Source organism: Streptomyces sp. NPDC001714, from assembly GCF_042892755.1.
Classification (GTDB): domain Bacteria; phylum Actinomycetota; class Actinomycetes; order Streptomycetales; family Streptomycetaceae; genus Streptomyces.
Genome location: NZ_JBIAUL010000004.1, coordinates 296421 through 354091, shown reverse-complemented (window position 1 = coordinate 354091; position 57671 = coordinate 296421). Strand labels below are relative to the sequence as shown.

Here is a 57671-nt window from a genome sequence, read left to right as displayed (position 1 = left end):
GCCGTTAAGCGGCGTCCGGCATAACCGGTGCCATGGCCGGTGGCACCCCGCCACCGAGCCTACCGCTCACGTCTCAGGGGGAGACCACCATGACCGGACAGCCCGCACTCGGCAGCAACCCCGCGTTCGGGATCGACGCCACAGTCATCCACGTGACGGACAACGACGGCATCCCGTCCCAGTACGTGCTCGACGCCGACAAGCAGATCAAGGTGAACCTGGTCTTCGAGATCGACGGCCTTGTGATCCCGTCGATGAACGGCGACAAGTACAAGGTGACCTACGCCTTCGCCCCGCTGGCCGACACCCCGCCGTTCACGACAACGCGCGAGGGCAGCCTGAAGACAGCCCTGCCGTCGCCCACGAAGGTCTACCAGGGCACCGACACCGAGGTGAAGATCCCGGCCGGCACCATCGAGCCCGGGCTCTACCAGCTGTCGGCGTTCGTCCAGTTCCCCGCCAACCCCGGCATCGCCGCGTTCACCACGCTCCCGGTGATCGAGATCATCAAAGAGTGGCCGTGACCGAAGAGCTGACCCGCATCGACGGCGTCGGCGCGTCCACCGCGCGCAGACTGGCCGCCGCCGGAATACGTACCTGCGCCGAACTGTCCGCCGCATCCACGGAAGAGGTGCTGGCCGCCGTGCACGGCCTGCACGGCATGTCCGTGAGCAGGGCCGAGCGATGGCGTAAGGACGCGGCGGAACTCGCCGCGGCGGAACCCGGGTTGGAGTCGGAGCCGGAGCCGGCCGACGAGGAGGAGTACGTGAGCTTCGTCCTGCGGGTCCGGCTCGACCGGGGCCGGATCCGCGCGACGGAGATCCGCAGACTACGCACCGGAGAGACCCGGCACTGGCCCGAGTGGGACGCCGAGTCGCTGCTGGCCTGCGTCCTGGGCCGGCCGGCTCCGCCGGAGGCCGACGCGCAGCCGGAGCCGGAGCCGGAGGCGGTGGTGGCGCCGGGGGCAGCCGACGAGTCCGAGGTTCGCCCCGTGCCGCCGACGCCGGCCGTCGTCATGGCCGAGCCCCGGCTGTCGGTCGGGGACGGCGGCACCGTACGGGCGTGGGCACCGTTCGCCATGGACGCCACGCTCGAACTGCCGCCGTCCGGTGGCCCGGAGCAGCGTTTCGCGTACTACGCGGCCGTCACCGAGACCCTGACCGACGCCGGACGGCGGATGCTGGCCGAAGGCCGGGGCGTGATGGTCGCCGGACACCCCGTCATCCGGGTGCCGTTGCCCGGTCTGCCGCCCGGCACCCACAGCCTGGGCATCGCGGTCAGCCTGCGCGAGCCCGGCGGGTTCCGCCCGGCCGCGCTGGCGGCCACCGTGGACGGGCTCGTGCTCAGCCTGTGACGGTGACCGGCACCGGACCGCGCCTCACGCGGCGGAACCCGAGTCCGGGCCCGCCTCCTCGTCCCAGGCGATGCCGATCTCCCGCAGCCAGCGGCTGTCCTCCGGCCTCGGCCCGGAAGGCATGGCCGACGGTTGCGGGACGGTCGGCACGGCGGACACGTCGGTTCCTGCGATCGACAGGCCGCCCTTCCCTCCGGCATGGGTGACGCTCTCGTCGCCGCGCTCCAGCACCACCAGCTCGTACCGGGGCGGCCATTGCATCAGTATCCGTCGCCGGCAACTCGGGCAGAACCATTCCTCGGCGCCCGATGCCAACGTGTTGACCAGCTGCATGTCATGGGTCGTGCTCATGGCGTCTCTCCGTACCGGTGCGGAACAGGGAAGTCGGATCGGGAACCGGATCGGCCGCGGGGTGGAGCGGCGCCGTACGCCCGTATCCGGTTCATGCCCATTGCGCACTGATCGCCAATCAGCTTTCCGCGGATCGCCGCGCCTCGGGCGGGCACGTCCGAGCCGCGGCGGCGTCCAGCGCCTGGTGACCGTGGCGCCCGCGGCGCGGTGCGGCTGGCCCGGCCGGAAGGAGCGGGGCCTCGGCCGGGCGGTCCTCCGCGGCGGGCTCGGAGCCGACCGGGCGGAGGTCCGCGGCGGGCCCGGGGGTTTCCGACTCCGCGACGGCCGGTTCCCCGGCGGCAGCCACAGCTTCCGCGGTCGCCCCCTGCCTCCGGGTCATCCCCACACCCACCACCACGGCCATCCCCAGCACCACCCGGACGCTCAGGTCCTCGCCCAGGACGACGGCCCCCAGCAGCACGGACACCACCGGCAGCAGGTAGCCGACCACGGCGGCGTCGGTCGCGCCCTCGTCGTTGATGATCCGGTAGGTGAGGTGGAAGGTGATCGCGGTGCAGAACACGCCGAGGACGACGGCCGCGACGACGACCGCCGGGCCGGGGCCGATCGCGTCCAGACCGCCGATCGGCACGGCGAGCGCGGTCAGCCCGCTCGCGGCGACGTGGCGGTCGCCCAGGCGGAGACGGCGCTCGCCGACCTCCGCGCCGGGCGCACCGTCCGGCTGTCGGTCCGCTACTTCGCCACCGCCGGCTCCACGCTGGTGGCGCCCGCCCTGGCCAGACTCCGCGCCGAGCACCCCGGTGTCCGCGTCGACCTCGAACTCACCGACTCCGAGGACCCGTTCCAGGAGGTGGCGGGAGGCCGGGCCGACCTGGCCGTGGTGGTCCAGGCGCAGGACCGCCCGGGAGGCGGCTTCCGGCTCGTCCACCTCCTCGACGACCCGTACGCGGCCGTACTGCCCCTCGGCCATCCGCTCGCCGGCGAGGAGAGGATCGACCTGCACGAGTTGTCCGGTGAACAGTGGGTGGGCAGCGAGCCCCCCGATCCCTGCCTCCAGCCCGTCATCGACTCCTGCGCGGCGGCCGGCTTCAGCCCCGACTTCGTCATCCAGAGCGAGGACAACGCCACCGCGCAGGGCTTCGTCGCGGCCGGTCTCGGCGTCGGCCTGATGCCACGGCTCGGACTGCGCAACCAGCACCCCGGGGTCGTCGTGCGCCCGGTCCGCAACCCCGAGCCGGTCCGGGTGATCTCGGCCGCCGCCCGGGAGACCGCCCTCGAACAGCCTGCCCTGCGCGGCCTGCTGGACGCGCTGCGGGACGCGGCCACCACGGCCGGCCCGAACTTTGAGCCGCGGTCGCCATGAGTGTCGGTTGCGGTTGGTACCTCCATGTGCCGTCGGCGGGCTCGGACAACCCCCGGCGATCGGACGCGTACACCGTCCGCGCTCTCCCCTGTCCGGTCAGCCCGTTCGCCGGCGTCGCCCTGTCGGCACCTCCCAGGCACCAGGCAACGACTGACGCCACGCGTGCGTCTGACAACCCGACAAGGCTCCGGCAGGCCAGGTCCTCTCCAGGGCCGGGCAGGCCGGTCCCGGAGCGGGGCCGGGTGGCGCGTTCCGCACCATCGGGACGTGACCGGGGGCGGGTGCGCCGATGGCGATCCGGGACGGGTTCGTCCGACGGCGCGGGTGTGACGAGAGACCGAGGAAAGGGTCATGTCGAGAGAGCGAGTGACGGTGTGCGTCCCCCCGTGCGACCCGGGGGACGTCGTCGAGGCCATCGGGGCGGCGATGGCGCCGTACGACTACAACCGCGACGCCGGCATCGGCGATCCGGCCGTCGAGACCTGGTGGGACTACTGGCGGGTCGACGGCGGGGGCTGCGAGTTCACGGTCGTCCCGGGGCACGAGCACGATCCGCGCCTCATCCGGGGTGCCGAATCCCGGTCCGGGGAGCCGCGCAACGTTCCGCTCTCGCTGTGTGACGGCGGACCGCGGGCGCTGCTGGACCTCGAGGAGCCGCGTGCGCGGGCGGCCGCCGGGGCCCGCCTGGCCTTCGAGACCTGGCAGGAGTTCTCCTCGGCCCATCCGCCTGCCCGCGCCTTCGGCGACTTCTGGGCCCGGCATGTCGCCGACCCCGAGAACTACCCGCATGTGCAGGCCGTGGAGGACTACCGCACGCAACCGGTCATCGCGGCGCTCCTGGACGACCCGGAACTGGAGGACGTCGTGGGCGGCGACCCGGTCGCCCGGCTGAGCGGCGATCTCGACACCCTGGTACGCCACGCCGTGGACGACGCCCTGCACACGGACTACCTGCTGACCCTGGACGGACGTTGGGTGGCCGTCGCGGGGGCCGAGCGACGCCGGTACTTCAACGACCACCTCGACACACTGCCGGCCGACGCGTACGTGGTTCGCGTGCTGTACCACGGCTGAGGCCCGTCTCCGCGAGGAAGCCCCGGCGTCCGCCCGTCGGGGTTCCCGGCCGGCACCAGGCTTTCTCCAGGCGTCGCTTGACAAAACGGGACACTGTTCCGGATAGTAATCGGGACGGCGTCCCGTTTCGTCGGCTTGGCCGGAGCCTGGCCGTCGACGCGCGGGACGCAGAAGGGAACCGCTCGCCATGAGTGCATCCACCGACACCACCGACACCTTCGGCCCGCCCGTACCCGTGCTGTCGTACAGCCCGGTGACCCTGACCGTGCCCGGACGGCCCGTGGACCTCCAGGTCCGTGTCTCCGCGCCGGCGACCGGGACCGGACTGCCCGTCGTCCTGCTCTCCCACGGGCACGGCGGCTCCAACAACCTCTCCTCGCTGAACGGGTACGCCCCCCTCGCCAACCTCTGGGCGGCCGCCGGATTCACCGTCGTCCAGCCGACCCACCTCAGCTCCCGGACCCTGGCAGGGCGGCTCGCCGGCGCCCCGGGAGCCCCCTTCTTCTGGCGCTCGCGCGCCGAGGACATGAGCCGCATCCTCGACCGGCTCGACGAGATCGAGACCACCGTGCCGCAGCTCGCCGGGCGCCTGGACCACGACCGGATCGCGGTCGCCGGCCACTCCCTAGGCGGCCACACCGCCAGTCTCCTGCTGGGCGCCCGGACCACCGACCCCGACACCGCGACGGAAGTCGACCTGCGCGAGCCCCGGATCAAGGCGGGCGTGCTGCTCGCCGCACCCGGCCGGGGCGGCGACGTCCTCAACGGCTGGATGGCCGAGAAGGTGCCGTTCTTCCACGCCACCGACTTCTCCACGATGACCGCGCCCACCCTGGTCGTCGCCGGCGACAAGGACGACTCCCCGCACTTCACCGACATCGGCCCCGGCTGGCACGCCGACCCCTACCACCTCGCCCCCGCTCCCAAGACCCTGCTCACCCTGTTCGGCGCCGAGCACCTGCTGGGCGGCATATCGGGATACGACGCCGACGAAACCACCGACGAGAGCCCCGAGCGCGTCGCCGCCCTCGGCCACCTCACCGCGGCCTACCTGCGCACCCAGCTCCAGTCCGACCCCTACGCCTGGCAGACGGCGTGCGAGGCACTGACGACCGGGACCGCCCCGGCCGGACGGGTCGAGTGCAAGTAGGCCGCACGGGGGGAGACAGATTTGTTTGATGCCTTGTCAAATACTGTCGCTGAAAAGGCCGTTGACGGCCGTAATACGGCACCGAAAGGCCATACGCGCTCCTTTCCCGCGGTGTAGCTTCTACCCGTCAGTAGAGGCTTGAGCAACGGGGGACGCGTGGTTGCCTCTCCGCATACCGAGAAGTTCGCCGCCCACCTTCGGATGCTGAAGGACCGCAGCGGCCGGGGATACGACCGCCTCGGCAAGGAGGCGGGCGTCAGCGGTTCCAGTCTGCATCGGTACTGCTCCGGCCTCAGTGTCCCGGTGGACTACCGCGTGGTGCACGCCTTCGCCAAGGTGTGCGGCGCCGACGCGGAAGAACTCCGCGAACTCCACCGGCTGTGGGCGCTGGCGGACACCGACCGGGACGCACCGGCCGCGGCCGCCGAGAAGGGCGTGCAGGAGAGCGTGCCGGTGACCGCCGTACCGGACGACCTCACCCCGCCGGAGACTGACGTCACTCCGCCGCAGTCCGACCTCACCCCGCCGGAGACCGGGCGGCCGCGGCGGTTCCGGGTGCCCGGGAAACCGTCCCCCCGGGGCGCGGTCCTGGCCGCCGCGGTGGCGGTCGCGGTGGTGCTGGCGGCCGGCTTCGTGTGGCTGCCCGGAAGCTCCCCCGACGGTGCCGCGTCGGCGTCCGGTGACAAGGTGCTGGACTCCGCGGCGTGCAGGACCGTGAGCATGGGGCAGCACGACGACTGCGTGCGGGAGGTCCAGACCCTGCTGGCGCGGGCGAAGGGCAAGCTCGCCGTCGACGGCGACTTCGGGCCGGAGACCCTGCGCAGAGTGACGGCGTTCCAGGTACTGGCGGGGCTGCCGGCCACCAACGTGGTCGACGACGCCACCAAGAAGGCTCTCTACGCGCAGCAGGTGAGCATGACGACCTGGCCGCCGGCCAGGGTGGCGAAGCGGATCCGTGAGGTGTTCGTCGAGGATCCCGGCACCGCCGTGGCCGTCGCCCGCTGCGCGTCGTTCCTCGACCCGCTGTACGTCCTGCCGAACACCAACGGCAGCCGCAACTGGGGCGTGTTCCAGATCTCCGACGCCCGCCTGCGGGACCTCGACGGCACACCGCTGCGGGCGTTCGACCCGGACTGGAACATCAGGGCGGCCCACCGGCTGTGGAGCGTCCGGCACGACTTCCACGACTGGCCCTCCTGCGAGGCGGCGCTGAAGAGCACCCCGAAGAGCACACCGACGGGCTGAAGCCCGGAGCTCCGGGTACCGAAGCGGCGGTACCCGGAGCTCCGCTCCCCCGAGAGCGGCGTCAGACCGTGCCGTCCTCCCACCACCAGGCACGGCCGAGGTCGGCCCTGCTGTCGACGTGCTGGTGGTCGACGGTGTACGTCTCCAGCCCGGAGAACCCGCAGGTCTCCGCCTTCTGGTAGACGGTCTTGGTGGCCACCCCGGGCACGTCGAGGTCGGCCGCGGTGCCGTACAGGTGCATGCTGTCGGAGGCCCCGCCGATCTCGGCGTTGTGCGCGATGCTGCGGAAGCCGGAATTGACCGTGATCGGCTTGTCGCCCAGCTTCTTGCGCAGCGCCTCCAGCTTGTACATGCAGCGCCGGACGTTCTCCTTCACCTGCGACGCGCTCAGCTTGCCGCCGTTGAAGGTGCCGTCCGACTGGTTCACGAACTCGCTCCAGTTGAAGTGGAGCGTGGAGCCGTCCGACTGCTCCAGAGCGTTGAGCTTCGCCTGGGTGTTGGGTCCGACGCTGGCGTCGGCGGTGAGGCCGTACGCGGTCTGGAACCGGCGGACGGCCGCCGCCGTACCGGGGCCGAAGTCCCCGTCTATGCTCACCCGGCTGTGGGCGGCGCTGTCCGCCGCCCAGCCCGCGATCCGGATCTGCAGCTCGGTCACGTCGGCGCCGGTGGCGCCCTGGTTCAGGGTGCGCGACCAGGAATAGGCCTGTGCGGTGGCCGGGAACATGAGCTGGCCGAAGGCGATGCCGGCGCCGGCGGCCAGCGTGCCGCGCAGCAGGCTGCGGCGGTCCAGGGGGCGGGAGGAGGAGGTCATGGTCGTCCTTTCGGTGACTTCCGGGAACGGTGGTGCGGGAAGAGGCCGTGCACGCGCAGGGCGGATCATCGGTTGGCCAGCCGGTCCAGGTCGGCCTGGGTGCCGTTGAACACGTCGGCGGTCGCCGGTGCCTCGATGCCCGGGAACAGCGCGGCGTCGGTGTACTGCCACATCGCCCAGGTCGTCGAGCCGTCCGGCAGCGGCGGCCGGGTGATCGACCGGTGGTGGTCCGCGAGTTGCATCGGATACCGGGCGAAGGCGGTGGTCGAGCCCAGGCAGGCGTCCAGGAAGGACTTCTGGGTGTAGATGACCGGCGTACGGCCGAAGGCCGCCTCCACCTGGTCGAGCCAGGCCTCGGCGTCGGCCACCGTGCCGTAGGGGGACAGCGTCCGGTGCCGTCGTCCATGCGCTCCAGGTCGAACACCGGCGGCAGGTCGCCCGCGCGCTGCCCGGTGTAGCCGGTCGCCCGCACCGCGGCGATGAACCGGTCGGCCTGCGCGCCGCCCGTGTCGGGCGAAGTGCCCGTGGGCCGCGTGCACCGCCGTGGGACCGTACAGGGGCAGGACCGCTGCCACGGCGAGGGGCAGGCCCCGCAGACGCGTCCTCCGTCCCATCGGTGTTCCCCCTCTGTGAGTGGCCGGGAGCTCCCGGTGGGGGACATGCTGGCAGCGGCCGCACCGCCGTCCGGATCCGCCCGCCCGGATCGGGACGCCGGGACGATCACACGCCGGTGACCTGCGGGGACGCAGTGGCGCTGGGACGGGCGTGGGACACCCGCGGCGGCGGGGGAGGCGCGCACCTCAACGCCCTGTGCGGTCACGGCCGTCCACAGGCGTGATCTCCGTGTCCCTCGGGTAGCAACGTCCTGCTTCGCAGCCGTGTGCGGGGACGTGTGTGAAGGGGGATCACAGGGTGTCGGACGACGGCCCGCCGGACGGCTGGGAGGCGCACGAGCGCCGGCTGTGGGAGGCGTACCGGCGGGGCGAGTGGTGCGAGGACGTGCCGGTGGTACGGGCCGAGGCCCTGCGGTGGCTGCTCGTCGCCGCGCCGCGCCCCGTGCCAGGGCGGCTGGCCCGGCTCCGGCTCCGCGGTGCCCGGATCACCGGCACCCTGGATCTGGCCGAGGCGGCCGTCCAGGGCGCGATCCGCCTCGACTCCTGCCGCTTCGACGAGGTGCCCTGCTTCGACGGCGGGCAGTTCGGCGTGCTGCAGTTGAAGGACTGCGCCTTGCCGGGGCTGAGCGCGGCCGGGGCGCGGGTGGGCCAGGAGTGCGAGTTCGTGGGCTGCACCCTCGACGGCACCCTGAACCTGCGTTCCCTGACCGTCGGTACGCATCTGCTGCTCGACCGGTCGACGGTGCACGCGCCCGACGGCACGGCGGCCGTCGACGCGCAGTCGCTCGCCGTCGAGGAACACTTCTCGGCGGCCGGACTGGTGTGCACCGGGCCGGTCCGGCTCATGAGCTCCCGGGTGCAGGACACCCTCGGCTTCCGCGGTGCCCGGCTCCAGGGCGACCGGGCCTGCCTCCAGGCTCCCGAACTGACCGTGGGCGGCGGCCTCTACCTCGACCGGGGGTTCTCCAGCGACGGGGGGATCAACCTCTACGGCGCCTCGATCGGCGGTTCGCTGCACCTGGAGGACGCCACCCTGACCGGCCCGGACGCACCGGGCGGAGACCCCGCGCTGCAGTTGCTCTGCGCGTCGGTCGGCGGCGACATACAGGCCGGCTCGGGGCTCACCGTGCGCGGGAGCGCCGACCTGCGGGACACCGCGGTGCGGGGCAGCGTCGTGCTGAGGCGGGCCCGGCTGCACCATCCGGCCGGCACCGCGCTCAGGGCCCACCGCCTGCATGTCGGCGGCGACCTCGACTGCCGGGACGGCTTCGTCTCGCAGGGCACCGTGGACCTCTGCGACGCCCGGGTCGGCGGGTCGGCCCTGTTCGAGGGCGCCGAGCTGACCGGCCGCGCCGGGGCCGCCGCCCTGCGGGCCAACGGCATAGAGGTGGGGGCCGAGTTCAACTGCTGCGACGGGCTGACCGCGCACGGCCGGATCTCCCTCAGCAGCATCACCGTACGGGCCAGGCTCTGTTTCGAGAACGCCCTGCTGGACGTCCCGGCGGGCGAGCGGGCCCTGATCTGCCGGCGGTCCGCGGCCGCCGAGCTGACGCTGAAGCCCCGCGAGGCACCGCACGGCGTCGTCGACCTCAGCCACACCCGGGTCGGCGTGCTCCGCGACGACCCGGCCGGCTGGCCCCGCTCGCTGGTCCTGGAGGGCCTCGCCTATGACAGCACCAAGCCGGCGCTGCCCGGGCACCGCCGGCTGACCTGGCTCGACCGCGACCCGGCCGGCTTCGTCCCGCAGCCCTACGAGCAACTGGCCGCCAACTACCGGCGCCACGGCCGGGACGCGGACGCCCGCCTCGTCCTGCTCGCCAAACAGCGCCGCAGGCGGGCCACCCTGGCCTGGCCCGCCCGGATCTGGAGCCTCCTCCAGGACCTCACCGTCGGCTACGGCTACCGGCCGCTGCGCGCGGTGCTGCTGCTCGCCGTCTGCTTCACCGTCGGCACCGTGCTGTTCGCGACCTGGCCGCCACTGCCCTACGGCGACGGCACGCCCCCGGACTTCCAGCCGGCCGTGTACACCCTCGACCTGCTGCTTCCGGTGGTCGACTTCGGGCAGGAGCGGTCGTACAGCTCCCACGGCGCCATGCAGTGGGCGGTGGTCGTCCTGGTCAGCGTGGGCTGGGTCCTCGTGACCACGGTCGTGGCGGGGGCCAACCGCGTCCTGCGCAGATCCTGATCCCCTCCGGGGCGGCGGGAGCCGTCCGATCTCTGTGAACACGGAGGGAACAACAGGGCAACCATGGCTCTTCTTCGCATGTCTAGCGGGTGTGACACAGCATCAGGACTCGCCGTACGGAGGCGGCGAGCCGTCGATCCCGAAGGGGGATCCCATGCGCATCCGCCCGGCCCTCGCCGCCGTATCCCTTGCCACCGGCCTTTCCGCCCTCTCCGTGTCGGTGCTCCCGGCAGCCGCCCAGGCGGCGGACCGGGCCGCGTCCAGTGACACGGTGTTCTCGCACGTCGTCGTCAACGGAGGCAAGGACATCGTCCTCGGCCTCACCACCAAGAAGACCGTCACCATCACCTGGACGGCGACGGACCCGGACGGCGTCGCCGCGTCCTGGGCCTACCTGTGGCACGGACCGAACACCGACGACGAGGACGGCCACCTGCCGCTGTACCCGCCGACGGGTACGTGCACGGTGTCGGCCACCGACCCCACCACCTCCACCTGCGAGGTGAGCATCGCCGTGGACGCCGCGCGGGACCTCGACCACAACGGCCTCGCCGGCACCTGGAAGGTGCTCGCCGGGGCCCAGGACCGCACCGACGACTGGACGGAGATCGACGCCGCGGGCACGGCCCGGGTCAAGCGGCTGGCCAAGGTGACGGTGAACGCCTCGCCCGAGCCGGTGAAGAAGGGCAGGACCATCACCGTCACCGGCAAGCTCAGCCGCGCGAACTGGGAGAGCGGCAGCTACACCGGCTACCAGGGGCAGGCGGTCGAGCTGCAGTTCCGTAAGAAGGGCAGCTCCACCTACACCACCCTGAAGACCGTCAGCAGCGGCACTGCCGGAGCGCTGAGGACCACCACCAAGGCCAAGGCCGACGGCTACTTCCGGTTCGTCTTCGCCGGCACGGCCACCACCGGCCCGGCCACGGCGGCCGGCGACTTCGTGGACGTCAGGTGAGAACGACGTGGGGTGAGGTGGGGTGAACACGACCGCCCCTGCGCGGGCCGGGGCGGTTCCCGGTGTGCGCAGGGGCGGGTGGTTCGGGGCGTGGCGTCAGCCGAGGAGCTTCGTCGCCAGGGTCGAGGCGTTGTACGAGCCCCAGCCCGTGGTGAAGTCCCAGCCGGTGGCCGCGGAGTAGGCGCCGTTGCTGCCGCTGGTGATGTCGTGGAAGCCGGTGCCGCTCGCCGCGTACAGCGCGGGGTTGGCGAAGCCGAGGTTGGCCTTGCCGGCCGCCGCGGCCTGCTGGTTGTAGAGGGCCGCGAACGCCGCCCACTCGGGGGCCGCGGCGCTGGTGCCGCCGACCGAGGACCAGGAGCCCTGCGAGTAGATGGAGACACCGGGGCTCGGGTTGGCGTGCGCCGAGACGTCCGGGACCTGGCGGTAGCCGCCGCCCGCGCTCTTCTGGACGGCCGTCTGCCAGCTCGGGATCTTGAAGACGGAGGACTTGCCGCCACCGCCGCCGGACCAGGCCACCTCCTTGCTGAAGGCGTTGGCTGAGGTGACGGTCAGCTTGGTGCCGCCGACGCCCGTGACGTACGGGTCGCTGGCCGGGTAGTCGACGGAGGTGCCGCCGTCGCCCGCGTCGTCGGAGCCGTCGTCACCGGAGGCCGCGTAGAAGCCGAGGCCCTCGGCGGCGCCCGCCTTGAAGACCGTGTCCACGGCGTTGATGTTGGAGGTGGTGCGGGCGGACTCGGCCGCGCCCCAGCTGATCGAGGTGGTCGGGATGCCGCTGTCGACGATGGCCTGGTACGTGTCGACCTCACCGGCGTCCGAGTTCGGGCCCTCGAAGACCGTCACGTTCGCCTTCGGGGCGATGGCGTGCAGGACCTCGATGTCCAGCTCGACCTCGACCTGGCCGTCGCCGAGCGCACCGGAACCGCCGTCCACCTTGGACACGGTCGGGGTGGGCGAGCCGAGGCTGTAGTTGGTGTCGTACTTGGTGATGTTGGACTGCTGGAAGCCGTCGAACTCCAGCAGCGCGATCTTCTGGCCGCTGCCGGTGTACGTCCCGGAGACGCTGTAGCCGCCCTTGAGCTGGGCCGGGGTGTATCCGCCGCCGGGGCCGTTGTGCGGGGAGACGGTGTGCGGGGTCGCCTGGTGGTGCAGCTGGACGCGGTTGTTGAGGCCGGCCACGTCGCTGACGATGGCGGCGAGGGAGGAAGGCAGCGTCGGCGCGCTGTCGTTGGCGTAGAAGGAGCGGCCCGTCGCCGAGTCCTTCCAGGTCGACAGCCGGGTGCCGAACGCCTTCTGCAGCTGGGCGGCGGTGCCGCTGGCGTCGACCAGCAGGTTCCCGGAGTGCACCTTGCCGACGGTGACGCCCTGGGCGCGCAGGTAGTCCTTCAGCTGCTCGACCTCGGCGCCGGTCCGGCCGAAGCGGGCGGCGAACTGGCCCTTCGTCAGGTAGTGGCCGTAGGAGGCCGAGTGCGGGTCGCTGACCTTGGCGATGAAGGTGTCGAGGGCGCTGCCGCCGCGGGGCGTCAGGCTGATCGCCACCGATATGCGCTTGCCCGGGCTGACCTCGCCGGTGCGGGACGCGTCGTGCTTCAGGCCGGTCAGCACGTCCCCGGCGACGGCGGCACGGGCGGTGTGCGGGGCGTCGGCCGCGTAGGCGGCGGGGACGACCGCCGTGATCAGCGCCGGCGCGGCGACGAGACCGAGCAGTTTCAGGCGTGACTTCACCGAAGTTCCTCCGGAGAGTGGGGGGTGGGGGGTGGGGAGTGTCCCGGAAGCGGAACGGGATCACCGTAGGAACTCCGGCCCCACCCCCGTAAGCGGGGGAACCCTTGCGTTACGTGTTAACTGCCGATGTCATGTCAACGGCGTGTGTCGAGCGGGCGGGGGAGCCGGGCCCGGGCAGCCTGACTTACCGTCACCGTCTGTGTGGTGGGCCCCGGTTGGTCGTCGTCGCCGGTGTCCACGGCCGCGCCGGAGGCGATGACGGCGACCGCCATCGCGTGCGCCAGCGCGGTGCGCGAGCGGACGCCGACCTTGCGGTAGACCCGGGACAGCGCCCCCTCGACCGTCTTGACGCTGATGAACAGCTCGGCGGCGACCTCCCTGTTGGTCGCCCCGCCGCCGACCAGTTCGGCGATCCTCGCCTCCGTAGGCGTGAGGTCGGGCCCGCCCGGGCCCGCCTCGCCGCCGCGCTCCCCGGCCGCCAGCCGGGCCAGTTCGTCCCTGGCGCGGGCCGCGAACGGGGCCGCGCCGATCCGGGTCGCCGTCTCCAGAGCCTCGGAGAGTGCCTCCCGGGCCGCGTTGCGGCGGCGGGCCCGGCGCTCGACCGCGCCGAGCGCGATCAGGGTGCGGGCCAGCTCGACGGGGAGCGGCAGCGGGCGCAGCCGCTCGACGGCGGTGCGCAGTCGTACCGCGCCCTCCCGGGCCCGGCCGAGCCCCGCCTCGCGCAGCCCCTCCGCCCGGTCCAGCGCCGCCAGGACGCTGCCGGGCGCGCCGTCCGGCACCCGTGCGCGGGCGTCGTCGAGCACCGCCCCGGCCGCCTCCGTCTCGCCGAGGACGACCAGGGCCTCGGCCAGATCGCCGTACCAGTGCAGCAGCGGCGGGTCGGCGGCGCACATGGCCTCGCCGAGTTCCCGGACGCGTTGCAGCGCCTCGACGGCGGCCGCCGCTCCGCGCGGATCGCCGCCGAGGAGTTCGGCCTGCCCGAGGACGGCGAGGGCGCGCAGCAGGAACAGCCGGTCGCCGTCGGCCTCCGAGGCACGGACCGCCTGTGCGGCCAGCTGCCGGGCCTCCTCGGGGGTGCCACCGGTGGTCGCGGCGAGGGCCGCCGCGTAGAGCGCCGGAGCCGCCTCGGGCAGGGCGCGCGAGCAGCGGGCCGCGGTGCGCAGCGCCTCCCGGCAGTGCCCGGCACGCACCTGGATCCGGGTCAGCGCCACCAGGGTCGCCACGGTCTCCTCGGCCCCGGCCGGTTCGCCGGTCGCGGCGAGCAGCGGGACGACCTGGTCGCGGGCCTCGGTCACCCGGTCGGAGTCCAGGGCGAGGATCGCCCGCATCCGGATCAGCCGCCGAGTCTCCGGGCCGCGGGAACGCTCCGCTGGGGGCGCCGCGATGTCGGGAAGTGCCGCGGTCTGCCGTGTGTCGACCGCGGCGCCGTCGTGGCTGGTCGCGCCCACGCGGCGGCAGCCGCACATCGGATACGGCCCCGCGCCCCTTTGGGGCGCTGCCGGGCCGGGGTTGGCTCCGGGTGCGGCGCCGTGGTGGCTGGTCGCGCGGTTCCTCCCCCAGCCTTCGGCCGGGGGTACCCCCGGCGCCCTTTGGGGCGCTGCCGCACCGCGGCCGAGCAGGGTCAGCGCTTCCGTCAGCGCGGCGTCGGCGGCGACCGGGTCCCCGGCCAGGGACCGGACCCGGGCGAGGGTGGCGAGCGCGTCGATCCTGGTTCCGGTGTCGCCGGCCGCGCCCGCCTGCCGCGCGGCCCGCCGGGCGTGCCCGGCCGCCTCCGCCAACTCCCCGCACAGCAGGCCCCGGACGGCGGCCCAGTGGTGCAGCCGGGCCTCGGCGCGCAGATCGCCGGCCGCGTCCCGCAGGCCGTCCGCGATCAGGTCCTCGGCGCCCTCCAGAGCCTGCCCGGCGCCGCGCAGCAGGATCAGCCGGGCCCGCACCCGCTGTGCCGCCGAGCCGGACCGGGCGAGCACGGTTCCGGCGGCCTCGCCGGCCTCCTCCGTGCGCCCGGCGTCGCAGGCGTACTCGGCTGCGGCCAGCAGCCGTTCGGCACGTTCGGCCGGGTGGTGGGCCGGGGTGCGGCGGGCGGCGAGCGCGGCCAGTTCGAAGGCGGTGGAGGGGGCGCCGTCGCGGCGCGCGGATCCGGCCGCCGACATCAGGGTGCGGGCCGTGTCCTCGTCCTCGTACGGGTGGGCGAGCGCGAGATGGCGGGCCCGCTCCACCGGCTCGGGCACCGCGCGGGCCAGCAACGCGTGCGCCTGCCGCCGCCCGTGCTCGGAGGCGTCGGCGTGCACGGCCGCCCGCAGCACGGGGTGGTGGAAGCGTACGATCCCGTCGGCGTCGGCCGTCGCGATGCCGAGCCGTTCCGCCTCCGCCAGGTTTGCGGCCGGGTCCGGCAGCCCGGTGGCGCGCAGCAGGGTGAGGCTGGGGCGGGCGGCGGCGCTCGCGACGAGGAGGGTGCGCCGGGCCGGCTCCGGCAGCGAACGGGCCTGCTCCAGCAGGCGGGTGCGCAGCGCCGGGGGCACCGGGGGCAGCTCGCCGAACCCGGCGGGCGCCGGGGCGTGCCGGGCGGCGCGTCCCAGCTCCCGTGCGTAGTACGGGTTTCCGGCGGCGGTCTGCTGGATCGCCCGCAGCACCGCCGGGGGCAGGTCGGCGCCGAGGTCGGTGCGGACCAGGTGGGCCGTCTCGCCGTCCGTCAGGGGTGGCACCGGGAGTTCGAGGGTGCCCGGCGGGCAGCAGTGCAGCCGCTCGGGCCGGCCGCCGTCCGTGACCCGCTCGGCGGCGAGCATCCGGATGCCGGGCTCGTCGAGCCGGCGTACGGCGAAGGCGAGGACCTCGGCGGTCGGTTCGTCGAGCCACTGCAGGCCGTCGACGACGAGCAGGACGGGACCGTCGGCGGCCAGGGCGCGCAGCGCGTCGAGGACGGCGACGCGCACGGCGAGCAGGCCGCGGTCGTCCGCCGGTCCGCCGCCGCGCAGCAGGGCCGCCCGGAGCGCCGCCCGGGGCTCCGGCGGCAGGGTCTCCAGGTGGCTCTCCGGGACCCGTGCGAAGAGGTCGACGAGCCCGGCGAAGGGCAGCCGGGCGTCCGCCGCAGCGGGCGAGCAGTGCAGTACGGTCCCCACGGCCGGGTCCGCCGCGAGGGCCGCCACGAGGGTGGACTTGCCGATGCCGGCGGGACCGTGGAGGAGCAGTCCGGGGCGCGCCGCCGCCTGGACCCGGGCGGCGTCGAGCAGCGCTCGGCGCCCGGTCAGTTGCATGTGTTCATGACAACCTCCGGTGATCCGGTGTGTCAATGACATCCGTCACCTCGCCGTGGCGGCACCCCCGCCCGACATGGCGTAACAGGTCATGTCTTCTTCCTGAATCCCTCGTTACGGAACGCGGAAGGCTCTTCCGCCCTCCTCCTGTGCGGAAGCAACGAGGCACGGGCAGGAACAACAGGGACTGAGTGACATGGGTTTGACCAGTCGAACGACCGTATACGCGCTGGCGGCACTGGCCGCCCTGTGTGTGGCGCTGCTGGTCTGGCTGTGGCCGCGGTTCGCCAGGCCGGGGCTGTGGCAGGTGCTGGGGCGGCTCGGGGCCGTCGCGGTGACACAGGTGACGATCGTCGCGGCGTTCGCGTGCGCGGTGAACTCGTCGTACCAGTTCTTCGGCTCCTGGAACGAGCTGCTGGGCAACGTCGACACCGCTCCGGTCGGCGTGACCCAGGCGGCCGGCGGGAACGGCGGCGGTTCGGTGAACGGCATAAGCAGCGTCCACGGGGCGTCGCTCGTGCAGCCCGCGGGCGACCAGCAGTTGAGCAGGGTCAGCGGGCTGCCCGACGGGCCCGCCGCCACCGTCGGCCGGGTGGAGTCCGTGAAGATCATCGGCCGGCGCACCGGCGTGGTCGACCCGGCCTTCGTCTATCTGCCGCCGCAGTACTTCCAGAAGGCGTACCACCGCATGCGCTTCCCGGTGATCGTCGCGCTCAGCGGCTACCCGGGCAGCATCTACAACCTGGCCCAGCACCTGCGGGTCTCGCAGACCGCGGGCGACCTGCAGCGCAAGGGCCAGATGCAGCCGACGATCATGGTGATGATCCGGCCCACCATCGCCCCGCCGCGCGACACCGAGTGCGTGGACGTCCCCGGCGGACCGCAGACCGAGACGTTCCTGGCCAAGGACCTCCCGGACGCGATCAAGTCGGTCTACCGGGCCGGCCACGACGCGAGCTCCTGGGGCGTCATGGGGTACTCCTCGGGCGGCAGCTGCGCCCTCCAGCTCACCATGCGCGACCCCGGCGTCTACACCACGGCCGCCGCCCTGTCGCCCGACTACCGGGTCAAGGACGACCCCACCACCGGCAACCTCTTCGGCAGCGGTCCCGGCCGCCAGGCCCGGATCGACGGCCACGACCTGATGTGGCGGCTGAAGCACCTGCCCGTGCCCCAGGTCTCGGTCCTGGTCGCCAACAGCAAGCACGGCGAGAAGGGCTACGCGCAGACCGAGGCCTTCATCAAGGCCGTCAAGGCGCCCATGCGGGTCGTCTCCATCCTCCCCGAGAACGGCAGCCACAACTTCCCCACCTGGGTACGGGAGATGCCCGCCGCCCTGAAGTGGATGAACGAGCAGCTGACCTTCCCCCAGGACGTCGTGCCCCGGCACCACGCCAAGAAGCCGGTGACCGACGCGGCGGGCAAGCCCACTCCTCGCCCGACTCCCGCTCCCGGCCACCGCTCGCTGCGCGCGGAGGGCCCGGAGCCCAGCCCCACGGCCACGGCACGCCGCTGACCGCGGACGTGACCGTGGAGTGGGCCGCCGGTGCCGGACCAGGGACGTGGGGAGGCAGGTAGCCGTGGTCACCTTCGACGGGTTCGACGAACTGGACTCCTGCATCGCCGCCGCGCTGGTCAACCGGTGCCGCAGGAAGGGGCTGGAGGCGTTCAGCACGACGCCGGCCCCGGTCGCCACGTCCATGAACGGCGTCGAGGCGACCGGGCAGCGGCCGCCGGAGTTCGTGGCGGCCGCCGCCGCACTGCGCCGAGCGCCGGAGCCGGCCCGGGCCTCGGAGTCCGGGTGGGTCTCGGATCCGGGCCGTCCTCAGATCCAGGTGTCGAGCCACATCCTGGACTGCCAGCCGCTGTAGGGAATCGTCTGCCCGGTGTAGATCGGGTAGAAGTAGACGAAGTTCCAGGCGATCAGGAGCACCAGCACCCCGGCCGCCACCGCGCCCCGCAGCCGCCGCCGCTCCGCGGCGCCCGGCGGACCGAGCAGGGCCCCGATCATCATCGCCACGGCCAGGCACAGGTACGGCACGAAGACCACGGCGTAGAAGGCGAACACCGTACGGTCCTGGTAGAGGAACCAGGGGAGGTAACCGGCCGCCACCGCGCAGAGGATCGCGCCCGCCCGCCAGTCGCGGCGCAGGGCCCAGCGGTAGAGCAGGTAGGCGAGGGCGAAGCAGGCCGACCACCACAGCAGCGGGGTGCCCAGGGCGAGGACCGTGCGGGAGCAGGCGGTCGCGGTGGAGCAGCCGTCCTGGCCGGGCCGCGGGGAGTCGTAGGCGAACAGCACGGGACGGCCGAGGACCAGCCAGCTCCACGGGTTCGACTGGTACTTGTGCGGCGTGTGCAGGCCCACGTTGAACTGGTACACCAGGTACTCGTAATGCCAGAAGCTCCGCAGCGGTGCCGGTATCCAGGACCAGGTGCCGCCGCGGTCGTCCGCCCAGTGCCGGCCCCAGCCGTCGTCGGACAGGAACCAGCCGGTCCAGGACAGCAGGTACGTCAGGAGCGCGGTCGGGACGAGGGAGAGGACCGACCGGCCGAGGTCCCGGCGCAGGACCGCCCGGTACGGGTGCCGGGCCCCGGCGACGCGGCGGGCGCCGACGTCCCACAGCAGCGTCAGGACCACGAAGAAGACCAGGACGTACAGGCCGTTCCACTTCGTCGAGGCCGCGAGGCCGAGCAGCACGCCGGCCGCGAGGCGCCAGGGCCGCCGGCCCGTCCCGGCCCGGTCGCCGGTGTCCGCGTCGGGGCGCACCCTGCCCTCCGCGTCGGCCGGCAGGGCCGCCGCGAGCCGCTCCCGGAACCGGTCCCGGTCGATCAGCAGGCAGCCGAACGCCGCCAGCACGAAGAACATGACGACGAGGTCGAGCAGGGCGGTGCGGCTCATCACCAGGTGCAGGCCGTCGATCGCCATCAGCGCCCCGGCCAGGCAGCCGAGGAACGTCGACCGGAACAGGCGGCGGCCGATGCGGCACAGCATGAACACCGACAGGGTGCCCAGGGCCGCCGTCATGAAGCGCCAGCCGACGGGGTCGAGGCCGAACAGCCACTCGCCGACGGCGATCACCCACTTGCCGGTCGGCGGGTGCGCGACGAAGGAACCGGTGTCGGAGAGCGAGATCACCTGGGGGTGCGCCAGGATCTGCGGGTCGGCGATCTTGCGGTCCGGCCAGGTGCCCTCGTAACCGAGGTGCAGCAGTGCCCAGGCGTCCTTGGCGTAGTACGTCTCGTCGAAGATGAGGTCCCGCGGCCGGCCGAGGTGCCAGAAGCGCAGCACGCCGGCCAGGGCGGCGACGAGCAGCGGGCCCAGCCACTGCGTCGCCTTCGCGAGCCGCAGCGCCCGGGCCGGGCCGAGGCCCAGGAGCTGCCAGGGGCGGGTGGCGGGCTCGGGGAAGGGCGGGACCAGGCGTTCCCGGACACCGGCGGGCATGCCCGTGCGGGTGCCGGTGCGCGGGGGCCCGGCGTAACCGAACCGGCGCAGCCGGGCCGGCCACACCGGGGACTCCGGCGCCGGACGTATGCCGTCGAGGTCGTGGGAACGCGTCGCGCTGCTGTTCGTCACCGGACGACCTTAGGCGGTGCCCGCACCCGGCCGCGAAGCGGTGGCCCTACGGTGGGAGCGGACATGAGAGAGATCACCGGCGAGCACACGGGAGAGAAGCCGTGACGGCGGACATGAAGCGCCCGGAACGCGAACGGCGGCTGCCCGTCGCGCTCCTGCTGGTGGCCTGCGGTGTGTTCCTGGCGGTCGCCGGGGCGATCCTCGCGGTACCACTGGGTGTCTTCGGATCCGTGGACGAGGCACTGCCGAAGGCCCCGCGGGAGAGGCACGGCGTCCCCGGCGCCGTGCTCCGGAAGACCTTCCGGCTCGCGGTGCCGGCCGGGGCGCGGCAGGCCTCCTACCTCGTCGTGCCCGGCGACGGCAGCGCGGACAGCGGCCAGGACATCTACCTGCGCTTCCGCACCACCCCCGCAGGCCTCGAAACGTTCCTGGCCGCCCTGCACAAGGCCACCGAGGACCTGGCGGCAGGCGACGCCGTCCTGGACCAGGACGACATCGACTCGGTCGGGCTGCCCTGGAGGATCGGAGCCGAGGGGCACCTCGCCGGTCTCTACGCGGACCTCCCCGAGCGAGGCGACCAGGCCGGCTCGGCCCTGCTGACCGTCGACGAGAGCGAGGTGGCCGCGCCCTTGGTCTACGCCCATGTGACCGTCTAGCGGATGCCTGTGATTGCCGTTCCGGGGTGGCCACGTGTAAGGCCTGGGCCATACCCTGGACACAGGGCTGCGGCACCCGGACTGCCCTGTAACGGGAGGGAGTTGGGGGACACCGGAGCCGTGACGGGGGGAAGCTTGTTGAGTGGGAGAAACGGCGGCCATGCAGCGGGGTTCGAGCATGAGCTGATAGAGCAGATGTGCGCGGTGTCGGGACTCGATGCACCGGGAGGGCGCGATCTCTTGATCGACATGCTGGCGGGCCGGTTACCCGAGTTGGCCAACGTCCGGCGACACAGCCGGAAGCGGCACGACATACTGGAGATCTTCCAAGCCTGCTGGCGGAAGCCCTCCGGACTTTCCGTACTCGTGGACACCCTCCAGGAGTACGACCCCGGCTCGATTCCCGTACTGCGGATCGTCGAGCTCGTCTCCGCATCGCCGGTTCTGGCGGTACTGCCGGAAGCCGAATTCCGCAGAGCCCGCTCCCTGTTGAGCCGCCTCCCGCATCCCGATCCGCAGGGCCTGCTCTACGCCGCGGCCGGTGATCTGCCGCTCCCGGCCCATCCGGTCTCCAGCCTCCAGGAGGCCTTCGACTTCCTGGCCGACGCCAACGCCCGTCCGGACGGCCTGCTGCCCGTGCTGGTCCTGGTGGAGCACGCGATCGCGGCGGGCGCGGCGTCCGGCGTCGACCGGCAGGTCCTCGAGGGCCTGCGCAGCTGGAGCGACGATCAGGGCACGCGACTTGACCTGCTGAAACCTCTTCAGGCTCTCCGTTCGCAGATCACTCGGGGGGTGGCGGAACCGGCTCCCGCCTGTCTCGTTGTCCAGTTGAGCAAGCACGGGATGAGCCAGGACGAGTATCTGCTGTCCCACTGGCGGCAGCGGCGTCCGGGCACGTGGCGGCCGGAGCGAGGAGAGGACCGGATCGTGGCCTTGGGCGAGGTCGAGGCCGCGGTCGAGGAGTTGGTCGAGGGCGTCGAGGAGGACTGGGGCGAGCGCCCCGGCAGACCGGTACTCGAGTTCGTACTGCCGCTCCAACTGCTCAACCACCCCGTGGAATGGCTGCCGATGGCCTCCCACTCGTCCTCCGCCACCGCGCTGTGCCTGGACTTCCCGGTGGCACTGCGCAGCCTGGAGCGGATGCGGGCCCGGCGGTACCACCGGCGCTGGCGCAACCGCTGGCAGCAGATGACGGCCGGCCCCCGGATCCTCTGCCACTGGGACACGACGGGGGAGCGCGGTCACGACCTCGTGCGCTGGAACAGCACCCTCGCCGCCGACGAGCGGCTGGTGTCGGTCGCGCTCAACGCGCCTCCGCTGGCCGGACCCGAGGGCCGCCAGGAGATGCTCGAGGCCGCGCTGCGGGCCGGCGTGCCGCTGGCCGTCTGGGACCGCCGGCCCACACCCCCGGGCGACTTCAGGAGACGGGTCGACAAGCTGCTGAAGGGAACCTCCGCCGAACTGCCGGAGCGAGTCCGGAAGTTGCGGACCGAAGCGGCCACCGCAGCCGCGTCGCAACGCGATGCGCACTCAGGACGTCACCTCGCGGTGCTCCTGGACAACCCGAACCGGATGGTGGACTGGTCCGATTACCCGGCGTCGGATCCCGGGAGCGTGCGGGGCGGACACGACGACGAGGGGACCTCATGAACCGCGTCCAGCATCCGGTGGACAACAGCCGCAACGGCGGGCCCGTCAGTCGCAGTTGGTGGATCTACCGCGGCACCGGGCAGCCGCTGCCCGACATCCGCCTCGCCGACGTCCTGCCCCCGCCGCCCGGCTGGCGGGCCTTCGACGGCGGCCCGGTGCTGCCGCCCGTACCGGCCGAGAGCGCCGAGACCGACCGACGGCTCGGCAGCGTGGGCCGCACCACCTCCCGGCAGGACCCGCACGACATCGACATGATCAACACGGCTCTGCTGCTGCGCAGGCCGCTGCTGGTGACCGGCCGGCCCGGCATCGGGAAGTCCACGCTGGCCTACCTGGTCGCCCGCGAACTGGGCCTGGGCCGCGTCCTCCACTGGGGGATCACCTCGCGCAGCACCCTGCGCGCCGGACTGTACGAGTACGACGCCATCGGCCGCGCCCAGGCGTCCCTCGGGCGGGGCCCGGCCGCCGCGTCCGGCGACGGCACCCCGGAGCAGGCACCGGAGGGCGGCACCGGGGCGCGGATCGGGGACTTCGTCAGGCTCGGCCCGCTGGGCACCGCCCTGCTCCCGTACGAGCTGCCCCGCGTCCTGCTCATCGACGAGCTGGACAAGAGCGACATCGACCTGCCCAGCGACCTGCTCCACGTGCTGGAGAACGGCTCGTACGACATCCCGGAACTGGTCCGCGCCCGCCATCACGAGAGCGAGGCACGGGTGTTCACCGACGACCCGGACACCACGGTCACGGTGACGGACGGCCGGGTGCGGTGCCGGGCCTTCCCGTTCGTCGTCATCACCAGCAACGGCGAGCGGCAGTTCCCGCCGGCCTTCCTGCGCCGCTGCGTCCGGCTGGACGTCTCCCCGCCCCGCGAGGACCAGCTGGCCGCCATGATCGCCGCGCACTTCCGGGACCAGGAGGGGCGGCACGACGACATGATCCGGGCGTTCGTGGAACGCAGCAGGCAGAACGGCGGACTGGCGACCGACCAGTTGCTCAACGCCATCTTCCTGCGGACCGCCGGGGTCCGGGAGGACGACGAGTCCTGGGGCGAGCTGCTGGAGGCCCTCTGGCGTGAACTGTCGGGGGCGCCCTGATGGGTGAGGACTCGCGTGCCCATCCGGAGGCCTTCGAAGTGGCGGAGGGCCTCTGGCTGCACGCGTACCAGACGCTGGCGGCCCGGCTGCCGGCGTCGGACCGGCCGCCGCGGCCCCGGCCGGCGGGGCTGTCGAAGGACTCCGGCCTGCCCGAATCCCCCGGCGGGCCCTCGGCGTCCGGCGGGGCGGGTGGAACGGGCGGATCGGACGGCGGCACGACGGGCGGAGCGGGCGGTCCCGCCGGCGGCACGGCGAACGGTGCCGCCGGTGGTGGGGCGGCGGGGACTGGTGACGGAACGACGGGTGGGGCCGCCGACGACGCGGCGGGGGAGCCGCCCGGTGTCCTGGCCGAGGGGGTGGTCCTGCCGTTGTTCCCCGTCCGGCCGGAGGGCCCCGGGCCCGGATCCGCGCCGGAGCCGGCGACCCGGCGGGTCCGGACCGGGGCGGCCGAGGCGGCCGAGCCGGTCGAGGCGGTGCCGGATCTGCGGGACACGGCGGGGATCACCCGGGCGCTGCGGCCGCTGAAGCAGTTGGTGCCCTCGGCGTTCGAGGTCGAGCTGGACGAGGAGACCACCGCCGAACGCGCCGCCGAGGACGGCCTGTGGATGCCCTACACCCGGTCGGCGGACGAGCGCCGCTTCGACCTGGTGCTGGTGGTGGACGACCACGCGACCATGGTCATCTGGGAGCAGACGGTCGCCGAGTTCACCGCCGTGGCGGAGCGGCTGGGCGCCTTCCGGGACGTACGGGTGCGCCGGCTCGGCCTGCGGGAGACCCCGCGGGGGCCGGAGGCGGTGCTGCGCGGACCTTACCCGGAGCACGACGTCCTCGGTGTCCCCGGCGAGCTGGCGGACCGTACCGGCCGCCGGATCGTCCTGGTCCTGACCGACGGCCTGGGGCCGCTGTGGCAGAGCACGGCCGGCCGGCGGGCACTGGAGCCGTGGTCGGCGGCCGGGCCGGTGGCGGTGGTGCATCTGCTGTCCCAGCGGGACTGGCACCGCACCGCGCTGGTGCCCCGGCAGGCGCGGCTGCACAGCCCCCGCGCGGGGGCCCGCACCACCGAACTGGCGGTGGACTTCCCGGCCGAGTGGCGCGACCCCTTCGACCCGCCGCCCGCCGACTGGAGCGCGGCGGTCCCGGTCCTTGAGCTGGACGCCCGGTGGCTGGGCCGCTGGGCCGCCCTGGTGGCCGGTGCGGAGGCCGGCTGGGTCGAGGCCCCGGTGCTGTTACTGGGCACGCCCGACGCGCCCGAGGAGGACGTCGACGAGCCGCCGGTCGTCATCCCGGCGCCCTCGGTGCAGGAGCGCATCCGGCGCTTCCGCAGCCATGCCACTCCCACCGCCTTCCGGCTGGCCACCCATCTGGCCGCCGCGATCCTGGAGCCCCGCCTGGTGCGGGACGTACAGCGCAGGCTGGTGCCCGAGGCGCAGCCGGCCCATCTGGCCGAGCTCTTTCTGAGCGGCCTGCTGGAACAGCCGTCGCCCGCCGGGGCGCGGAGCGCCGCCGCGCCCGCGCCCCTTGAGTTCGTCGACGGCGCGCGCGAGGCGCTGCTCGCGGGCGCGATGCGCGCGGACACGGCCCGGGTGGTGAGCTCGGTGTCCGAGTTCTACGGCGACCGGTTCGAGGCGGCCCGCGGTCTGCACGGTGCCCTGCTCGCCCCGGAGGAGGAGCCGGTCCCGCAGGTGACGGCGGAGAACCTGCCGTTCGTGCGGGTCGAGCTGGCCGTGCTGCGCGCGCTGTCAGGGCCCTATCTGCTGCGCGCCCGCCGGGTCAGCGCGGCTCTGGAAGGCGCTCCTTCGGGTGCGTCGATCAATGAGAATTCGCGGCAAATGAGCCACGATGTCCGAAATAAAAATGTTGTAAATTCAGACTTGGGCGGCCCGGACATGACCGACACCACTGCCAGTGAGTACCAGCATGCAGCGGAGGGATCCGCGAGCGGGACTCCAGTGCGGGAGACTCCCGTTCCGAGCGCCGACGGGCAGCCGGGCGCCGACCTCTCGTCACCCGGCAGGACGGTCCCGGGGCCGGCCGCACCGCGGTCACAGTCCGTCCCGCAGCGCGCCTCCGTACCGGTGGTCTGGGGCAACGTGCCACCGAACAACCCCAATTTCACCGGGCGGGAGGAACTCCTCGAGCAGGTGCACGAGCAGTTGCTGACGGGCGACACCTCGGCGGTGCTGCCGCACACCCTGCACGGCATGGGCGGTGTCGGGAAATCCCAGATCGCCATCGAGTACGTGTACCGGCACACCGCCGAGTACGACGTGATCTGGTGGATCCCTTCCGAACAGCCGACGATGATCCTGACCGCGCTCACCGAACTGGCCCACCGGCTCGGCCTGAACGTGGGCGCGGAGGCCAACCGTGCCGTCCCGGCGGTGCGCGAGGCCCTGCGCCGGGGCGAGCCGTACGACCGCTGGCTCCTGGTGTTCGACAACGCCGAGAACGTCGAGGCCGTACGCCCCTACTTCCCGACCGGCGGCACCGGCAAGATCCTCATCACCTCCCGGAACCAGGAGTGGGACCGGGTGGCCAGGACCCTCTCCGTGGACGTCTTCACCCGTGAGGAGAGCAAGGCGCTGCTGCGCCGCCGGGCCCGCGACCTGAGCGACGCCGACGCCGACCTGCTCGCCCAGGAGCTGGGCGACCTGCCCCTGGCCATCGAGCAGGCCGCGGCCTGGCAGGCCGTCACCGGCATGGCCGTGGACGAGTACCTGGGGCTGATCCGGGAGAAGATCGCCGAGCTGATGCTCGAACTCGTCCCGTCGCCGGACTACCCCATGTCGGTGGCCGCCGCCTGGGACGTCTCGCTGCGCCAGCTCGAACAGCGCAACCCCGCGGCGCTCCAGCTGCTCCAGGTCTGCTCGTTCTTCGCCCCCGAGCCGATCTCGCGGACCCTCTTCAACAACTCGCGGAGCACCATCGCCCCCGAGATCGACGAGGCCCTGCGCCACCCGATCCGGCTCGGCCGGGCCATCCGGGAGATCAACGTCTACGCGCTGGCCCGCATCGAGCACCGGCACGACACCATCCAGCTGCACCGTCTGGTCCAGGCGGTCCTGGTCAACCGCATGTCCCCGCAGCAGCAGGCGGACATGCGGCACGGCGCGCACCTGCTGCTCGCCGACGCCAACCCCAACAGCCCCGGCTCGCGCGAACTGTGGCCGCGCTATCAGCAACTGCTGCCGCACATCGTGGTCTCGCGGGCCGTGGAGTGCGACTCGCCGTGGGTGCGCGGCCTGATCCGGGACGTGGTGGAGTTCCTCTTCATCTGGGGCGACCACGACGGTGCGGTCTCCATGGCCCGTGAGGCGGTGGACGTGTGGACCCGGAAGTTCGGCGCCGAGGACCAGCAGACGCTGGAGATGGCGAAGTGGCTGGCCTTCCTGCTGCGCAGGATCGGCGAGTACGAACAGGCCGCCGAGATGATGCAGCGCACCGCGGACACGTACATCCGGATCGCGGGCGAGGACGACGAGGGCACCCTGGACGCCCTCATCCAGCTGACCAGCGGGCTGTGGCTGAGGGCCGAGCTGGCCCAGGCGCTGGAGATCAGCCGGTCGGTCTTCACCCGCTCGCTGCGGGCCTTCGGCGACGACGACCCGGCCACCCTGCGCGCGGCCCACAACCTGGGCGTCGCCCTGCGCCTGATGGGCCTGTACCAGGAGGCGCGCGAACGCGACACGGAGACGGCCCAGCAGCGTGCCCTCGCCCTCGGCGAGAACCACCTCCACACCCTGAACACCCTCAGCGCTCTCTCCCTCGACATCCGAGAGACCGGCGACTACCTCGAAGCAGCCGTCCACCAGGAGGACGTCTACGCCCGCTACGTCGCCAACTACGGCGAGGACAACCCCGCCAGCATCGGCTGCGCCCGGGTGCTCTCGGTGTGCCGTCGGCGTGCCGGAGACCACGACGGCGCGCTGCAACTCGGTGAGCTGGCGCTGTCGAAGTTCGAGAGCCGCTACGGCGCCGACCACCCGGATGCCATCGCCTGTGCGGCCAACCTGGTCGTCGACCTGAGGCAGGACGGCCAGCTGACGCGTTCCGCGGAACTGGGCGAGGCGACCGTCGAGCGCTACACGGCCACCCTCGGCGCCACTCACCCCTACACCCTGTCGGCCCGCACGAACGTGGCGATCACCCTGCGCCATCTGGGCCGTCTGGACGCCGCCGGGGAACACCTGGACGAGGCGTTGCGCGGCATGCGCGCGTCACTGGGGGACGAGCACATCCTCACCGTGACCACGGTGCTCGGCATGGCCAACCACCACAGCGCGCTGGAACGCCACACGGAAGCCCTGGAGGCGGACCGGCAGAGCCTGGAGATCCTCGAGAGGAACCTCGGCCCCGACCACCCGACCACCCTGGCCTGCGCCAACAACGTGGCTCTGGACCTGCGCGCGCTGGACCGCGTGGACGAGGCCACGGTGCTGCACACCGACACCCTGACCCGGTTCCGCCGGACGCTGGGCGAGAGCCACCCGGCGACCACCGCCGCCGCGAGCAGCCAGCGGGCCGAGGTGGACATCGCCCCGGTGCCGTTCTAGCCGGTGCCGCTCCAGCCAGGGGCAGCCGGCCGGGCTCAGGGTCCGGCCGGCTTGACCGGGGCGGCAGCGCCACCGCCGGCGGCGCTGTGGCCTGCGCTACGGCTGCGGCGTCGGTTCGGCGTCCACGGCGGGGGCCTGTCCGGAGCCCGGCGTCTGCTCGCCGTCGGGGCCGGCGCCGGCGGGTCCGGCCGGCGACGCGCCGGCCGGACGGTACAGCGGGCCGATCAGCGGGCCGGTGGCCGCCGTGGTGAAGAGCGCCATCACGACCAGCAGCGCGTACAGCCGGGGGCCGATCACGCCGGCCTGCAACCCCACGTTGAGCACGATGAGTTCGGTGAGCCCCCGGGTGTTGAGCAGCACACCGATCAGCAGTGAGTCACGCCAGGGCAGCCGGGCACCGCCCCGGGCCGACAGGGCGCCGGCGGCCACCTTGCCGACCACCGCGGCGGCGCATATCACCAGCAGGAGCACCAGGTCGGAGGCGTGCAGACCGTTGAGCTGGACCGACATCCCGGAGATCGTGAAGAACACCGGCAGCAGCAGGCCGCCGGTCTCCTGGAGCGGGCGCAGTACCTGGCTGTCGGGAGCGCCGTCGGGCTGGCGCGGCATGACGATCCCGGCCAGCAGCGCACCGAAGATCACATGCAGTCCGAGCGCGCTGGTGGCCCAGGCCGAGGCCAGCGCCAGCGCGGCGGCGACGGGGACATGATTGGTCATCAGGGCGCCGGGCCGGTGCATCCACCACTTCAGCGCCGGGCGCACGACGACGAACATCACCAGCACGTACGCCGCCAGCAGCGCCACCTTGAGGGCCCAGGACCGCAGCGAGCCGTCCTCGCCGCCGATCAGGGCGACGGCCAGCACCGGCCAGCTCAGCGCGTCGATGACACCCGCGGCGGCCATCGCGATCGTGGCGGGGCGGGTGCCGGCCAGTCCCTGGTCCCGGATGATGCTCGCCAGCACGGGAACCGCCGTGATGGACAGGGCGACCGCCATGTAGAGGGTGAATGTCGCGTCGATCGGATGTCCGCCGTTCGCGGAGCGGAAACCTCCGGAATACAGCAGAACGATGCCGGCTCCGACAAGCATGGGAATCGCGAACCCGCTCAGCGAGACGGCGGTCACCGCGCCCCGATTACGCAGCTGGCCGAGGTCGAGTTCATAGCCGACCGCGAAGAGGAAGAGCACCAGCGCGACTTGTGCCAGGGAAGTGAGAATTGGCTTGATCTGGTCCGGGAAGAAGGTTTCGTACACCCCTCCCGGGGCCAGGCCCAGCAGGCTGGGGCCGAGGGCGATACCGGCGAATAACTGCCCGATGACGGAGGGCTGGTGTAGCCTGCGGGCGGCCGCTCCCAGGGTCGAGGAGGCTGCGATCACCAGCGCGAGAGCTGCGACGACATGAGTGACAGTGGAGTCGATGCTCACCGGCATCCCCCTTCGGCAAGTGCCGCACCCTGTGGCGTTGTCCACACGCAGTGTAGCCGGTGCGGGGGCAACTGACCTATTGTTGCGTGCGCTTGGAATATGCCGTTCTGGGGCGGGGGGTCGGCGGTGACGACGGTTTTATTCGTACACGGCACCGGCGTGCGCGAGCCGGGATTCAGCGGAACCGTGGAGGCCGTACGGCAAGGATTACTGCCGTTACGGCCCGAAGTCCGCATGTCCTCCTGTTATTGGGGAGGAACTGCCGGATCGGTACTGCATTCGAACGGTATTTCCGTGCCGGGGTACGGGACCGGGCGTGAAGTACCACAAGGGGGCGCACCCGGCGCGTCGCAGGGAGACCTCGACGAGGACGTCGAATTCTGGGGACTTCTTTATCTGGACCCGCTGCTCGAACTGCGTCTGCTCACCGCGGAGACCACGGGGAGAACCGAGCTGGCACCCGGCGCCCGGCCGCCGGGCGAGGCACTCGCCGCGGCGGCCCCGGCGCTCACCGCGGACGACCGGCTGCGCCGGCTGCTGGACGCGGCGGGCATCGCGGAGGACTTCGCCGCCGCCGTGGCCGCCGTACTGACCGCCGACGACTGCCGCCGCTTCCTCCGTGCCCCCGCCGAGGGGGCCGGAACGGCCGAACTGGCCCGGGCCTTCGTGGCCGAGGCGGTGCGCCGCCGGGCCGGGCGGCAGGGACCGGCGGCGGCCTTCGACGGCACCGCCCGCGACGAGGCGGTCGCCCGGATCGCCGCCCTGCTCCCCGGGCCCTCCGGCACCGGGGACGCGCCCGGCACCCACCGCGGCCCGGTGACCCGGCGGATCAAGCGGCTGACCGGGCGGCTGGCCCTCGGCCTGGCCTCCGCGCAGGCGGTCAAACGGCGTTCGGCGCTCACCGACGCGGCCCATCCGGCCGCCGGTGACGTGCTGCTCTACCTGGCCCGCGGCGGCCCGATCCGCGACGCCGTCGCGCAGGCGGTGCTCGCGGCGGAGCCGCCGGTCGTGCTGCTCGCCCACAGCCTCGGCGGCATAGCCGCGCTCGACCTGCTGGTGCTGCGGCCGCTGCCGCAGGTCGCGCTGCTGGTGACGGTCGGCTCGCAGGCTCCGTTCCTGTACGAGCTGGGGGCCCTGCCCAGCCTGGCGCCCGGCAGCCCGCTGCCCGACCACGTGCCGCGCTGGCTGAACGTCTACGACCGGCGGGACCTGCTCAGCTACCTCGGCGCCGGTGTCTTCCCCGGCCGGGTCGCGGACATCGCCCTCGACAGCCGCCAGCCCTTCCCGCTCTCCCACAGCGCCTACTGGAGCAACCCGGAGCTGTACCGCGTGCTGGCCGAGGAGCTGCCGTGACCGCCGCACGCCCGGACCGGACCCACGCCGTCGTCGTCGGCGTGGAACGCTATGCCGTCGGCCCGTCCTGGGACCTGCCGGGCCCGGCCGCCGACGCCCGCCGCTTCACCGCCTGGCTGCGCGGCCGTGGCGTGCCCGCGGCCCACGTCTCCCTGCTGCTGGACGCCCTGCCCGGCACGGGCGGACCCGAGGTGGACGTGCCCGCAGGCCCCGCCGGACGCGAGGCCGTGCAGGAGGTGCTGACGCGCCGGCTGCCCGCGCTGGAGGGCGATCTGCTGTTCGTCCTCTGGGGCGGCCACGGGGTCACCGACCCGCAGGGCCACCGCCGGCTCTTCTACGCCGACGCCACGGCCGACGACAAACGCAACCTCGACCTGGACGCCTGGCTGACCACCCTCACCACCGACGCCCTGCCCGGCTTCCGGCGCCAGATCTGGCTGGTGGACTCCTGTCAGACCTTCGTCGAGGATCTCGGCCTGGTCCGCTCGCTGCCCAGTGAACTCCCGTCCCGCGGCGACCGGTTGCCCGGCCGGGAACAGTTCGTGCTGCTGGCGTCGGGACCGGGACAGCGGGCGGCCAACGACCCCGTGCGGCGCACCGGGGCGTTCTCCCGGGCCGTGCTGGCCGCCCTGGAGGACTCGGACGACGAGAACTGGCCACCGGACATGGGCGCACTGGCGAACACGGTGATCGGACGGTTCACCGAGGGGGGCCAGCGGCCCACCTCGCTCTGGTACCGGTCCGGGGCAGGCGACGTACGCCACTACGACTTCCCCGCCACCCGCCGCCGGGAGGAGCCGGTGCCCGACGCGGCGCTGTCCGAACTCGTCGCACTGCTGGCCGGATGGCCCGCCCTGGCCGACCGTGACCAGCGGCAACTTGTCATCGGCATGCTGCCGGCCGACCTGGCCGGTGCCATTCCCCGGCTGGGCGCGGCCCGGGCCGACATCATCAGCATCGTGCGCACCTGCCGTCTCCACCCCGGAGGCCTGGCCGCCCTCGTCGATGCCCTGGGCGTACTCGAACCGGGTTCGCTGGCACAGCGCGAGCTCACGGACTGGGCGGCCCGCCGGCTGACTCCCGGATCAGGAGGCCGACCGGCCTGATCACGGCCTTCCCGACCTCTGGGCCATGCGTCATCATGAAGTCAACGGGAGGACGCTCCGAGGGGGATGGCGTATGAACACGCCCATGGAATTCGTGAAGTCCGAACTGCCCGATCTCAGTGAGATCGCCCTCTCCGGCCTTCGGTCGCAGAGTCCGGACCTCCATGCGCGCGCACTGGACCGGTTGCTGCGACAGGTCGAACAGCCACGGGTCAACTTCGCGGGTGGTGAGAACCCAACCAGGCGGGTCGACTGACGAACCCCGTGGAAGGAGCCATGTGCAGCCGGACGGACGCTCCGCTCGCGCCCACGCCGCTCACCATGTCATTCCCTCGGCGTATTTCGACGACCTGGCCGCGGGCCGAGGAGGTCCGGAGACGGTTCGTTTCCTGCGGATCACCGAGTACAGCAGGCGGCTCCTGCTGCTGAGGGCCCTGCTCGACGCCATCGCCGCGACGCCCGGTGCGCTGGGCCCGCTGCCGCCCGTGGACACCGCGTGGGACGTTCTGACGGTGGCTCAACAGCGCGTCCCCGAGGACTTCGAAGAGCTGTTGCTGCACCCCCAGATCGGCGTCTGGCTGGGGCACAGCCTGCGCCGGCTGAGGCTCACCGCCTGGGGTGACGGGCCCCTGTGGACCGACCTCGGCCACCTGTACGCGGTGTGTGCCGTCGCCGCGCTGCGCGCCGGGCTGCCGTTGCGCACCACGGTGCCGTTGCGGGACGGAGCCGTGATGTTCCCCACCCTCGGGCTGGCCCGGCTGCCGGACCGCCCGCGGTGGGGGACGGCGGACGTGGTGGTGGCGGAGGGGCTGCTGAGGGTCGACCCGCACGGCGCCCGCGTGGGCCCGCCCGAGCCGCTCGGGCCGTTCGGGCCGTTCGGGGCTCCCGACGGCGACACCCCCGGATGGCAGGGGCTGCGCGTCCTGCGGGCCGACGCGGCGGGTCGGCCGGTGACCGTCTGGCTTGACGACATCGACCCGTACCGGGAACTGAGCGAACCACTGCCCCCGCAGCGCCTCGGCAAGGACGCACTCGGCCGCTGGCAGGAACGGTTCGGTCTGGCCCTGGACCTGCTCGCGGCCAGTGATCCCGGCATGGCTGCCGCCATGGCGGAGGGGCTGCGAACGGTCGCGGAGGTCCAGCCGAAAGGGCCCTGGACGGTGTCGAGCGCCTCCTCCGGCGACGCCTTCGGCGGTCTGCTCTCCTCACTGCCGCCGGACCCGGCCGCTTTCGCGGTCACGTTGGTCCACGAGTTCCAGCACACCAAACTGGGCGCCCTGATCCATCTGCTGACGCTGGAGCAGGACAGTGGGACCGAGCGGCACTACGCCCCCTGGCGGAACGACCCGCGTCCGCTACGGGGCCTGCTCCAGGGTGCCTACGCCTTCCTGGGCATCACCGACTTCTGGAGCAGGTACCTGGACCATGCGCCGCCGGGCGAACGGCCCCGGGTGGAATTCGAGTTCGCCCTGCGCAGGCGGCAGACCCAGGAGGCCGTCCGCACCCTCGGGGCCGATCCCGCCCTGACCGCGCACGGCCGCCGTTTCCTGCGGGGCATGGCCGCGCGGCTGCCCGCCTGGTGGTCGGACCCCCGGATCCGGCCGGACATCGTCGCCCGGGCCGAATTCGTGGCCACGGACCACCGCACCGGCTGGCGGGTCCGGCATCTGGCCCCCGCCCCGGACGACGTCCGCGCCCTGGCCCGGGCCTTCGCCGCCGGTGCCGCGGTGGACGCGCACGTCGCCGCGTCCAGCGTCGTCCCCGACCTCGCCGCGCCCTGGTCCCAGGCCCGCACCGGACTGATCCGGCAGCGTCTCGCCGTGCCGGACGCCGGCGACTGGCCCGTACCGTCCGCCGCCGACCGTGCCCTGGTCGCCGGGGATCCCGACGCCCCCGACGCCTACGCCCGCCTGCTGGCGGGCGACCCCGAGGACGCCGACGCGTGGACCGGCCTCGTCCTCGCCCTCGGCGACCGCCCGCTGCTGCACCGCCCCGAACTGCCCCGCGCGGTGCACCGCGAACTCCGCATCACCGGCACGGCCGCCGACCCGCGCGACGTCGCGCGCTGGCTGGCCGCCGGCCTGGCCGTCTGAGAGCGGGGCGGCCGGCTCGACTTCCGTGCCACCCACACAAAAGTGTCCCGTGCCCGACGGCTACCGCCTCACCCTGACCGTGGACGGCGACAGCGGCGGGACCGGTGAGTTCCAGGTCGGCGTGGACGGTGCGGAGACCGGCTCCATGCCGACCGACACGCTCGCCACGAGCACGACGATCGCCCCGGGGTCGTACACCGGCGACGTCGTGCTCACGGTCGCCGAGCAGAACCCCGCCGCCCTCGCCGGGGTCACCTTCCCCCTCCGCCAGGCGCTGTACGTGGGCGGTGCGGGGTCGTCGCCGCGAAGGCCGCCACCCCGGCGCTGGTGGGCGGGACGGTGACGGACGCGGCGCAGGGGGTGATCGCCACGTCCACCCGAGGCCTTCGACGGCTTCTACGTCGCGGAGGGCGCCTCGTACGCGATCACGGACACCACGACCTGCCGTTGCCGACGGCGGCCAGGTCGGTGGTGCCGTCCCCGTCGGCATCCCCGGCGACCAGCGCGCGGGCGCCCGAGCCGACCGTGCACTGCGTGGCCGTCCCGAAGGCGCCGCTCCCGGTGCCGAGCAGGACGCTCACCGTCAGGGCACCGGCCGCTCCGAAGGCCACGATGCGCGGGGCCCGGCGGTTCCGAAGGCCACGATGCGCGGGGTCCGGCGGTTCCTGTGCTTGCTCATGACCGGAGGGATGTCCTTCCGTGAGACGCGGAGGGGGTGTCTGTCATGGGCACCGGAACCTACGGGCCGCCTGTGATTCACGTGTCACCGGACCGTGGTTTCGCAGGGCGCCGTGTCCCCGGCCCGGCCCCGGTCCGCGTGGCCCCGCCAACTTTCCTGCCCCGCACCAGGCTTGGACCTGCCATGTGCGGGGCAGAGCCCTCCTACCGGACAGCAGGTGCCGGTCGGGGCTCGGCAAGAGGAGGGCGTCATGGACGGTCGGATCCGCGTACGCGTTGTTCGTCGGCCCGCTCCCCGCGGGCAGGAGATCGACCGCAGGACGCCTTCCGGGCGCATCCTGCCGTACTAGCACGGGTACGCGGGCGCCACACGGGTACGCGGGCGGTACGCACCCGCCACGGCCGCGGCCGGCACCCGTGGCCGAGCGGGCCGGTTTGGACCGGCGGCCACGGGGCACGTGTGTGGGCCGGCGGCAGGAAGGCGGGCACCGTGACCATCCCGGAGCCGGTACGACGTGGGGTGACGTCCTCATGACCGGCGCACCGGGCCCCTTCGCCCACCCCGCCCTGTTCTACGGCGACGAGGGCGAGTACCTGGCCGGGACGGTGTCCTTCGTCCGGGCGGGGCTGGCCGCCGGCGATCCGGTGGCCGTCGCCGTGCCCGGAGAGAACCTCCGCCTCGTCCGGGACGCGCTGGGCGCCGAGACCGGGCCGGTGCGCTTCCTCGACATGCGGGAGGCCGGCCGCAACCCCGGCCGGATCCTCCCCGGCGTCCTGCACGCCTTCGCCGACGCGCAGCCGCCCGGCCGCCGCGTCCGGATCATCGGCGAACCCGTCTGGCCCGGCCGCACGACCGCCGAGTACCCGGCCTGCGTCCAGCACGAGGCCCTGATCAACACGGCATTCCGGGGCCGTACGGCGACCATCCTGTGCCCCTACGACACCCGGCGCCTCGACCCGCAGGCCATCGCCGACGCCCGCGCCACCCACCCCACCCTGCGGCAGGCCGGCGGCGGACCGGACCGGGACAGCCCCGCCTACGCCCCCGCCGACGTCCTCGCCCGCTACAACGAACCCCTGCCGCCCCCGCCCGACGCCGCCCCGCCGCTCCGCTTCGAGGCGGGCTCCCTCTCCGCGGCCCGGCACCTCGCCACCGCCGAGGCCGCCCGGCTCGGCCTGCCCGCGGTCCGGCTGGCGGACCTGACGCTGGCCGTCGCCGAGCTGACCACCAACAGCGCTGTGCACGGCGGGGGCGCGGGCACACTCACGGTGTGGGCCGAGGACGCCGGCGTGGTGTGCGAGGTCCGCGACAAGGGCCACCTCACCGACCCCCTGGCCGGCCGCCGCCCGGCCTCCCGCGACCGCTCCGGCGGCCGCGGCCTGCTCCTGGTCAACCTCGTCGCCGACCTGGTCCGCGTGCACACCGGGGCGGAGGGGACGACGGTGCGGTGCTGGTTCGCGCGCTGAACGACGGGACCCGACCCGGCCAGAACGCACCCGGCGCTCCCAAGTCTCCGCCGATTCAAGCCGGTTGACCTGCACATTCGTTTCGCGGCCCGGCTCCGCGGGCAATTGTCGGGCAACGTGGCCCCGGCCATGGCCGCGGGAGGGGGACACGGGCGTGCCTGACCTGGTGCGGACGACGGACGGGCGGCGGCTGCGTGTGGAGGTGTCGGGGGATCCCCGGGGGCGACCGGTGTTCCTGCTGCACGGCATGCCGGGCAGCCGGGTGGGGCCGCGGCCCCGGCCGATGTTCCTGTACCAGCACGGTGCCCGGCTCATCAGCTTCGACCGGCCGGGGTACGGCGGCTCGGACCGCCGTCCGGGACGGCGGGTCGTGGACGTCGTCGAGGACGTGGCGGCCGTGGCGGACGCCCTCGGACTGGGCCGGTTCGCGGTGGCCGGCCGCTCCGGCGGCGGACCGCACGCCCTCGCCTGCGCGGCGCTGCTGCCGGGCCGGGTGACCCGGGCGGCCGCCCTGGTGGGGCTCGCGCCGCGGGACGCCGAGGGGCTCGACTGGTTCGCCGGGATGGCGCCGTTCAACGTCCTGGAGTTCCACACCGCCTTCACCGACCCGGAGCGGTACGCGGCCCGGATCATCCCGCGCTCGGCGGTCATCCGCAGCAACCCGGCGCAGATGCTGGAGGACCTGCGGGCGGACCTGACCGAGGAGGACCGGCTGATCGTCTCCGACACCAGCATCCGTTCCATGCTGCTGCGCACCTACCACGAGGCGCTGCGCACCTCTCCGTACGGCTGGATCGACGACGCGTTCGCGCTGACCAGCCCGTGGGGCTTCGACCCGGCGCACATCGGGGTGCCGGTGCTGCTGTGGGCCGGCGCGAAGGACGTGTTCTCGCCCGCCTCCCACTTCTCCTGGCTGGCGGCGCGCATTCCGCGCGCCAAGGCCGTCCTGGAGCCGAAGGCGGCCCACTTCGCCTCGCTGCGCGCGCTGCCCGACGTACTGGACTGGCTGCTGGCGGGCACGCCGAGGGGCTGACGGCGCGCGGCCCACGGCGTGCCGTCGGCCGCGTGCGGTCACACGGCGAGCGGCTCCAGGTCCCGGTACACCCTGCGTTCCTCCATCGCGAAGCGGGTGATGCCGTTGTTCTCGCCGAGTTGCTGGCGCAGCCCCTTCAGCCTCCTGACCGCCTCGTCGTGCAGCGCGCGGGCCTCGTCCAGGCGGCCGAGGGCGGTCAGGGTGAGCGCGCCGTTGCTGACGACGGCGAGGGCTTCGGGATGCTGGGCGCCGAGGTCGGCGCGCAGCGCGTCGGCGCTGCGCTGCTCCCGCTCCCAGGCCTCCTCCGGCCGCCCGGTCTCGGCGAGCACGATCGCGTAGTTGGCGGAGCAGAACTGGGTGTGCGGGTGGTGGGCGCCGAGTACGTCGGTCATGCGGTCCAGCACCTTCAGGAACACCTCCTCGGCCTGCTCCCGGTCACCGCAGCCCCAGTGGAACACGCCGAGGTTGTTCATCGCGGCCTGGGTGTAGGGGTGGGCCTCGCCCGGCTTCTTCACGTACTCGGCGAGCACCTTCTGGGCGACGTCGCGCGCGCCTTCCCGGTCCTCGGCCGCGAACAGGTCCGCGGCGTGGTTCAGCTCGCAGGCGAGGAAGTCCGGGGTGGAGGCCGTGTACTGCGCCCGGTACTGGTCCAGGGTCGCGGAGGTCAGCCGCCGGGCGTCCTCCAGCTGGCCCGCCCTGCGCAGCGACACCGCGAGCGACTTCGCACACCGCAGGGTGCCCGGGAATTCCTTGCCCAGCACGCGCTTGTGCTGGTCGTAGGCCCGGGACAGCACGGTCACGGACTCGGTGTACCGGCCGACCTCGCGCAGGTCGCGGCCGAGGTTCTCCGCGGACGACAGGGTGTAGATGTGATCGGCGCCGTGGACCTGGGTGCGGCGGGCGAGGGTGAGTTCGTCGATCTGCCGGGCATCGCTGTATCTGCCGACCATGCGCAGCGCCAGGGCGAGGTTGTTGGCCGCGTTCAGGGTGCGCGGGTGGGCCTCGTTGAAGATGTCGCTGAAGCCGTTGTGCGCCTCCCGCGCCAGCTCCACCGCCTTGGTGTACTCGCCGAGCGCCGCGAGGTCGCTGGAGAGGCTGGAGGTGGTGATGAACGTGTGCGGGTGCCGGCCGCCGAGCAGCCGGCGCTGCCGCCCGAGCACGTCGTCGTCCATCTCCCGCGCCTCGACGTACAGCCCCTGGGAGCGCAGCACGTTGGCGAGCTGGCAGCGTACGTACAGGTACTGCTCGTCGTCCTCGCCGAGGGGTTCCTTCCAGTGGGCGAGGAGTTCCTCGGCGAGCCGCTGCGCCCGTGGGAACTCGCCGCGTTTCCACAGGTAGCGGACGCGGTCGATGAGCAGCCGGCGTGGTTCCGCCTCGGTGCAGTTACGGATGTCGGAGGCGGGCAGGTGCGGCCACACGATGTCGAACTGCGGCCAGTTCTCCCGGTTGTCGGTGGGCTCGTCGCCCTTGGGGCGGGCCTCCCTGAGGATCTCGTGCACGATGTGCCGGGCCTGCCGCTGCTCCTCCTCCGGCATCCGGGAGCGGATCACCGCCTGGACGAGGCGGTGCACCTGGATCGAGCCGGAGATCTGGTCGACCTTGGCGAGTGCGAGCTGGCCGATCTCCCGCACCAGCTTGCCGATCAGCAGGCTCTCCTTCAGCGTCGTGTCGAAGCGGTGGAGGGCCTTGAGCATCTCGTCGTTCTCGTAGAGCAGCTTGGCGGAGATCGGCTCGGGGGCGAGGAACGCGCACAGCTGCAGCAGCCGTACCGAGGCGGGCGAACGCTCCTTCAGGCGCTCGATGGAGATGTTCCAGGTGGCGGCCACCGTCTCGGGGTAGTCGGCCGGCTGGTTGAGGCCCATCACCGCGGTGGTCTCCTCGGTGAGGCGGCGCAGGTACTCGGCCGTCGGCATGGCGGTCGCGGCCAGCCAGGCGCCGGCCTGCTCCACCGCGAGCGGCAGGTCGCCCACGGCCTCCGCGACCTGGTCGGCCTCCGCCGGGGTCAGGCCCGGGGCGCGCCGGGACAGGTGCTCGACGCTCTCCTGCCGCTGGAAGACGTCGACCGGCAGTGTCTCCCCCTTGTCCGACCACGCCTGGTTCCGCGAGGTGACGAGGATGTGCCCGCCGCCGGTGGCGGGCATGTAGTCCGCGAGGTCCTCCGGATCGTCGGCGTTGTCGAAGACCAGGATCCACCGCTTGGTGGGGTTGCCCCTGGAGAGCATGCGCACGGTTTCCTTGCTGGCCAGCGCCATGTCCTCGCCGCCGGGCGCGCCGATGCGGGAACCGAGTTCGGCGAGCGAGGCCACCACGTTGTCGACGTGCTCGGCCGACACCCACCACACCAGGTCGTAGTCGGCGCTGAAACGGTGCACGTACTCCAGGGCGATCTGCGTCTTGCCGACCCCGCCCATCCCGAACAGCGCCTGGTGCTGCGGCAGTACGGCGGTCATACCGCTGCGCAGCTGCTCCCGCACCCTTTCGAGGATGTAACCCCGGCCGGTGAAGGTGCTGTTGCGCTGCGGCACGTTCCAGTGGTCCGGTACATGGCCGGGGAACCGGGGTGCCGCCGGTCCGCCCTTCGGCGGCTGCCCGGGCAGTTCGAGTGCGCCGAGCAGCGCCCCTTCGCAGCCCGCCTCGTCGAGTCCGTGCAGATCGACGAGGCCGGCCGGATCCAGGTACGACTCCGGCAGCCCGACCTCCTCGACCTGTACCGTCACCAGGCTCCCCGGCTGCCCGTCACCGACGGCCGCCGGGCCGAGGACGCTCTCGACGGTCCGGGAGCCGCGCAGCGCCCTGGACAGCACCACCAGGGTGCAGGCGCCCGGGGCGGTCCGGTCGGGCGGGCCGACGGCGAGGTCGTGCAGCGTGACGGCGCAGCCCGCCCGCTTCAGCAGCGACTCGATCCAGTCGGCCCACATCCGGTTCTCCGCCGCGTACACGATCGCCACCCGCGCCCCGTTGGCCTGCGGCCGGCGCCGGATGAACGCGTCCCGGCTGCGCAGCCGCGCCGGTTCCGGGATCTGCGGCAGCGCGGTGACCTCGTCGTCGGTCACGGCCGCGGTGAGCCGTTCGAAGGCGGCCAGCAGCGACTTGGGATCGCCCTTCTTGTCCCCGACGACGGCGAGGGTCTCCTCGTACGCGTAGTACGGCTTGTACGGTATCTCGACGCTGCCCCAGTAGGCGGTGACCTCGTCGGCGCTCAGCCGCTCCCCGCCCGGCCCCTTCGGCAGTCCGGCGAACTTCAGCCGGGCCACCGCGCGGCCCGCCTCGACCTTGTCCTTCTCGCCGTCGTCGACGCGCATCGGCACGGGCAGCACCCGGATCCGCCGCTTGCGGTGTTCGTCGGCGACGCTGTGCGCGACCTCGGCGGCACCGTCGATGGACTGGTCGCTGAGGGTGAAGCAGTCCACGAGGACGTCGGGCATCTGGAGGGTGCAGATGTCCGCGGTGTCCGACAGGCCGGTGCGCGAGTCGATCAGGACGTAGTCGTACGACCGTTTCATGCTGTCGCGCAGGGCCTCCAGGAACATGCCGCCGTTGAGGCGGTCGTAGAAGTTGTCCCACTCCAGGGAGGAGGCCGTGCCCGAGTAGGCGCGGAACTGGCGGCCCGCGGAGAGGAAGTCGAGCGAGCCGCCGTGCTCGAAGCCGAGTCCCTGGCGTTCCGGGGAGAGCGAGACGGCGTGCTGTTCCACGTCCGCGAACTCCAGGTGCCAGAGTCCCGTGCGGCTGATGCCGTCGGTCGCCGCCCAGGCGTAGTCCTGGAGGATGTTGAGGACGCCTCCGGTGGCGGTGAGCACGTTGGGGTCGAGGAACGGATGGAAGAAACGATCCAGCCCCGGGGCCTCCAGGTCCCAGTCCACGGCGAGGACCCGTTTGCCGTTGGCGGCGAGGATCCATGCGGTGTTGGCCAGCGCCATCGTCCGTCCGGTGCCGCCCTTGTACGAGTAGAAGGTGATGATGCGTCCGTCCCTTGCGGCCGTCATGCCTCTCCTCCGGGGTCGTCTCCCGCGTCCGGGCCGGACGGCGGGTAGGGGTCCGCCAGACGGGGTCTGGGGATGTGCGGGCCCGGCGGCAGTCGGACCTCCGCGTTCTTCAGGAACTGGCGGGTCGTGTAGGCCACGACCTCGGGCAGCACCTTGGTGAAGGACTTGAGCGTGGGGACGCCGTTGACGGCGATCCGGGTGTCGCCGCGCCGGGCCCGCTCCAGGATGGTCGGCATCACCCGCTCCAGCTCCTCGGCGAGCCGCCGCCCCTCCGGCCCGTGGTTCTGCAGGTCCGTCCGGCAGCGCGGCACGATCGCGCTCACCCACGGGCGGGCGTACGCGTCGAACGTCTTCAGTCGGCTCCGGCGCTCCTCGTCGCTCAGCGCCCACTGGTCCACGAGCAGGATGCCGGGCTGCCGCTCACCGGATCCGTGCGGCTCCTCGGCGGGGTTCTCGTCGTCGAAGGCGGCGACCGTCACCCGGTAGTCCAGCGAGCGGATCAGCTCCTCGGCGTGCGTGGACAGCGCGCGTGTCGACTCGGTGTGGTACGGGTTCCAGTCCAGGGCGTCGTCGCCGTACGGCCGGGCGTCGCGGTGCTCCGGGACGGAGTCCTCGGTGGGGGCGGCCACGGTCAGCCGGATGTTCCGGGGGCCGGTGCCGCGCGGTTTGAAGGCGCTCGGGGTGGTCTCGTAGTCCCGGGGGCGTCCGGGCGGCAGCCGGGCCTCGCGGGCCGCCTGCACGATGCGCTCGGCGAGACCGAACACGGTCTCGTCGTACTCGTCGCGCAGCCTGCTGAGCTTGATCAGCCCGTAGATCCCGTTGTTGAGGTACCGCCCGCCCGACGACGCGTTCTCGATGTGCATGTGCCGTACGGAGTCCGGGAGTTCGCGCATGTCGACGCGGGTCCACAGGGCGGGCACGATGGCCGAGGCGGTGGCCGTCCCGGTGGTCCTGGCGTTCAGCATCCGTTCGTGGAACGCGTACCACTCGCGGCCGCACATCTCGCTGGAGAAGTAGCGCGGCGAGAAGAGCGGTACGAACACCCGGCAGGCGGCGAGGTTCTCGCTCAGCTTCTCGGGCCAGCCCTCCCCGGAGCGCATCTCCCGGTCCATGAAGCCGGCCGGGGACCCCGCGGGCAGGTCGGTGAGGGCCATGATGTGGCTGCACAGGTCGTTGAACAGGACGCGCACCCAGTGGTCCGGGTCGCCGCTGTCCGGGCTCCACTGCGGGGTGTGGGCGTACGACAGGAAGAAATAGGGCCGGTTGTCCGGAACCCGATCCTGCACCCGTTCCCCCATGTCCGCACGTCCCCCTGCCCGTCGGCAAGCCGCTGGACCGCCCCCGTCGCCGGTGCGTGCCTCCGCCGGACTCAACAATGTGCCCGACGGACACCGTTTCCGGTTCACTGTTTTCAGGCCAAAGCCCGTCGATATCGAGACATCTGACCCTTGGCGTGGTCCACCACGTCCCGGATACCGCAGAGCACGACCGCCCGCGACGCCCACGCGGACTCGGCGAGCATGCGGCGCGGCAGCCGGGCGCCGATCTCCCCGAAGTCGCTGTCGTCCAGGGCGAGATCCCGGTACTCGACCCAGTTCCCCTTGTCGCCCACCACGCAGCGGTAGGTACGCCGGGGCGGCCTGGGACGCGTGAGGTACTCGGCGTAGTGGAACGCGCTGCACACCTCGAACCCGACCCGCAGCAGCAGGATCTGGGCGTCGGCGGCGTACAGCCTCGCCATCGGGGAGAGCCGGCCCAGGTGGCTGCGCAACGGGTGCCGGCGCAGCAACTTGGCTGCCCCCGGCCCGAGTCCGGCGAAGGAGGTCTGCGGATGCGCGCTGCGCACCGCGCCGTGCGTCGACCGCACGCACTCGGCGAGCGCCCCCATCGTCGGGCACCCGGTGGCCTCCGGTTCGAAGGGCGGCATCGCCCCGCGGTACGCGGCCGCCTCCGCCTCGCTCAGGCCCGCGACGGCTTCCCTGTACGCCCGGGAGGTGTCGGAGTTCTCGGGCGTGAACGCGGGCACGACCAGGGTGCCCGCGGGGCCGAGCGCGGCCAGCAGCGCGTCCCGGACCAGCTCCGGGGCGACCCCGGTGCCGCTCAGCGAGGCGTGCACCATCAGCACCCCGCCCCGCCGGACGCCCAACGACCGTAGTAAGCCGCCCAGTTGTGCCGACTGCGCCACCTCGGTCATGATCCCTCGCGCATACTCGTCCACTGCGACCACATACGGGCCACCAACACGGCCCCGGTCGGTGTCAGTTCGGACTCCGGCAGCAGGGTGAGGGCGGTGAGCGCGCGCGCCGCCGCCCCGTCCGCCCTCCGACCCAGCTCGTCGTCCGCCCGGTCCAGCAGGGCGCCCGCCGGACCGCCCGGCCGGTGCAGGTCGGCCGTCTCGCGCAACGCGGTGAGGCGGGCCCGGCGGCCGATCCGGGGGAGTTCCCGGGCGAACTCCTCGGGGGTCACGTCGACCGCCACGCCCAGCGCCCCGAACCCGTGGCTGCCGAGCACCAGACCGCTGCCCGCCGCCAGCGGGGTGAGGACGGTGGGCCGGAACGCGTCCGGGTCGGAGTGCCGGTCCCACGTCTCCTTGGCCAGCAACTCGTAGGCCCGCGCCATCCTTTCGGCGAACTCGCCGCACCCCAGCGTCGGGGCGACGGGGAAGGGATAGCAGTCGCGGTAGGGGTCGGCGTCGTCGACCAGCGGGCCGTCCTGGACCGGCAGCCGGTCGACCGGGCGCCAGCGCGCGGAGACGGGGACCTCGTCGAGGCGCACCCAGCCTGCGCCGGACTTGCGCTCCTCGCGCACCCGGAAGGCGTCCGGTGCCACGGTGACCTCGACGCGGCCGGGGGCGTCCAGGCGGTAGCTGCCCCAGGTCGGCAGGTGCAGCCGGGTGCCGGGCTGGTCCCAGGACAGCCTGGCCGGCGACCCTGCCCGCAGGGCCGCCGCGGCGGCCAGCGACATGAACCGGGCCGTGTCGGCGGGGCCGTGCAGAGAGCGCCGGAGACTCGTGCGCACGTAGGGGTGCGCGAGCACCTCGTCCAGCCGCGGGGCGGCCTCGGGGTCGGCGTCCAGGGCCAGCAGCAGTCGCCAGGCGTCGGCCCAGTCCGGCTCGGACGCCAGGTGCTCCTGGGCCCGGCGCAGCAGCACTCGGTCCAGCTCCAGCTGAGCCCAGGAGAGCCGGTCCGAGCCCAGCACCGCGGGGGAGAACGAGCGGTCGGTCACCCGGTCGGCGATGCCCTCGACCAGGGAGCGAAGGTCGCCGCAGAAGACACTGGGGTTGTCGAAGCCGTTTTCGGAGCTGTACCGGTGCCCGTACAGGCCGCCGCCGCAGGACCGCACCACCGGACAGCCGCGGCAGGTGTCGCCGAGTCCGTCGACACCCCGCTGCCGGGCCCGGACGCCGGGGTGCGTGGCGAACTCCGCGAAACCGTGCCGGAAGACGTCGTAACCCGTCTCCGGGGCGCCCGCGTAAGCGGTCTTCAGCCAGTCGGCCTGCTCGAAGGTGCCGTCCGTCTCGATCACGGCGAGATCGCTGGGCGCCAGCCCCAGCGCCTCGGTCAGGGGCGGCCCGCCGCGCAGCGTGCTGAGCACCGAGTCGAAGGTCCGCACCGGCATCGGGCGGCCCTGCTGCTCCCAGCGGTCGAAGACCGCGAGCAGCCAGTCGGCGTACGGCGTCCTCGTCCCGGCCGGGTTGGGCGGCGGGCTGTCCCAGGTGGAGTGCGGAAGCAGGTAGTCGATCCGCGGCGGGGCCAGCTCGGTGAGGGAGTCGTGCACGGCGACCGGGTCGTTCGCCACGTCCACCGTGCACAGCACTCCGCTGAACAGGTGACGGTACTCGGGCTCCTGGAGCAGCCGGATGCCGCGGACCACGCGGTCGTAGCTGCTGCGGCCCCTGCGGTCGAGCCGGTGCCGGTCGTTGGCCGCGCGGTCGCCGTCGAGCGACACGCTGACCCGGACCCCGAACTCCCGGCAGACGTCCAGGTGCCGCCGGTTCAGGGTGACCGCGTTGGTGTGCATGCGCAGGTCGAGCGCGGTCAGCGGGGAGAGGGCGCGGGTGAGCTCCGCGCAGATGTCCCGCAGCCGGGCCGGGCCGACCAGCAGCGGCTCGCCGCCGTGCAGGATCACCGAGACGGACTCGAGGGCCCGGGACCCGGCGTACTCGGCCAGCCGGCCGGCGACGGCGCGCACAGTCTCCGGGCGGATGAAGGTCGGGCGGGACCGCCAGCTCTGGTCGGCGTGCTGGTACACGTAACAGTGGTCACAGAGCAGATCACACCTGCTGTGGATCTTGAGGACCAGCTGTCTCAGAGGTGGGTCGTCGGGCGACTGGCTCGTCACCGGAGGCAGTCTGTCAGACTTCCCGTGCCCGAGGCGTCCCAAACCGCTTAAACGGTGGGCGCGTTGACGCCCATCGGCTCACTGACGTGGGCGCGGGCGGTACGCCCGTCCGCCGGGCGCACCCACGTCCGTGTGAACGTTCTCGTGTCGTCGTTCCCGGTCAGAACGCCGAGTTGAACGTCGACTGACCCGAACGGCGGTCGGCGACATCGGTCACGCGGCCCGCGGTGCGCGCCGCGGCGGTCGCGAGCGGGTCGATGTCCGACAGGGGCTTGTGCCGCGCGACCGGCCCCGCGGGCTGAGAGGCGCGCCTCTTGGGCATCGTGCTGAGGTTCATGATTGTTTCGTCGCTCCGGTTCGGGTGCGTGGAACCGACTCTGGTCCCGATGCTGCGGACCCTATACCAGGAATGCCCGGCGCACGTCTTGTGCCCGGCGCGGCTTTCCGTCCTCATTGATTTCTCAAGCCATTTTTTCGGGGGCGCGCGAAAGCCTTCGGGGGCGCGCAGGGCATTCGGGGGGCGTTCATGGGGGCCGCTACCACTCCTGTACCGGGCACCACGCTGGGCGAACAGGATCTGCCGCCGCTGTTCCAGGTGAGTGACCGGTGGGCGCTACGCCACCAGAGTGACTCGTTCCGGGCGGTGCGGACACATCTGATCCTGCTTCTGCTGGCCACCACGGCCGCCGTCCTGACCGAGCAGGCGTCAGGTCATGTCATGACGGTGCTGGCCGCCGTCCTGTACGGGCTGACGATAGCCCTCGGCCTCAGCACCTCGCGCCGTCGGTCCCGCGCCCACTGGCAGGCGCACCGGGCGGCCGCCGAACTGCTCAAGTCGCTCGCCTGGCAGTACATGGTGCACGGCGGGCCCTTCCACTCCCATGTCGCCGACCCGGACGCGGTGTTCGCGGAGCGCCTCGAGGAACGCCTGCGCGAGCTGCGCACATGCGGCTGGGAGGACTCCCGCGACCCCTGGGAGCGGGGCAAGGGGCAGATCACACCGCGGATGCGCGCGGAACGGGCCAAGTCCTACGCGGCGCGCCGGGATCTCTACCTGCGCGACCGGCTCCTGGAGCAGGCCGTCTGGTACAAGAACCGGGCCGCCCGCGCGCACCGCGCCGCCGCCCGCTGGTCCTCCGTCACCGCGGCGCTGACCCTGTTCGCCCTCGCGGCCGCCCTGCTGCGGACCGTCGGCCTGCTCGGCGGCGCCGACCTCGCGGGGCTGCTCAGCGCGGCCGCCGCGGCGGGCGTCGCCTGGCAGGAGGTACGCCGGCACGGCCCGCTGACGCAGGCCCACTCCCTCATCGAACAGGATCTGGAGACCGCCCGGATCGCCATGGCCACGACGGTGACGGAGGCCGGCTGGGCCGAGGCGGTGGGGGAGGCGGAGCGCCTGATGTCCCCGGCACACACCGAGTGGCTGGTGCGCTTCGGCACCTGACGTCCTCTCAGGCCCCTTCCGGGGCCGCCCGGGCGGCGTCAGTCCCGCCGCACCCCCGCCTGCCACAGCACCGTCACCGGCACCCCCTTGCGCCGCGCGTAGGCCACCACGTCACCGGTGCCCCCCGGGCCACGTGCCGGGCGGCCGTCCCAGACGGCGATCAGGTGGTCGGAGTGGTCCACGATCCAGCAGCCCGCCGCGAAGTACGCCTGCTCGTGCGTCGGCTGGACGGGCAGGTCGACGCGGGCCGTACAGGACCGCAGAAGCCTGCGGTACGTGGCCCGGGCCTCCTCGTCGCCCAGATGCGCCTCGTAGTCCATACCGGGGATCACGGCCGTCACCGGGACGCCGTGGGCCAGGGCGATGTCCGCGAACAGCTGGTCGGCGCCGGCCGCGAGGCAGCTGAGGGCCTCCCACGCCACGTCGCTGCGGCTGAACCGACGCCGCAGGGCGGAGTGGACGCAGGGCAGGACGGACGGGGGGATGGCACGGTGCCCGGTCACGCCGACGCGGGTGACGGCGAGGCGGGGGACCGCCGCCGCCTCGGCCAGGTACTCGGCGGACACGGTGATATCGGCTGTCACGGAACGTCCCCTCCCGTCACCATCGGTGAGTCCACCCTAATCGAGGGGCGACAAGGTGCGCAGGGGGCGCATCGACTCACGTCGGTGCCCGGCCGTGCCGGGGACGGGCCGTCAGGCGGCCAGCGGGTCCAGCACCAGCGGCTCGATCCGGCCCTCCAGCATCGCCCCGATGCCCTGGACGGCGCACACGTCCGGCCGCTCCGCGATGTGCACCGGCATGCCGGTGGCCTCCCGCAGCAGCTGGTCGAAGCCGGGCAGCAGCGCCGACCCGCCGACCATCATGATCCCGCGGTCGGCGAGATCGGCGACCAGGTCCGGCGGGCAGTCGCGCAGCACCTTGCCGATCCCGTCCAGGACGGACATGAGGGGTGTCTGGATGGCGTCCCGGACGGCGGCGGTGTCGACCCGCACGCTCCGGGCCAGCCCGGTGGCCACGTCCCGCCCGTGGATCTCGGTGGAGGCGGGGCCCTCCGGGGTGAGGCCGTTGCCGTCCAGGGCCAGCTCAAGGGGCCGTACCGACTGGTTCGGCAGCATCAGCTCGTGCTCGTGCCGCAGGTGCTGGACGATCGCGTGGTCCACGGCCTCACCGCCGACCGGCATCCGCTCGGCGCACACGATCGACCCGAGGGAGAGGACGGCGACCTGCGTCGCGGCGGCACCGCAGACCAGGATCATGCTCGCCTCCGGCCGCTCGACCGGCAGCCCGCACCCCACCGCCGCGGCGATCAGCGTGTCGACCAGCTCCACCCGCCGCGCCCCCAGCCCCACCAGCGTCTCGATGGTCGCCCGCTGGGCCAGCGGGTCGGCGTCGTGCGGGGTGCAGGCCGCCGCCCGCAGCCGGGGCTTGCGGCGCAGCGAGCGGCGGATCTTGTCGCCGAGCAGATGACGCAGCATGCGCTGGGCCATCTCGATGTCGACGATGGTCCCGCCGGAGATGGGCCGTACCACGCGGATGTAGTCGGGGGTACGGCCCGTCATCTTCTCCGCGAACTCGCCGACGGCGATCAGGGCGCCGGTTCGGGTGTTCACGGCGGCGACGGAAGGCTGGTCGACGACCAGGCCCATGCCCTTCACGTACACCCGGGTGCGGGCGGCCCCCAGATCGACGGCGAAATGGCAGCGGCGCAACTGCTCCAGACTGACGGTCACGGCAGATCCTCCCGAGTGCGCGGGCCGTGCGGGGTGGGGACCGCCGGTCGGCGGCCTGCTTCGCATCCTCCGGGGGAACGGAGCGGCGCGCCTGCGGGGAGGGGCCGGGCGGGGCGCGGCTGAATGGGGGGTTTCCCGGTTACAGGGTGCGGGCGGCCTCCAGGAGGGGGCGCAGGCCGGGTTCGCCGCTGACGTGGAAGAAGGGGATGTCGGCCTGCCGGGCGGCCGACCGCTCGGCCACGGTGGCGGGGTGGAGTCCTCGGGGCCGCACTCCCAGTGCGCGACCGGCTCGTTCAGCCACTCGCGGGGCAGTACGAAAGTGAGCAACGCCTCGGCGTCCGGCCAGGGCAGCCCCGCTGAACCCGCCCGCCAGCGGCTGCCCGTGTGCCGAGGCGGTCTCCGACTGCAGCCACTCGTCGGCGATCAGCGTCCGGGACACGGCACGGTAGCGGGCCTGCACCCCCTCCCCGTAGCCCTCCGGGAAGCGGTACGCGACCAGGTGTGCCCCGCCCCGCTCCGCTCCCGGCGGCACGAACCGGGCCGGCCGTAACGGCACCTCGCGGTCCAGTTCGAGTACGGCGAGATCGCCCGGGTCGGTCCAGCCGCCCGCCCAGCCGCCGTGCACGGCGACGGTCGCGGTCAGCCCGCCCAGGTCCCGGCGGTTCGGGAAGCTCGGTCAGCGGCGCCCAGTCCCGGTCCTGGACGACATGCGCACAGGTCAGCACCGTGCGCGGGGCGACGAGGAAACCCGCTCCGGACACCGCGCCCCCGCACTCGATCCGGGCGTGCCGGGCAGCACCGCTCATGTCGCGTCGGCAGCCCCGGAGGTCCAGCTCAGCCGTACCACCAGCTGCCCCTCGGCCGCGCCCTTGGCGATCACGGCGCCCGCCTCAGCCGTCAGCTTCACCCCGAACTCCAGCTCCACCGCGTCGGGTTGCAGAGCGCCGTCCCGGAAGACCCGCAGCGCGGACTGGGCCGCCGCCCGCACCCCGTCCAGGGCGCCCTCGAAGGAGCGGGTGGCCTGCGCGGCCGGTCCCGAACCGCCGTCGCGGGAGACCGGACGGCTGCCGGGCCCACCGTCGGCCGACTCCACGACGACGACGGCGCCGTCCTCGGTCTTGAACTCCATCATCCTCGCCATGGCGCCCCCGGCTCCCCCGTGTCCTCGACCCCGTAACCGGCCCATTGTCACCGAAGGCGACGGCCCGTGTCCGCCCGCCGCGACGGAAACCGCCCGGACGTGCCGTTTCCGCTCCGGCGCCCAACACCTGTGCGGTACAGGCCCCGTGACACCCTCTCGGAACGACCGACGAGGGTCGGGCGGGTGAGCGGGTGAGGCAGCGCCCCGCAGGGGCGCTGGGGACCCCCGGCCGACGGCTGGGGGAGGAACTGCGCGACCAGCCTCCACGAACCCGCAGACGACCACGATGGCCGGGCGGCCGGGCGGGCGGTCGGTCGGGTCGGGTGGGGCAGGTGGACGCGCGGTCGAGCGGATGGGCGGCCGGGCGGCCGGGCGGGCGGTCGGGTCGGGTGGGGCAGGTGGACGCGCGGTCGAGCGGATCGGCGGGCGGGAGGTCAGCCCGGTGGTGGGGGTGCGGCGGAGCCGGTCGTGGGGTGGCCCACGATGCCCCGGACCACCCCCAGCTCCACCAGGTCCTGGGGCCGGATGCGCAGCTGGCCGGCGGTGGTCTCGGTCTCTTCCGGGGGGCGTTTCAGGATCGCCGCCGCCAGTTCGGGTGCGATGACGGAGAAGTAGCTGTCCGGGGTGGCCCAGGTGTTGCCGGGCGCGGCCAGTGCCAGGGCGCCGCCCGAGCCGCCCTCGCCGATGACGAGGGTGGTGATCGGCGTCCGGGCCGCCGCGACCTCGCCGAACAGCTCCGCGATCGCGGCGCCCGCGCCCTGCCGTTCCGCCTCGGCGTCGTTCGCGGCGCCCGGGGTGTCGACGAGGGTCAGCACGGGGATCCCCAGCCGGTCCGCGAGCCGTATCAGGCGGGCGGCGGTGCGGTACCCGGCGGGCCGGGTAGCCGTCCCGGTCTGCGCGGCGAAGGCGACCGTACGGCCGTCCTCCCGCTCGCCGAAGCCGCACAGCATCCCGTCGGGGTCCGCCCCGCCGCACCGGTCGCCGACCAGGGCGGCCCGCCGGGTGAAGTAGGCGTCCAGGTAGGCCTCGGCGCGCGGCCGGTGCGGGGCGCGGGCGCGCCGGACGGCCTCCCAGCCGGTGGCGGGCAGCGCGGTGCCGCCGAGGGCGTCCGGCGGGTCGGCGGGTATCGGGGCGGGCGCGGTCAGCAGCCGCAGCCACAGCCCGAGCGATGCCTTCAGCTCCGCCGCAGGCACCACGGCGTCCGCCGCCCCGGCCGCGAACTGGGCCTCGGCCGTGTACGCGGCCGGGTCGGCGTCCGGCGGGCGGACCCGGGAGCCGGCGAAGCCGACCTGCGCGCCGGGCAGCGCCAGGATCACATCGGCGCCGGCGCCCAGGGTGGCCCAGCCGCCGCCGGTCGTCGGGTCGCGCAGGACCGCGACCTGCGGCAGCCCCGCCTCCCGGGTGAGCGCCGACTGGCGTGCCACGCGCTGGAGTTGGGAGAGGGCGAGCATGCCCTCCTGCATCCGGCTGCCGCCGGTGGCGACCAGCGGCACGACCGGGAGCCGGTGGGCGCGGGCGTGGACGTACGCCGCCTCCAGCCGGTCGCCGGTCCGCTCGCCCAGCGAGCCGCCGAGGAAGCCGAACTCGAACGCGATCAGCACGGCCGCGGTGCCCTCGACGCGCGCGGTGCCGACGACGACGGACTCCTCCTCGCCGGTGCGCTCGGCGGCACGGGCGCGCGAGGCGTCGTACCCCTGCCAGCCGAGCGGGCCGTCGGGCGGCGACTGCCGTGCCGGGTGCGGGAGTCCGGCGAAGGTGCCGGGGTCGGTGACAAGGTCGAGGATCCGGCGGGCGGAGAGCCGCTCGGGCGTCGGCTCAGGCACCGAGGGCCCGCTTCATGATCTTCCCCATGTCGTTGCGGGGGAGGGCGTCCAGGTAGTGGACGACGCGGGGCCGCTTGTGCGGGGCGAGCCGCCCGGCGACATGGTTCGCCAGCTCCTCGGCGGACGGCGGTGACTGCGGGTCGGCCGGGACGATCCAGGCGACGATCCGCTCGCCCAGGTCCGCGTCCGGCTCCCCGGTGACCGCGGCCTCCCGCACCCCCGGATGTTCGAGCAGCGCGTTCTCGATCTCGCCGGCCCCGATCTTGTAACCCCCGCTCTTGATCAGGTCGGTGGCCTTGCGCCCGACGATCCGCACATAGCCGTCCGGCTCGCGCACCGCCATGTCCCCGGTGCGGAACCAGCCGTCGGCGGTGAAGGCGGCGGCGGTGGCGTCGGGCCGGTTGAGGTACTCGGTGAACAGGTTCGGGCCGCGCACCTGGATCTCCCCGACGGTCTCCCCGTCGAACGCGGCGATCGCCGTCCCGTCCTCCTCCACCAGCCGCAGCTCCACCCCCGGCAGCGGCAGGCCCACGGTCCCCGCCCGGGCCTCCCCGTCCACACGCACACTGGTGTTCATCAGGGTCTCCGTCATGCCGTACCGCTCGACGACCCGCCGTCCGGTCGCCGCCGCGATCCGCTCGTGGTCGTGGACGGGCAGCGCGGCCGAGCCGGAGACCAGCAGCCGGGCCCTGCCGAGCGCCTTCGCCAGTTCGGGGTCGGCGGGCAGCGCCTCGGCGATGCGGTGGTACATGGTCGGCACGCCGAACACCATGGTCGCCCCGTCGTTCAGCTCGCGCGTGACCCCGTCGGTGTCGAACCGCCCCAGGTGCCGGACCGAGCCGCCACGCCGCAGCGGCCCGAGGATCCCCAGCACCAGCCCGTGCACGTGGAAGAGCGGCAGGCCGTGGACGAGGACGTCCTCCCCGGTCCACTGCCAGGCGTCGGCGAGCGCGTCCAGTGTGGCGGCGAGCGCCCGGCGCGGGATGACGGCGCCCTTGGGCGGCCCGGTGGTGCCGGAGGTGTAGACGACGAGGGCCGGGTCGGACTCGGCGGTACGGTCCTCGGGCAGCGGCCCCACGGCCGCCGCGTCGACATCGATCCGCTCCAGCCCGGTGAGCGCGGCCGGGAGTTCGGCGCCGGGCGCGGCCAGCACGGCGGCCGGTGCGCTGTCGGCGAGGATGTGCGCGAGTTCCTTGTCACCCGACTTCGGGTTGAGCGGTACGGCCGCCCGCCCGGCCAGCAGGGTGCCGACGACGGCCACCGCGGTCTCCAGCTCCGGCGTCGCCCACACCGCGACCCGGTCGGCGTCCCGGACCCGGCCGGCGAGGGCGCCGGCCGCGGCGGCGAGCTGCCCGTACGTCAACGACCGCGCCCCGAACCGCAGGGCAACCTGCTCGCCCGGACCGTCCACCAGGGCCGGAAACAGAAACGACACGCGACGACTCCTCACCGGTCGGAACCTCGACAGCCTCTTCCTACACCAGCCACCACCCTCCGGGGCCACCCCACTCGCGCTCCGCACCACGACGTTGATCACAGTGCCGGGACGGTGGCCGGGGAGACCGGTGCCGTGACAGGCCATGGGGGGCTTCTGCCGAGTGAGGCGGCGGCCATGGGCCGGACCGGACGGCCCCCGGAGGCCGCGCCCTCTCTACCAACCCCGCACCGCACGTTGCCGCAGGCCGGGACGGGGTGCCCGCAGAGGGTGTTCTCCCGGCCCGCCCTGTGCGTTGCCGCCGGCCGGGACGGGGGTGCCCCGGACGGCTTTCTGCCCCGGTCGGATCTCTGTCCTCCTCAGCCTCCTATCCGACCGAGACAGGTGGGTGGGCGGGCGAGAAGACGTCGGCCACGACCGCGCTCACGTTGTCGGCGCCGCCCGCCTCGTTGGCCGCCTCGACCAGCACCCGCACCGCGTCACCGGGCTCGCCTGCCCCCAGCAACTCCCTGATCCGCTCGTCGGAGACCTGCCTGGTCAGCCCGTCCGAGCAGACCAGGTACCGGTCGCCGGCCCGGGCCTCGTGCAGTTTCAGGTCCGGGGTGTCGGCGGCGTCACCCGGCAGGGCCTTCGCCAGCAGCATCCGCTGCGGATGGCTCTCGGCCTCCTCCGGCGTCAGCCGGCCCTCGTCGATCAGCGACTGCACCACGGTGTGGTCGTGCGTGATCCGGAACAGCTCCCCGTCCCGCAGCAGATACGCCCGTGAGTCCCCGATGTGCACCAGGGCCAGTCGGGACCCGGTCCACAGCAGCGCGGTGAGTGTCGTACCCACATCCGCACTCCCGTCCGCCACCCCCTGTACGGCCTCGCCCGCCGACCGCACCGCGTCCTCCAGGAGGTTCAGCACGTTCCCCGCCGAAAGCTCGGCGTCCTCCAGGGGCTTGAGCGCCGCCACCGCGGCGGCACTGGCCGACGCCCCGGCCGGCCCGCACCCGTCGGCGACGGCCAGCAGCCGGCGCCCCGCGTACGCGGTGTCCTGGTTGGACGGCCGGACCTGCCCCCGGTCCGAACGGGCGGCGTAAGCCAACTCCAGCATCATCTCCGTGTCCCTTCTCGACTCTCCGGTCAGGTGGTCGACGAGGAACGCGGCCAGGTCCCGCCGTACGGCGGTCTCCGCCTCGACGCGGGCCCAGTACGCCCGTACCTCCCGGGCGGCCGGACCCGCGGGCAGCGCGCACACCTCACGGATCCGCGCCAGCGGCATGCCCAGCCGCCGCAGCCAGGCCACCAGCCGGGCGCGTTCCAGCTGCGCGTCGGCGTAGTACCGGTAGCCGGTCTCCGGGTCGACCCGGGCGGGCTTCAGCAGGTCCAGCTCGTCGTACAGCCGCAACGCCTTCGGCGAAAGCCGGCAGGCCTTCGCGAAGGCCCCGATGGTCAGCCACTCCATACCGGATCCACCTCACGTTCCTCGACGTCCGCCACCGATGCTGGGGCTTCACCGAAGGTGAAGGTCAACAGCGTTCCCGGGTTAGCCTGCCGCAGGAAGGAACGCCGACGTCCAGAGCCAAGGGAGCCCCCGCCGTGCCCCGCATAGCCCTCGCCACCTACGACCCCGGCACGGCACCCAGCAAGGACCAGGACCTGCCGGTGCTGCTGGAGGCGCTGACCGCCGCCGGGGCCGAGGCCGTCGCCCGCCCGTGGGACGACCCCGAGGTGGAGTGGGGCGGCTACGACCTGGTCGTCATCCGGTCCACCTGGGACTACAGCTGGCGCACCGAGGAGTTCGTGCCGTGGGTGGAGCGGGTGGGGAAGGCGACCCGGATCGCGAACCCGGTCGAGGTCGTGCGGTGGAACACCGACAAGCGGTATCTCGGTGATCTCGCGGCGGCCGGTGTGCCGGTCGTGCCGACCCGGTATCTGGCCCCCGGCGACCCGGCCGCCGAGCTGCCCGCCGACCGTGAGTTCGTCGTCAAGCCCACCTTCGGCGCCGGCGCCCGGTTCGCCGCCCGCTACCCGCCCGGCGACCACGCGACGGCCGTACGGCACCTCGCCCGGATGCACGAGGAGGGGCTGACCGCGATGGTCCAGCCGTACGTCTCCGGCATCGACGTCAGCGGCGAGCGGGCGCTGCAGTTCTTCGGCGGGCGGCTGCTGCACGCCAGCCGCAAGCGGGCGGTGCTCACGCCGGGCACGGCGTACGACGCGGACAAGGTCGCTCACCCGGAACTGGCGGCATGGACCCCGACACCGGCCGAACTCGCCGTCGCGGAGCGCGCGTTGGCGGCGGTGCCGGACGCGCCCGAGCTGCTGTACGCCCGGGTGGACCTGGTCGACGGCGCGGACGGGCGGCCGCAGGTGATGGAGCTGGAGCTGGTCGAGCCGAACCTGTTCCTGTTCCTGCACCCCGGGTCGGTGGCCGCGGTGGCGGAGGCGGTCCTCACCGCGGCTCGTCGATGACGGCGGTGCGCTGCAACAGGCCCCAGGTGAACTCGGCGACCACCTGACGGCCGTCCGGCACCTTGAAGGTGAGTCCCCAGCGGGTGGGGGCCGTGCCCTCCAGCGGGCGGGCGGGGGCGAAGGCGCGGGCGGCCTCGTCGACCGTGCAGGACCAGGGGGTCAGGTCGTCGAAGGTCTCCAGTTTCGGGGCGGGGGCGTCGGGGGCGCGGACCAGCCATTCGTTCCAGACCGCGCCGGCGGGGCCGACCATGACCTCGAAGCGCAGGGTGGGCCACAGGGGGAGCGGCCACTGCCAGGCCGCGCACTCCAGGTCGCCGACGGTGCGTTTGGTCTCCCACGCGGGCGGGCCGAGGACCGAGCGGTAGCGGGAAGCCGCCGAGCGGGACCGGGGCGAGCGGGCCATCGCCTGCCAGCGCTTGTTGGCCTCCCGCATGTCCGCGATCGACGCACCCAGCGTGCGCCGGGCGTCCTCCACCAGGTCCGGGTTGTGGTCGGCCATGCGGCGCAGCAGCACCAGCTGGAAGTCCAGTTGCATGCTCCCCATGGTGCACATGCGTGTGCCCGGCTGGTTCCCGGCCATTGCCCACGCAATCCCCGATGGCTAGCCTGTGTTCGTCATGCCGATCGCCTGTTGATATCTCGAACGGCTCCGCAGCTGAGACGCGCGCCGCACCGATATCCGGCGCCTAGACCCAAGGGAGGGGGCCGGACGTGGGACGCCTCGTGCCTGCCGTGACCCGGGCTCTCGACATTCTTGAGCTCTTCCTGGACGGGGACGGGACCCTCTCCGCCCCCGACATAGTGCGCAAACTCCAGCTGCCGCGGACCACCGTGCACGAGCTGGTGACCACGCTCTCCGCCCGGTCGTACATCGTGCCCGTACCCGGACAGCCCGGACGCTACCGGCTCGGTGTCCGTCCGTACCAGCTAGGCAGCCGGTACGCCGAGCAGCTCGACCTCGCCGCCGAGGGCCAGCAGGTCGCCCGCTCGGTCGCCGAGACCTGCGACGAGACCGTCCACGTGGCGATCCTCGAAGGCACCGACGTCATCTACATCGCCAAGGTCGACTCCACGCACGCGGTCCGCATGGTCTCCGCCGCCGGCCGCCGGCTGCCCGCCCACTGCACCTCGGTCGGCAAGATGCTGCTGGCCTCGCTGCCGGAGCCGGAGCTGACCGCGCGCATCCCGGACGACGCCGACCTCGTCGCGATGACCCCGAACAGCATCACCGAGCCGGGCGCCCTGCGCGAGGCCCTCACGGAGATCCGCGCCCGCGGTATCGCCGTGGAGAGCCGCGAGTCCAACCCGGACGTCTCCTGCGTCGCCGCGCCGGTCCGCGACCGCACCGGCCAGGTGGTCGCGGCGCTCTCCATCTCCGTCCCGATGATCCGCTGGAGCGACGAGCGCCGCCGCGAGCTGGAGCAGCTCGCGGCCAAGGGCGCCGCCGAACTCTCCGAGCGCCTCGGCCACCGGAGCGTGGCATGACGACCGTGACGACGACGGCGTACGAGGTCGCGGTCGCCGCGGAGGCGACCCTCGGCGAGGGTCCCACCTGGGACCCGGCGACCGGCCGCCTGATGTGGATCGACGTCCTCGGATCACGGATCCACACGTACGACCCCGCCACCGGGCACCGCACGATCCGGACGACGGACCAGCACGTCGGCGCGGTCAAGCCGCGGGCCGGCGGCGGCCTGGTCCTCAACCTCCGCGACGGCGTCGGCCTCCTCGACCCCGACGGCACGTTCCGCTGGCTGCACCGCGAGCCGGTCCCGGGCCGCCGCGCCAACGACGCGGCCGTCGCCCCGGACGGCTCCCTGTGGGCCGGCACGATGCGCTACGACGAGGCGACCGGGGGCGGCACGCTCTCCCGGGTGGCACCCGACGGCACGGTGACGACGTTGCTGCCGGACGTCACGGTCAGCAACGGCATCGGCTGGAGCCCGGACGGCCGCCGCGTCTACTACGTCGACTCGCCGACCCGCCGCCTGGACGTCTTCGACTACGCCGACGGACTCCCCGTGAACCGCCGCCCGTTGGTGACGATCGAGGAGGACGCCGGTTTCCCCGACGGCCTGACGGTCGACGCGGACGGCTGTGTGTGGGTGGCGCTGTGGGGTGGGGGAGCGGTACGGCGCTACTCGCCGACGGGTGAGCTGGACCGGGTCATCTCCCTTCCCGCCACCCTCACGACGGCCTGCGCGTTCGGGGGCGCCGATCTGACGGACCTGTACGTCACGACGGCACGGGTGGGGCTGGATCGGCCGCATCCGACGGCGGGGTCGCTGCTGGTGATCCGGGGCGCGGGCAAGGGCGTTGCCCAACCGGCCTTCCAGGGCTGACCTTCCAGCAGCGCCCCGTCAGGGGCGCGGGGCTGCATCCGGTTTGCGGTTGCCGCGGCGTGGGCGCGATCAGCCTCCGCAGGCTGACGACGGCCGTTCGGCAGCGCCCCGTCAGGGGGGGGCGGGGCTGCATCCGGTTTGCGGTTGCCGCGGCGTGGGCGCGATCAGCCTCCGCAGGCTGACGACGGCCGTTCGGCAGCGCCCCGTCAGGGGGGGGG

At 73.4% G+C, this 57671-nt stretch carries 46 protein-coding genes and 1 pseudogene; 25 read left to right on the top strand and 22 right to left on the bottom strand.

The window, feature by feature from the left end; all coding sequences use genetic code 11:
* The first annotated feature begins 89 nt into the window (after positions 1-89).
* Positions 90-524 (top strand): hypothetical protein, encoded by a 435-nt coding sequence (locus tag ACFY0P_RS13220; protein WP_388910914.1) that lies wholly within the window; start codon positions 90-92, stop codon positions 522-524.
* Positions 521-1354 (top strand): helix-hairpin-helix domain-containing protein, encoded by an 834-nt coding sequence (locus tag ACFY0P_RS13215; protein ID WP_388910911.1) that lies wholly within the window; start codon positions 521-523, stop codon positions 1352-1354. The genes ACFY0P_RS13220 and ACFY0P_RS13215 overlap by 4 nt, the downstream gene beginning before the upstream one ends.
* 24 nt (positions 1355-1378) lie before the next feature.
* Here ACFY0P_RS13215 and ACFY0P_RS13210 read toward each other — a convergent pair whose 3' ends face one another.
* Both ACFY0P_RS13210 and ACFY0P_RS13205 read right to left on the bottom strand, forming a co-directional pair.
* On the bottom strand, positions 1379-1705 hold the full coding sequence (locus tag ACFY0P_RS13210; protein ID WP_388910909.1) for a hypothetical protein: 327 nt from the start codon (positions 1703-1705) through the stop codon (positions 1379-1381).
* Between the two features lie 118 nt (positions 1706-1823).
* A complete protein-coding gene (locus ACFY0P_RS13205) occupies positions 1824-2336 on the bottom strand; it encodes an EamA family transporter (protein ID WP_388910907.1) in 513 nt (170 codons plus the stop codon).
* Between ACFY0P_RS13205 and ACFY0P_RS13200 the strand changes: the two genes are divergently transcribed.
* The 4 genes from ACFY0P_RS13200 (at position 2241) to ACFY0P_RS13185 (ending at position 6537) form a co-directional block, all read left to right on the top strand.
* Complete coding sequence (locus tag ACFY0P_RS13200) at positions 2241-3068, top strand: LysR substrate-binding domain-containing protein (RefSeq protein ID WP_388910904.1); 828 nt, start codon at positions 2241-2243, stop codon at positions 3066-3068. The genes ACFY0P_RS13205 and ACFY0P_RS13200 overlap by 96 nt on opposite strands.
* 351 nt (positions 3069-3419) lie before the next feature.
* Positions 3420-4142, top strand: a complete 723-nt coding sequence (locus ACFY0P_RS13195) for a hypothetical protein (protein ID WP_388910901.1) — start codon at positions 3420-3422, stop codon at positions 4140-4142.
* Between the two features lie 187 nt (positions 4143-4329).
* Complete coding sequence (locus tag ACFY0P_RS13190; protein WP_388910898.1) at positions 4330-5292, top strand: alpha/beta hydrolase family protein; 963 nt, start codon at positions 4330-4332, stop codon at positions 5290-5292.
* A 156-nt stretch (positions 5293-5448) separates the two neighbouring features.
* Positions 5449-6537 (top strand): helix-turn-helix domain-containing protein, encoded by a 1089-nt coding sequence (locus ACFY0P_RS13185; RefSeq protein ID WP_388910895.1) that lies wholly within the window; start codon positions 5449-5451, stop codon positions 6535-6537.
* Positions 6538-6598: 61 nt separating this feature from the next.
* On the opposite strand, the gene ACFY0P_RS13180 is transcribed toward ACFY0P_RS13185, so the two are convergent.
* Complete coding sequence (locus tag ACFY0P_RS13180) at positions 6599-7348, bottom strand: D-Ala-D-Ala carboxypeptidase family metallohydrolase (RefSeq protein ID WP_388910893.1); 750 nt, start codon at positions 7346-7348, stop codon at positions 6599-6601.
* Positions 7349-7413: 65 nt separating this feature from the next.
* Positions 7414-7716 (bottom strand): GH25 family lysozyme, encoded by a 303-nt coding sequence (locus ACFY0P_RS13175; RefSeq protein WP_388910891.1) that lies wholly within the window; start codon positions 7714-7716, stop codon positions 7414-7416.
* 544 nt (positions 7717-8260) lie between these two features.
* Between ACFY0P_RS13175 and ACFY0P_RS13170 the strand changes: the two genes are divergently transcribed.
* Both ACFY0P_RS13170 and ACFY0P_RS13165 read left to right on the top strand, forming a co-directional pair.
* Positions 8261-10147 (top strand): hypothetical protein, encoded by a 1887-nt coding sequence (locus ACFY0P_RS13170; protein ID WP_388910888.1) that lies wholly within the window; start codon positions 8261-8263, stop codon positions 10145-10147.
* Positions 10148-10301: 154 nt separating this feature from the next.
* Complete coding sequence (locus tag ACFY0P_RS13165; RefSeq protein ID WP_388910885.1) at positions 10302-11102, top strand: hypothetical protein; 801 nt, start codon at positions 10302-10304, stop codon at positions 11100-11102.
* A 96-nt stretch (positions 11103-11198) separates the two neighbouring features.
* On the opposite strand, the gene ACFY0P_RS13160 is transcribed toward ACFY0P_RS13165, so the two are convergent.
* Positions 11199-12824 carry a protease pro-enzyme activation domain-containing protein gene (locus tag ACFY0P_RS13160; RefSeq protein ID WP_388910883.1) on the bottom strand — a complete coding sequence of 542 codons (1626 nt, stop codon included), beginning with the start codon at positions 12822-12824 and terminating at the stop codon, positions 11199-11201.
* A 134-nt stretch (positions 12825-12958) separates the two neighbouring features.
* Positions 12959-16075, bottom strand: a complete 3117-nt coding sequence (locus ACFY0P_RS13155) for an AAA family ATPase (RefSeq protein ID WP_388910880.1) — start codon at positions 16073-16075, stop codon at positions 12959-12961.
* Positions 16076-16271: 196 nt separating this feature from the next.
* Here ACFY0P_RS13155 and ACFY0P_RS13150 point away from each other — a divergent pair, with 196 nt between their 5' ends.
* On the top strand, positions 16272-17591 hold the full coding sequence (locus tag ACFY0P_RS13150) for an alpha/beta hydrolase (RefSeq protein WP_388910877.1): 1320 nt from the start codon (positions 16272-16274) through the stop codon (positions 17589-17591).
* A gap of 64 nt (positions 17592-17655) precedes the next feature.
* A pseudogene (locus ACFY0P_RS13145) lies at positions 17656-17829 on the top strand (AraC family transcriptional regulator); the annotation flags it as partial.
* A 71-nt stretch (positions 17830-17900) separates the two neighbouring features.
* Here ACFY0P_RS13145 and ACFY0P_RS13140 read toward each other — a convergent pair.
* The gene (locus tag ACFY0P_RS13140) at positions 17901-19649 is read right to left on the bottom strand and encodes a dolichyl-phosphate-mannose--protein mannosyltransferase (RefSeq protein ID WP_388910875.1); all 1749 of its coding nucleotides are present in this window, start codon (positions 19647-19649) and stop codon (positions 17901-17903) included.
* A 101-nt stretch (positions 19650-19750) separates the two neighbouring features.
* Between ACFY0P_RS13140 and ACFY0P_RS13135 the strand changes: the two genes are divergently transcribed.
* From ACFY0P_RS13135 to fxsT (ACFY0P_RS13120), 4 genes are read left to right on the top strand one after another with little or no spacing between them, the layout of a single operon-like run.
* Positions 19751-20305, top strand: coding sequence for a hypothetical protein (locus tag ACFY0P_RS13135; RefSeq protein WP_388910873.1), 555 nt, complete (start codon positions 19751-19753; stop codon positions 20303-20305).
* 3 nt (positions 20306-20308) lie between these two features.
* Entirely contained in the window at positions 20309-21955 is a 1647-nt protein-coding gene (locus ACFY0P_RS13130) for a hypothetical protein (protein WP_388910870.1), read from the top strand.
* Complete coding sequence (locus ACFY0P_RS13125) at positions 21952-23049, top strand: AAA family ATPase (RefSeq protein ID WP_388910868.1); 1098 nt, start codon at positions 21952-21954, stop codon at positions 23047-23049. The genes ACFY0P_RS13130 and ACFY0P_RS13125 overlap by 4 nt, the downstream gene beginning before the upstream one ends.
* Entirely contained in the window at positions 23049-27602 is a 4554-nt protein-coding gene (gene fxsT, locus ACFY0P_RS13120) for an FxSxx-COOH system tetratricopeptide repeat protein (protein WP_388910866.1), read from the top strand. Before ACFY0P_RS13125 ends, fxsT (ACFY0P_RS13120) begins: the two co-directional genes overlap by 1 nt.
* Positions 27603-27698: 96 nt before the next feature.
* Here the strand turns inward: fxsT (ACFY0P_RS13120) and ACFY0P_RS13115 are convergent, their stop codons facing one another.
* Positions 27699-29027, bottom strand: a complete 1329-nt coding sequence (locus ACFY0P_RS13115; RefSeq protein WP_388910864.1) for a cation:proton antiporter — start codon at positions 29025-29027, stop codon at positions 27699-27701.
* 294 nt (positions 29028-29321) lie between these two features.
* On the opposite strand from ACFY0P_RS13115, the gene ACFY0P_RS13110 reads away from it, so the two are divergent.
* The 5 genes from ACFY0P_RS13110 (at position 29322) to ACFY0P_RS13090 (ending at position 33922) form a co-directional block, all read left to right on the top strand.
* Positions 29322-30380, top strand: coding sequence for a hypothetical protein (locus tag ACFY0P_RS13110; RefSeq protein WP_388910862.1), 1059 nt, complete (start codon positions 29322-29324; stop codon positions 30378-30380).
* A complete protein-coding gene (locus tag ACFY0P_RS13105; RefSeq protein WP_388910860.1) occupies positions 30377-31486 on the top strand; it encodes a caspase family protein in 1110 nt (369 codons plus the stop codon). The genes ACFY0P_RS13110 and ACFY0P_RS13105 overlap by 4 nt, the downstream gene beginning before the upstream one ends.
* Before the next feature lie 85 nt (positions 31487-31571).
* Positions 31572-31742, top strand: coding sequence for a hypothetical protein (locus tag ACFY0P_RS13100; RefSeq protein ID WP_388910857.1), 171 nt, complete (start codon positions 31572-31574; stop codon positions 31740-31742).
* 22 nt (positions 31743-31764) lie between these two features.
* Positions 31765-33579, top strand: coding sequence for an HEXXH motif domain-containing protein (locus ACFY0P_RS13095; RefSeq protein WP_388910854.1), 1815 nt, complete (start codon positions 31765-31767; stop codon positions 33577-33579).
* 49 nt (positions 33580-33628) lie between these two features.
* A complete protein-coding gene (locus tag ACFY0P_RS13090) occupies positions 33629-33922 on the top strand; it encodes a hypothetical protein (protein WP_388910851.1) in 294 nt (97 codons plus the stop codon).
* Positions 33923-34004: 82 nt separating this feature from the next.
* Here the strand turns inward: ACFY0P_RS13090 and ACFY0P_RS13085 are convergent, their stop codons facing one another.
* Positions 34005-34190, bottom strand: coding sequence for an FG-GAP repeat domain-containing protein (locus ACFY0P_RS13085; RefSeq protein WP_388910848.1), 186 nt, complete (start codon positions 34188-34190; stop codon positions 34005-34007).
* A gap of 598 nt (positions 34191-34788) precedes the next feature.
* On the opposite strand from ACFY0P_RS13085, the gene ACFY0P_RS13080 reads away from it, so the two are divergent.
* The gene (locus ACFY0P_RS13080; protein ID WP_388910846.1) at positions 34789-35724 is read left to right on the top strand and encodes an anti-sigma factor RsbA family regulatory protein; all 936 of its coding nucleotides are present in this window, start codon (positions 34789-34791) and stop codon (positions 35722-35724) included.
* 154 nt (positions 35725-35878) lie between these two features.
* Positions 35879-36757 carry an alpha/beta fold hydrolase gene (locus tag ACFY0P_RS13075; RefSeq protein WP_388910844.1) on the top strand — a complete coding sequence of 293 codons (879 nt, stop codon included), beginning with the start codon at positions 35879-35881 and terminating at the stop codon, positions 36755-36757.
* Positions 36758-36795: 38 nt separating this feature from the next.
* Here ACFY0P_RS13075 and fxsT (ACFY0P_RS13070) read toward each other — a convergent pair whose 3' ends face one another.
* The 5 genes from fxsT (ACFY0P_RS13070) to ACFY0P_RS13050 all read right to left on the bottom strand — a co-directional run bounded on the left by fxsT (ACFY0P_RS13070) (position 36796) and on the right by ACFY0P_RS13050 (position 45418).
* Entirely contained in the window at positions 36796-40740 is a 3945-nt protein-coding gene (gene fxsT / locus ACFY0P_RS13070; protein WP_388910842.1) for an FxSxx-COOH system tetratricopeptide repeat protein, read from the bottom strand.
* Positions 40737-42026: a TIR-like protein FxsC gene (locus tag ACFY0P_RS13065; RefSeq protein WP_388910840.1), complete on the bottom strand. Its 1290-nt coding sequence runs from the start codon at positions 42024-42026 to the stop codon at positions 40737-40739. Before ACFY0P_RS13065 ends, fxsT (ACFY0P_RS13070) begins: the two co-directional genes overlap by 4 nt.
* Positions 42027-42151: 125 nt before the next feature.
* On the bottom strand, positions 42152-42934 hold the full coding sequence (locus ACFY0P_RS13060; protein ID WP_388910838.1) for an aminoglycoside N(3)-acetyltransferase: 783 nt from the start codon (positions 42932-42934) through the stop codon (positions 42152-42154).
* The gene (gene fxsBH, locus ACFY0P_RS13055; RefSeq protein ID WP_388910836.1) at positions 42931-45081 is read right to left on the bottom strand and encodes a radical SAM/SPASM protein FxsBH, inactivated beta-hydroxylase extension form; all 2151 of its coding nucleotides are present in this window, start codon (positions 45079-45081) and stop codon (positions 42931-42933) included. The genes ACFY0P_RS13060 and fxsBH overlap by 4 nt, the downstream gene beginning before the upstream one ends.
* Positions 45082-45241: 160 nt before the next feature.
* Positions 45242-45418: a hypothetical protein gene (locus tag ACFY0P_RS13050; RefSeq protein WP_388910833.1), complete on the bottom strand. Its 177-nt coding sequence runs from the start codon at positions 45416-45418 to the stop codon at positions 45242-45244.
* A 189-nt stretch (positions 45419-45607) separates the two neighbouring features.
* Here ACFY0P_RS13050 and ACFY0P_RS13045 point away from each other — a divergent pair, with 189 nt between their 5' ends.
* Positions 45608-46522, top strand: coding sequence for a DUF4231 domain-containing protein (locus ACFY0P_RS13045; protein WP_388910831.1), 915 nt, complete (start codon positions 45608-45610; stop codon positions 46520-46522).
* 38 nt (positions 46523-46560) lie between these two features.
* On the opposite strand, the gene ACFY0P_RS13040 is transcribed toward ACFY0P_RS13045, so the two are convergent.
* The 7 genes from ACFY0P_RS13040 to ACFY0P_RS13010 form a co-directional block, all read right to left on the bottom strand.
* Positions 46561-47073: a hypothetical protein gene (locus ACFY0P_RS13040; RefSeq protein WP_388911463.1), complete on the bottom strand. Its 513-nt coding sequence runs from the start codon at positions 47071-47073 to the stop codon at positions 46561-46563.
* 144 nt (positions 47074-47217) lie between these two features.
* Positions 47218-48255: a rod shape-determining protein gene (locus tag ACFY0P_RS13035; RefSeq protein ID WP_388910829.1), complete on the bottom strand. Its 1038-nt coding sequence runs from the start codon at positions 48253-48255 to the stop codon at positions 47218-47220.
* 139 nt (positions 48256-48394) lie between these two features.
* A complete protein-coding gene (locus ACFY0P_RS13030) occupies positions 48395-48880 on the bottom strand; it encodes a hypothetical protein (protein ID WP_388910827.1) in 486 nt (161 codons plus the stop codon).
* 177 nt (positions 48881-49057) lie between these two features.
* The gene (locus tag ACFY0P_RS13025) at positions 49058-49396 is read right to left on the bottom strand and encodes a CU044_2847 family protein (protein ID WP_388910825.1); all 339 of its coding nucleotides are present in this window, start codon (positions 49394-49396) and stop codon (positions 49058-49060) included.
* Between the two features lie 434 nt (positions 49397-49830).
* Complete coding sequence (locus ACFY0P_RS13020; protein ID WP_388910823.1) at positions 49831-51219, bottom strand: carboxyl transferase domain-containing protein; 1389 nt, start codon at positions 51217-51219, stop codon at positions 49831-49833.
* Positions 51212-52654, bottom strand: a complete 1443-nt coding sequence (locus ACFY0P_RS13015; protein WP_388910821.1) for an acyl-CoA synthetase — start codon at positions 52652-52654, stop codon at positions 51212-51214. Before ACFY0P_RS13015 ends, ACFY0P_RS13020 begins: the two co-directional genes overlap by 8 nt.
* A gap of 367 nt (positions 52655-53021) precedes the next feature.
* Entirely contained in the window at positions 53022-54101 is a 1080-nt protein-coding gene (locus ACFY0P_RS13010; RefSeq protein WP_388910818.1) for a MerR family transcriptional regulator, read from the bottom strand.
* 134 nt (positions 54102-54235) lie between these two features.
* Between ACFY0P_RS13010 and ACFY0P_RS13005 the strand changes: the two genes are divergently transcribed.
* Positions 54236-55111 (top strand): RimK family alpha-L-glutamate ligase, encoded by an 876-nt coding sequence (locus tag ACFY0P_RS13005; RefSeq protein WP_388910815.1) that lies wholly within the window; start codon positions 54236-54238, stop codon positions 55109-55111.
* On the opposite strand, the gene ACFY0P_RS13000 is transcribed toward ACFY0P_RS13005, so the two are convergent.
* Positions 55092-55691 carry a hypothetical protein gene (locus tag ACFY0P_RS13000; protein ID WP_388910812.1) on the bottom strand — a complete coding sequence of 200 codons (600 nt, stop codon included), beginning with the start codon at positions 55689-55691 and terminating at the stop codon, positions 55092-55094. The genes ACFY0P_RS13005 and ACFY0P_RS13000 overlap by 20 nt on opposite strands.
* A gap of 131 nt (positions 55692-55822) precedes the next feature.
* Here ACFY0P_RS13000 and ACFY0P_RS12995 point away from each other — a divergent pair, with 131 nt between their 5' ends.
* Both ACFY0P_RS12995 and ACFY0P_RS12990 read left to right on the top strand, forming a co-directional pair.
* Positions 55823-56596: an IclR family transcriptional regulator gene (locus ACFY0P_RS12995; protein WP_388910809.1), complete on the top strand. Its 774-nt coding sequence runs from the start codon at positions 55823-55825 to the stop codon at positions 56594-56596.
* On the top strand, positions 56593-57453 hold the full coding sequence (locus tag ACFY0P_RS12990; RefSeq protein WP_388910806.1) for an SMP-30/gluconolactonase/LRE family protein: 861 nt from the start codon (positions 56593-56595) through the stop codon (positions 57451-57453). Before ACFY0P_RS12995 ends, ACFY0P_RS12990 begins: the two co-directional genes overlap by 4 nt.
* Positions 57454-57671 lie beyond the last annotated feature (218 nt).

Excerpts from the sequence above, each read along its gene's own strand:
- ACFY0P_RS13220 (WP_388910914.1), top strand. The coding sequence starts at position 90 with ATGACCGGACAGCCCGCACTCGGCAGCAACCCCGCGTTCGGGATCGAC.
- ACFY0P_RS13000 (WP_388910812.1), bottom strand. The coding sequence starts at position 55,691 with ATGGCCGGGAACCAGCCGGGCACACGCATGTGCACCATGGGGAGCATG.
- ACFY0P_RS13080 (WP_388910846.1), top strand. The coding sequence starts at position 34,789 with ATGACCGGCGCACCGGGCCCCTTCGCCCACCCCGCCCTGTTCTACGGC.
- ACFY0P_RS13125 (WP_388910868.1), top strand. The coding sequence starts at position 21,952 with ATGAACCGCGTCCAGCATCCGGTGGACAACAGCCGCAACGGCGGGCCC.
- ACFY0P_RS13155 (WP_388910880.1), bottom strand. The coding sequence starts at position 16,075 with ATGCAACTGACCGGGCGCCGAGCGCTGCTCGACGCCGCCCGGGTCCAG.
- ACFY0P_RS13010 (WP_388910818.1), bottom strand. The coding sequence starts at position 54,101 with ATGGAGTGGCTGACCATCGGGGCCTTCGCGAAGGCCTGCCGGCTTTCG.
- ACFY0P_RS13130 (WP_388910870.1), top strand. The coding sequence starts at position 20,309 with ATGCCTGTGATTGCCGTTCCGGGGTGGCCACGTGTAAGGCCTGGGCCA.
- fxsT (WP_388910842.1), bottom strand. The coding sequence starts at position 40,740 with ATGACGGCCGCAAGGGACGGACGCATCATCACCTTCTACTCGTACAAG.
- ACFY0P_RS13100 (WP_388910857.1), top strand. The coding sequence starts at position 31,572 with ATGGAATTCGTGAAGTCCGAACTGCCCGATCTCAGTGAGATCGCCCTC.
- fxsT (WP_388910866.1), top strand. The coding sequence starts at position 23,049 with ATGGGTGAGGACTCGCGTGCCCATCCGGAGGCCTTCGAAGTGGCGGAG.
- ACFY0P_RS13195 (WP_388910901.1), top strand. The coding sequence starts at position 3,420 with ATGTCGAGAGAGCGAGTGACGGTGTGCGTCCCCCCGTGCGACCCGGGG.
- ACFY0P_RS13045 (WP_388910831.1), top strand. The coding sequence starts at position 45,608 with ATGGGGGCCGCTACCACTCCTGTACCGGGCACCACGCTGGGCGAACAG.
- ACFY0P_RS13150 (WP_388910877.1), top strand. The coding sequence starts at position 16,272 with ATGGGTTTGACCAGTCGAACGACCGTATACGCGCTGGCGGCACTGGCC.
- ACFY0P_RS13210 (WP_388910909.1), bottom strand. The coding sequence starts at position 1,705 with ATGAGCACGACCCATGACATGCAGCTGGTCAACACGTTGGCATCGGGC.
- ACFY0P_RS13165 (WP_388910885.1), top strand. The coding sequence starts at position 10,302 with ATGCGCATCCGCCCGGCCCTCGCCGCCGTATCCCTTGCCACCGGCCTT.
- ACFY0P_RS13180 (WP_388910893.1), bottom strand. The coding sequence starts at position 7,348 with ATGACCTCCTCCTCCCGCCCCCTGGACCGCCGCAGCCTGCTGCGCGGC.
- ACFY0P_RS12990 (WP_388910806.1), top strand. The coding sequence starts at position 56,593 with ATGACGACCGTGACGACGACGGCGTACGAGGTCGCGGTCGCCGCGGAG.
- ACFY0P_RS13050 (WP_388910833.1), bottom strand. The coding sequence starts at position 45,418 with ATGAACCTCAGCACGATGCCCAAGAGGCGCGCCTCTCAGCCCGCGGGG.
- ACFY0P_RS13025 (WP_388910825.1), bottom strand. The coding sequence starts at position 49,396 with ATGGCGAGGATGATGGAGTTCAAGACCGAGGACGGCGCCGTCGTCGTC.
- ACFY0P_RS13060 (WP_388910838.1), bottom strand. The coding sequence starts at position 42,934 with ATGACCGAGGTGGCGCAGTCGGCACAACTGGGCGGCTTACTACGGTCG.
- ACFY0P_RS13190 (WP_388910898.1), top strand. The coding sequence starts at position 4,330 with ATGAGTGCATCCACCGACACCACCGACACCTTCGGCCCGCCCGTACCC.